Consider the following 43,123-nt stretch of genomic DNA (forward strand, 5'->3'; position numbering starts at 1 on the left):
ATCCGACCTGATATGCCTGAAGTATTCAATTACTTAGGCATTTATTTAACGCAGGCAGGCAATTTTGATGCTGCCTATGAAGCGTTTGATTCTGTACTTGAGCTTGATCCAACTTACAATTATGCGCACTTGAACCGCGGCATCGCGCTTTATTACGGTGGCCGTGCGAAGTTAGCGCAAGATGATCTGCTGGCGTTTTATCAAGACGATCCCAATGATCCTTTCCGCAGTCTGTGGCTTTATCTCGCTGAGCAGAAGCTCGATGAGAAGCAGGCGAAAGATGCGTTGAAGCAACGCTTCGACAAATCGGATAAAGAACAGTGGGGATGGAACATTGTCGAGTTCTACTTAGGCAACATTGACGAAAAAACGTTAATGGAGCGCCTGAAGGCGGACGCAACGGATAACACCTCGCTCGCTGAGCATCTCAGTGAAACCAACTTCTATTTAGGTAAGTATTACCTAAGTCTTGGGGACAAGAACAGCGCTACGGCACTGTTCAAACTGGCGGTTGCCAACAACGTACATAACTACGTTGAGCACCGATACGCATTGTTGGAATTATCGCTCCTGGGCCAGGACCAAGATGACCTGGCAGAATCGGACCAGCAATAGCTGACGACTACATCAGCCCGTAATCTTTTTTGATTGCCATCACCTTCGCGGGTGAGGGCGTTGTTGTTCGTTAATACACCTACTTTGAGCCGGTTCACACTTTTCAATGAAAATTGCAGATCAATTTCATGATGAGTTATGTAGACTGGCCGCCATTAATATCGAGGCACTTGTACTACATGGCTGAATTCGAAACCACTTTTGCAGATCTGGGCCTGAAGGCTCCTATTCTTGAAGCCCTTACCGATCTGGGTTACGAAAAACCATCTCCGATCCAGGCTGAGTGCATTCCGCACCTGCTGGGCGGTCGTGACGTTCTGGGTATGGCCCAGACAGGTAGTGGTAAAACCGCAGCGTTTTCCCTGCCACTGCTGAACAATCTTGATCCTGAGCTTAAAGCACCACAGATTCTGGTGCTGGCACCGACCCGCGAACTGGCGGTTCAGGTAGCTGAAGCCATGACTGAGTTCTCTAAACATATGCGCGGCGTAAACGTGGTTGCCCTGTACGGCGGCCAGCGTTATGACGTGCAGTTACGCGCCCTGCGTCAAGGGCCACAGATTGTCGTCGGTACCCCAGGTCGTCTGCTGGACCACCTGAAGCGCGGTACTCTGGATCTCTCTAAACTGAGCGGTCTGGTATTGGACGAAGCTGATGAAATGCTGCGTATGGGCTTTATCGAAGACGTTGAAACCATCATGGCTCAGATTCCAGAAGGTCATCAGACCGCTCTGTTCTCTGCAACCATGCCGGAAGCTATCCGTCGTATTACCCGTCGCTTTATGAAAGATCCACAGGAAGTACGCATTCAGTCCAGCGTAACGACCCGTCCTGACATCAGCCAGAGCTACTGGTCTGTGTACGGCATGCGCAAAAACGAAGCGCTGGTACGTTTCCTGGAAGCTGAAGATTTTGATGCGGCGATTATCTTCGTTCGTACCAAAAACGCGACCCTGGAAGTGGCTGAAGCCCTGGAACGTAGCGGCTACAACAGCGCCGCGCTGAACGGTGACATGAACCAGTCCCTGCGTGAGCAGACTCTGGATCGTCTGAAAGACGGTCGTCTGGATATCCTGATCGCAACCGACGTTGCGGCACGTGGTCTGGACGTTGAGCGTATCAGCCTGGTCGTTAACTACGACATCCCGATGGACTCCGAGTCTTACGTTCACCGTATCGGTCGTACCGGTCGTGCGGGTCGTGCTGGCCGTGCGCTGCTGTTCGTTGAGAACCGCGAGCGTCGTCTGCTGCGCAACATCGAACGTACTATGAAGCTGACCATTCCAGAAGTTGAGCTGCCAAACGCAGATCTGCTGGGCAAACGCCGCCTGGAAAAATTTGCCGCGAAAGTACAGCAGCAGCTGGAAAGCAGCGATCTGGATCAGTACCGTGCACTGCTGGCGCAAATCCAGCCGACCGCGGAAGGCGAAGAGCTGGACGTTGAAACGCTGGCCGCTGCGCTGCTGAAAATGGCACAGGGCGAACGTTCTCTGATCGTTCCACCAGATGCGCCAATGCGTCCTAAGCGTGAGTTCCGTGACCGTGACGATCGTTTCGAACGTCGTGACCGCAACGACCGTGGTCCACGCGATCGTAATGACCGTGGTGGCGAAGATCGTCCTAAACGCGAACGTCGTGACGTTGGCGATATGGAACTGTACCGCATTGAAGTGGGCCGTGATGACGGCGTTGAAGTTCGTCACATCGTTGGCGCTATCGCGAACGAAGGCGACATCAGCAGCCGTTACATTGGTAACATCAAGCTGTTCGGTACCCACTCTACTATCGAACTGCCAAAAGGCATGCCGGGCGAAGTGCTGCAGCACTTTACTCGTACCCGCATCCTGAACAAACCGATGAACATGCAGCTGATCGGCGACGCGCAGCCTCGTCCAGAGCGTAGCGGTCGTAGCTTCGGTGGCGAACGTCGCGAAGGCGGCCGTAGCTTCGGTGGCGAACGTCGTGAAGGCGGTCGTGGTTTCGGCGGCGAGCGTCGTGAAGGCGGTCGTGGTGATGGTCGTCGTTTCAGCGGCGAACGTCGTGACGGCGGTAGCCGTGCGCCGCGCCGTGATGATGCTGGTACTTCTGCTCCACGTCGTGATGACTCTACCGGTCGTCGTCGTTTCGGCGGTGACGCATAAGCCTCACGGTTTAAAAGCGTAAAGTAATATATACAGCCCCGATCGTCATGATTGGGGCTTTTTTTATTTCATTTGTACTCGTGTACTGGTACAGTGCGACACATTAAAATGCAGTAGCAAAACAATACACTGGAGAAAATGCTGTATGGCGACACTAACCACCACCCAAACGTCACCTTCGCTGCTTGGCGGCGTGGTGATCATCGGCGGCACAATCATTGGTGCGGGGATGTTCTCTCTGCCGGTGGTTATGTCCGGTGCGTGGTTCTTCTGGTCGATGGCGGCGCTGGTGTTTACCTGGTTCTGCATGTTGCACTCCGGGCTGATGATCCTCGAAGCGAACCTGAACTACCGTATTGGCTCGAGCTTCGACACCATCACTAAAGATCTGCTGGGCAAAGGCTGGAACGTGGTAAACGGTATCTCCATTGCCTTCGTGCTCTATATCCTGACCTACGCCTATATTTCGGCGAGTGGCTCCATTCTGCATCACACCTTCGGTGAGATGTCGCTGAATGTTCCCGCGCGTGCGGCAGGCTTTGGCTTTGCGCTGCTGGTGGCGTTCGTGGTGTGGTTGAGCACCAAAGCGGTAAGCCGTATGACGGCTATCGTACTGGGCGCTAAGGTGATTACCTTCTTCCTGACCTTCGGTAGCCTGATGGGCCACGTCACGCCCGCTACGCTGTTTAACGTAGCGGAGACGCATGCCAGCTATACGCCTTACCTGCTGATGACGCTGCCGTTCTGTCTGGCCTCGTTTGGCTATCACGGTAACGTACCGAGCCTGATGAAGTACTACGGCAAAGATCCGAAGACCATCGTGAAGTGCCTGGTCTACGGCACGCTGCTGGCGCTGGCGCTTTATGCCGTTTGGCTGCTGGGGACGATGGGTAACATACCGCGTCCGGAGTTTATCGGTATTGCGCAGAAGGGCGGCAACATTGATGTGCTGGTGCAGGCGCTGAGCGGCGTGCTCAATAGCCGTAGCCTGGACCTGCTGCTAGTGGTGTTCTCCAACTTCGCGGTGGCGAGTTCATTCCTCGGGGTGACGCTGGGTCTGTTCGACTATCTGGCGGATTTGTTCAAATTTGATGATTCTGCGCTGGGCCGTTTCAAAACCGCACTGCTGACCTTCCTGCCGCCGATTATCGGTGGCCTGCTGTGGCCGAACGGTTTCCTGTACGCTATTGGCTATGCCGGGCTGGCGGCGACCATCTGGGCGGCGATTGTGCCAGCGCTGCTGGCACGTAAATCCCGCAAGCGCTTCGGTAGCCCGAAATTCCGCGTCTGGGGCGGTAAGCCGATGATTGTGCTGATTCTGGTGTTTGGTGTGGGTAACGCGCTGGTGCATGTGCTGTCGAGTTTTAATCTGCTGCCGGTTTATCAGTAAGGCAACGATCCAACAATCGTTGTAGCCCGGACGAGGCGTTTACGCCGACTCCGGGATTTTCCCCGGCGTCGCTTCGCTCGGCCGGGCTACCTGTTGATTCCGGGCTACCCCAGCAATTCCCGCTTCACATCCATCGCCAACCCAAACGAATGCAGTCGCGCCTGATGATCGAAAATCTGGCCGTTGACCATAATCTCATCCGCCTGCGTCTCCCGCAGAATTGACTCCAGCCCGTGGCGCACCTTCGCCTTATCGCCCACCAGCGACATCCGCAGCGCCTGATCCACGCCGTATTTCTCCGATGGTGACCAGAAATGTTCCATCTGCTGAATCGGTGGCGGTAGCTGCCCGGTTTCACCACGGCGCAGTTTGGTGAACGCCTGCTGCATTGAGGTGAAGAGGAATTCGGCATCGCGGTTGCTGTCGGCGGCGATGATATTGATGCACACCATCGCGTACGGTTTCTCCAGCCGCGCCGACGGCTTGAAGTTGGTGCGATAGAGATGCAGCGCCTGGAAGAGCATATCCGGCGCGAAGTGTGATGCGAAGGCAAACGGCAGACCAAGCTGCGCGGCAAGCTGCGCGCCGTACAGGCTGGAACCGAGCAGCCACACCGGAATCTTCTCGCCATAGCCCGGTACCGGGCGCACCTGTGGGTCAGGGTCGACCGCATCAAACCAGTCCACCAGCTCCGCGACGTCACGCGGGAAGTTATCGATATCGCCGCTCATATGACGGCGCAGCGCGCGCATCGTCGGCTGATCGCTGCCCGGCGCACGCCCCAGACCGAGATCGATACGGCCAGGATAGAGCGTATTGAGCGTACCGAACTGCTCGGCAATCACCAGCGGCGAGTGGTTAGGCAGCATCACGCCGCCGGAGCCCAGATGCAGCGTGGTGGTGTGGGCGGCGAGATAGCCAATCAGTACCGAAGTTGCCGCGCTGGCGATACCTACCATATTGTGGTGTTCCGCCAGCCAATAGCGGTGGTAGCCGCGCTTTTCAGCGAGCTGTGCGAGATCGAGCGAATGGGAGAAGGCTTCTCGCGCGGAGGAACCCTGAGGGATCGGCGCGAGGTCGAGCACCGAGAATGCAACGGTTTTGTCAGTCATAAAGGCTCACTTTGCTACAGCATAGTCATCAGATTGAAGGTCTTGTTCCAGCCGGGATATCCCCGGCCAGAAAAGCTGCATCTTTAATAATGCATTAAAATCTGACCATTGTTGTTAACAAAGTGAGCGGTTTTATCAGGCCTGCAATTCCAGACCGGCCAGACGCTTCCAGTAACCGTTACAGTCGCTATTGGCCGTCAGCGGCAGCGGAGCATTGCCATTTTCGTTGGCGCGGAAGGCGTCGAGCATGGCGAAGGTCTCATTGCCCATCGGTGACAGACGCACCATATCAACCAGCCCATGCATCGATGTCAGTTCGTTGCCGAGGTTGTAAACGTAGCCGCTCATGGTCTGAATACCGTTCAGCACGAACACCTGCTGATTCTCCTGCGACAGCATGCTGCGCCCGTTCGGGTACTTGATACAGCAGGTCTCACACTCATCCTTTGGCTTATCTTCCGAGCGCGCGGTAAAGCAGCGGGCGGAGTAGGCCAGCGGCAGATGACCGTAGCTCAGCACTTCCACTTCAAACTTATCGCGGATGCCCAGCTCTTCGCACTGATTAAGCAGGTTCACCAGCCAATCGCGAGAGAGTTCAACCGGCATGCACCAGCGCACCATGCCCTGTTTTTGCAATATCCGCAGGGTGACGGCGTTGTAGCAGTTCAGTGCATGGCCGGCGACAAACGGCAGCTTGCGCTCGGCGCACAGGTTCACCACCCCAAGGTCGCTGGCTTCAATCAGAAAATCGCCGTTCTCCACGTAGCGCTTGAGTTCGCCCAGTTCGGACGATGCCTGAACCAGCGCCAGCGTAGAGAGCACCACCTGTTTGCCGCTGCCCGCGAGGGATTTTGCCATATCCAGCCAGTCGCCCACTTTGGTGGCGCGGCGCTTGCTGCATACCGCTTCACCGAGATAAATGGTATCGGCGTGGCTCGCGGCGGCCTGCTGGTAAAAATCTTCCAGCGTCTCTTTTGACCAGTAGTAAAGCACTGGCCCTAATGAATATTTCATTGCTGTTCCTACTGCCATTTACGGTGATATGCGCCAAGTGTGGTCTGAGTGCCTTCCGACATCGATCCGAGCGTTTCCATCCACGCCGCCTGCGGGGCAAAGTTCTGCGGGTCCGCCATGCAGCGATCGATCGCCTGACGCCACACTTTTGCCACCTGGCTGACGTACGCCGGGCTACGCTGACGGCCTTCGATTTTCACCGAGGCAATATTGGCGGCCAGCAGCTCCGGCAGCAGCTCCAACGTGTTAAGGCTGGTTGGCTCTTCCAGCGCGTGATAGCGCTCGCCGTCGACCAGATAACGACCTTTACACAGCGTCGGGTAGCCCGCGTTTTCGCCGTCCTGATAACGGTCGATCAGCACTTCATTAAGGCGAGATTCCAGCCCCTGTGGCGTTTGCTGCCAGCGAACGTAGCGCGCAGGCGAACAGGCGCCGACGGTATTTGGTGACTCACCGGTCAGATAAGAGGAGAGGTAGCAGCGGCCTTCGGCCATGATGCACAGGCTACCAAAGGCGAACACCTCCAGCGGCACCGGCGTGACGCGGGCTAACTGTTTCACCTGATGAATAGAAAGTACGCGCGGCAGTACTACGCGGGCCACGTCAAAGTTGCGATGGTAGAAATTAATCGCCTCTTCATTGGTCGCCGATGCCTGAACGGAGACATGACGCTCAATATGCGGGTAGCGCTCTGCGGCATACTCAAGCATGGCAAGGTCGGCGAGGATAAGGGCGTCGGCACCCAGCTGGGCGGCCATATCTACGGCACGCTGCCAGCGGACGTAGCCGTCCGGGTGCGCAAAAGTATTGATCGCGATGTGCAGCTTACGTTTATGCTGGTGTACGAAGTTCACCGCTTCCTGCAGCTTTTTCTCGGTGAAGTTCAGACCGGCGAAATGGCGGGCGTTAGTATCGTCCTTCAGCCCGATATACACCGCATCGGCACCGTTTTCGATAGCCGCCTTAAGCGCCGGAAGGTTTCCGGCAGGGCAGAGCAACTCCATAATTCTTCCTGAGTTTGCGGCCCGGCTGGGGCGCATTATTGTTAATGAATGGAGATTTTAGTTAACCTATCGCTAATCATTTTTGATTTGAGGCAGACAAAAGCGTATTGATGACGCCAATAATCCCTCTACCTCACGACATAATTGTTGATTTACGCCGCTATGTCGTTTAACTGATATGGCAAAATAACGGAACTATTGCATTCAGGGAGTAAAGCTTGTGTTGGATAAACTGCGTTCACGTCTGGTCCATGTCGCACCGACTCTGATGAGCGTTCCGGTGAAATTCACGCCGTTCGCGCTTAAACGGCAGGTCCTTCAGCAGGTACTAAGCTGGCAGTTCCGCCAGGCGCTGGATGACGGTGAACTGGATTTTCTCGATGGCCGCTGGCTGAGTATTGAGGTGCGTGATATCGGCCTCACCTGGTTTACCTCCGTTGAGAACGGGCGCTTGGTTGTCAGCGACGCCGCTCAGGCGGACGTGAGCTTCAGCGCAGACGCCAGCGATCTGTTAATGATCGCTGCGCGCAAACAGGACCCGGATACACTCTTCTTCCAGCGTCGGCTGGTGATTGAAGGGGACACGGAGCTGGGTCTCTATGTCAAAAACCTGATGGATGCCATTGAGCTTGAGCAGATGCCAAAGGCGCTGCGCATGATGCTGATGCAGCTGGCCGATTTCGTTGAGGCTGGCCTAAAATCACCATCAGAAACTAAACATACATCGGTAGGTGAGCCATGCTGATTCGAGTAGAAATTGGAATTGATGCGCCGGGCATCGACGCGCTGCTGCGTCGAACCTTTAAGCGTGACGGTGAAGCCAATCTGGTGCGCGAGCTGCGTGAAGATGGCTTAATCACGCTCGGGCTAGTCGCGACGGACGATGAAGGTTACGTCGTGGGCTATGTGGCCTTTAGCCCGGTCAGCATTGAAGGTGAAGAGCTGCAGTGGGTGGGCCTGGCTCCGCTGGCGGTTGACGAAGAATACCGCGGTCAGGGGCTGGCGCGTCAGCTGGTCTATGAAGGGCTGGATTCACTGAACGAATTTGGCTACGCGGCGGTAGTGACGCTGGGTGAACCTGAACTTTACGGTCGTTTCGGCTTTGAGCGTGCGGCACAGTACGATCTGCGCTGCCGTTGGCCGGGCACCGAAGACGCGTTTATGGTACATCGTCTGGCGGACGATGCGCTGAACGGCGTTCACGGGCTGGTGGAGTATTCTGACCACTTCAATCGTGTTTAAGGCTGCTCAGTAACGTTTCGAATGAACCGTCACCGGCAACGAGGCGCTCTTTCTGGCGCTTCGTTAGCTGCTTAATGCGATACTCGAGGCGCAGCGCCAGCGAGTGCTCGCCGACCTCACCGGAAAACGCCAGGCGCAGTTCGCCTTTGCCGCGCAGCGCTTTCGCCCCTTTACCGCTTTGATGCTGGTGGAACCGTCGTTCAACGTCGGTAGTGATACCGGTATACAATTTGTCGTCCTCGGTACGGACGAGATACAGAAACCAACGCACGTGCGGCAACCTGTCTATGTGTGTGAACGCACCATAGCATAACGGAGAGAACAGATGGAAACCCTCACTGCCATTAGCCGCTGGCTGGCAAAACAACACGTTGTCAGCTGGTGCGTGGCGAAGGAAGGCGAGCTGTGGTGCGCGAACGCGTTCTACGTGTATGACCCCCAACGCGTAGCGTTTTACCTGCTAAGTGAAGAGACCACACGCCACGGCCAGATGACGGGCCAACAGGCGCCGGTGGCGGGCACAATCAACGGCCAGCCAAAGACCGTCGCGCTGATTCGCGGCGTGCAGTTCAAGGGTGAAATTCGCCTGCTGAGCGGTGAAGAAGCCGAAGAAAAACGCACGCTCTACGTCAAACGCTTTCCCGTTGCCAGGATGCTCTCCGCGCCGGTGTGGGAACTGCGCCTCGATGAACTGAAGTTCACCGATAACACCCTCGGCTTCGGTAAGAAGCTGCACTGGCTGCGCGACTAAACCTTCAGTTTTGGCAATTCAATGATAAAGCGCGTGGCGACGGTATCGGACGTCACGCTAATCTTCCCGTGATGGGCGCGAATAATCGACTTCACGATAGCCAGCCCAATCCCGCTGTTTTCCCCTTTCCGCTGCCGTGAAGGATCAACCCGGTAGAAGCGATCGAACAGGCGCGGCAGATGCTCATCTGAAATCGGTGTCCCCGGATTTTCCACGCTGTAGATAACCTTATCGTCCTGCGAACTTACCTGCACGGTCACCGACATTCCGCGTGGGGTGTAGCGAATAGCGTTGGAAAGCAGGTTGTTGATCACCCGGCGGATCATCAGCGGATCGCCCATCACCAGCGACGGCTGCCCGACAAAGCGGAGCGTCACGTCGCGCTCTTCCGCCCAGGCTTCGAAGAACTCAAATACCTTTATGGTTTCGGTTTGTAGATCCAGCGGTACGCTCTCCGGCACCAACAGATTTTCATCCGCCTGCGCCAGAAACAGCATGTCGCTGACCATTTTTGCCATCCGGTTGTACTCTTCGAGGCTGGAGTAGAGCACGTCTTCCAGCTCTTTCACCGTGCGCGGATGGCTTAAGGCGATTTCAGTCTGGGTCACCAGGTTGGTGATTGGCGTGCGAATTTCATGGGCGATATCGGCGGAGAAGTTGGCCTGACGACGGAACACGTCTTCGATCCGGCCGATCATCTGGTTAAACGAGATAACCAGTTGCTCCAGTTCGATCGGCACGCGCGTGGGATCCAGCCGCACGTCGAGATTTTCCGAGGTGATATTTTTGATCTCCAGGCTGACGTCGCGCAGCGGCTGGTGGCCTTTACGTACTGCGATCAGCACGATCACCACAATAAGCAGGCTGATGACGGCGGCGATCATCATCAGGTTGCGCTTGAGCTCTTTGAGATAGTGCAGATGGAAGTCTATCGACAGCGCGGTGAGCAGCGTATAGCGATGGCTATCGCTCTGAATCGTTGACGCGATAACCCGGTAGGTCGTCGTCGACATAGCGCTGGCCTCATGGCCTGCTATTGCAGGCATACTGCTGCCAACCCAGCGGAACATACGTTGAGATTTCAACGCCTGCGAAAACTGGGGAGATGCAAAGATCGGCGACAGATCGGGTCCGGCCGGCGAGCGGTAAAGCTGCGGATTATCTTCGCTTCTCAGTAGCACGACAATATTGCGATACCCCGCCAGCGCGCTCTGGACGTTGGCCATTTTCTCGGCTTCCGGCGTATCCGGCGCGGTGAGCTGCGCGTTAAGCGTCGCGTTCACCTGCTTCAGGTCGTTCACATCCTGCTCGGCGAAGTGTTTTTCCACCGAATACAGCATCATCCCGGTGAAGGCGGCAAACGCGATAATGGTCGCGAGGCTGATGAAAAAGGTCAGGCGGGTAGCCAGCGAGAACGGGCGGCGGCGCGCGTTAGCCTTCATCGCGAACCTCAAGCACGTAGCCCACGCCGCGTACTGTCTGAATCAGCTTCGGCGTAAAATCGTTATCCATTTTGGCGCGCAGGCGCTTGATGGCAACGTCGATGGCGTTGGTGTCGCTGTCGAAATTCATATCCCAGACCTGGGAGGCAATCAGTGAACGTGGAAGCACCTCGCCCTGATGGCGCAGAAAGAACTCCAGCAGCGTAAACTCTTTACTGGTCAACGTGATGCGGGTATCACCGCGCGTGACTTTACGGGAGACGCGGTCGAGGGTCAGGTCGGCAACCTGTAGCTGACTTTCCACTATCACCGCGGCTCCGCGGCGCAGCAGCGTCCGAACGCGCGCCAGAAGCTCAGCGAAGGCGAAGGGTTTCACCAGATAATCATCAGCGCCCAGCTCTAGCCCTTTTACGCGGTGTTCAATAGTACCGAGCGCGGTGAGCAGCAGAATCGGCATGCCTTTGTTAGCGGCGCGGAGCATGCGAACAATATCCCAGCCGTTGACGTCAGGTAGCATAATATCCAGCACAATCAGGTCGTAATCGGCGGTCATCGCCAGGTGATAACCGTTGAGGCCGTTGTCGGTGTGGTCCACCACAAAGCCCGCTTCCGTCAGCCCTTTTGCCAGGTACTCGCCCGTTTTGATCTCGTCTTCCACCACCAGAATTTTCATCTGCCCTCCATCGCCGCTGCGTGATGGAGTCATTCTAATGGAGCGAACGTTGATGGCAACGACCGAGGCCTTAAATGACAGCATTGTCATTTAAGGCCAAATCGTCCCGGTTACTCCGCCCATGCGTTCTGGCGCTTCAGCTCCTCGTTCACCTTACCGTTGATCTCCTTCAGTACGGCGGGAATATCGCCATCGCAGCTGGCGTAGATTTTATTAAAGCCGTCGGCGGTGATTTGCCGCACCGGGATCCAGTTTGGGATCTGCGGCATGTAGCGCCCCTCTTTGGCGTAGGTTTCCGCAAACACTTCCCAGCGCGGATCGTCGTGGTAATCCTTGATGTTCAGCGTCTTGTTAATCGGCAGGCGAACGATCGGCATTGACGCGCTGCCGGTCGCCATGCCGATCTTCTGCCCTTCAGGCGAGATCAAGAACTCGAGGAACCGCTTTGCCGCCGCTTTATGCTGGCTGGTTTTCATCAGGAATGCCGTGGTGCCTTCCGCCATAGAGATGGCGCCGCCGGGGCCGGCCGGTGGCGGTACGACGGTGTAGGTTTCTTTACCAGGATCTTTATCGAACAGCGCAATGTGATAAGGGCCGGAAGAGTACATCCCGGTCTGCCCCGAACGGAACGAGGTGTTGGCGTCGGCGGTGGTGTGGTTAATTGCCCCCGGCTGCGCTAGCCCTTCGCAGACCATTCCACGCATAAACGTCATCGCGGTGACCATCTCTTTGCTGTCCAGCGCCGCTTTAAATTTCCCTGGTTGAGTCGCGACCAGGTAGTTAGCGCCCGCCTGCCATAGGTAGGACGACGAGAACGAGCTAGCGTAGCCACGAGTAGTGGCTAACGGCATGGTAAAGCCATAGGTGTCATTTTTACCGTTGCCGTCCGGGTCGTCATGGGTAAACGCCTTCGCCACGTTTTTCAGCTCCTCCCAGGTGCCAGGCGCTTTCAGGTTGAGCTTATTCAGCCAGTCCTGACGGATAAACAGCGCGTAGGTGTGCGCGGAGGTCGGGACGCCGTAATATTTGCCGTCTGGCAGTTGGGTGGATTTCCACGCCGCCTCATAAACATCGCCGCCGCCCTTTAACTCGCCAGGCTTGATTTCATCTACGATGCCGAGCTGCACCATCTGGCCGACGATAATCGCATCGTTAAACACCACGTCCGGCAGCGCGTTGCCGGTGGCCGCCCGTGCCAGACGCTGGTCGAAATCGGTCACCGCGTTGAAGTATTTAATCGATATCCCGGTCTCTTTTTTAAACTGGTCCGCCAGCTGTTGGTAAATCACTTTTGAATCGTTGCTGGCGCGGATCCAGACATCCAGTTCTTCGCTGAAGGCATTATGTGAAAGACTAATTAACAGGGCCAAACCCAGCGCTTTGGTTTTGAATTGCATATATTGACTCCGATTTTTACGGTAGATATTTGCCATCCCTGAACAGAGGTAAGGATTGGTGAAAAAAGGAACGAAAATGATGATAGGAGTGGGGCGAGGATGAAACAATGTTTTGAAAATGTGATTCCTGAAATATCAGATGATTATGTGGTTGGGTTCACAAGGAAAATAACTCTCTGTTTATTCTTGATAATATAACTTCATGAAAATATTAACGTTGGTGTTTCCCGCTAAATATATCCGGTGGCTGGAAAAAGAATAAACCTGTGAGCGAGCTAGCCTTTTTCCGCTAAAACGTGATCGCCAATGAATATTGCAGTAAAAATGAGCATTTTATTCGCCCGTTATTATTTTCCTACGCTATGACGGCTCATTTTTTGCCATACCGATCACGCGTCGCTGCGCTTAAATGACAGCTTTGTCATTAACCCGTCACGTTGCAAACAGAGTCACCTCCGTAAAGTAGTCGCATAGCCAGCCTCTTTTGATTCGGCTGAACAGGACGTGACATGTTTAAAGTAAAGCAACTGACGCTGGTGATGGCGTTTATTCTGGCCGGATGCACTTCGCTGGCACCGGACTATCAGCCGCCAGAAAACGTGGTGCCGCAGCAGTTTTCACTCGCGAAGGGCACGCTGGTGCCAACCGGCGGCCAGTGGCAGGAGACCGGCTGGCAAACCTTCTTTGTTGACTCTCAGGCGAAGCGTCTGATTGACGTCGCCCTGCACAATAACCGTGATTTACGCATGGCGGTGCTGAACGTTGAAGCCGCGCGTGCGCAGTACAACGTGACCGATGCCGGGCGCTACCCGCAGCTTGATGGCTCGACGGGCGGAAGCTACGAAGGCGATCTACAGGGAAAAAACGCCACCACCAAAAGCTATAATGCTGGGTTGAATCTGAGCTTTGAACTCGACTTTTTCGGCAAGCTGAAAAATATGAGCGAGGCGGACAGACAGAACTTCTTCGCCAGCCAGGCCGCCCAGCGCGCGGCGCAAATTGTGGTGGTGACCAACGTCTCGCAGGGATACTTCAACCAGCGGCGGCTGGCCGCGCAGTTAGCCATCGCCAAAGAGACGCTGCGCAACTACCAGCAGTCCTACGCGTTTGTAGAACAGCAGCTGGTCACCGGCAGCACCAACGTACTGGCGCTGGAGCAGGCGCGCGGGGTCATTGAGAGCACTCGTGCGGATATCGCCCAGCGGGAAGGTGAACTGGCGCAGGCCAATCATACGTTGCAGCAGCTGCTGGGGACCTACAGCACATCGCTCGACGACGGTGAGCGCAATAGCGCAGCGGTTAAACCCGTGCCGCTGCCGGCAAACCTGCCGTCGACCATTCTGCTACAGCGCCCCGATATCATGGAAGCCGAGCACCAGCTACGCGCGGCGGATGCCAATATCGGCGTGGCCCGCGCGGCCTTCTTCCCCTCGATAACGTTAACCAGCGGCATATCCAGCAGCAGTTCATCGCTCTCCAGCCTGTTCAACGCGGCCAGCGGCATGTGGAACTTCGTGCCGAAGGTGGATCTACCCATCTTCAACGCCGGGCGTAACGAAGCCAACCTGGCGCTCGCCAACGTGAAGCAGCGTCAGGCGGTGGTGAACTACGAGCAGAAAATTCAGGCGGCTTTTAAAGCGGTGGCGGATGCGCTGTCGCTGCGTGAAAGCATCGAAGGCCAGCTGGTGGCGCAGCAGCGCTATTTAGCCTCGCTGCAAATTACCCTGCAACGCGCCCGTGGATTATATGCCAGCGGTGCGGTGAGCTATATCGAAGTGCTCGATGCCGAGCGCTCTATCTTCACCACGCAGCAGGCGATCCTCGATTTAATTTATTCCCAACAGGTTAACGAAATTAATTTATTCACCGCACTAGGTGGCGGCTGGAAAGCGTAACCCTTTATTCAGGAGATTCTCGATATGCGTAATGTAACGATGCTGGTTGGCGGAATGTTGATGGCGATGACGCTGAGCGTTCAGGCCGCCGAAATGCAGCATGACGGACATGGACAGATGATGGAGATGAACGCCGAGCAGGCGGTTATTCAGGGAACCGGCGTGGTGCAGTCGGTGGATAAAACGGCGAAAAAAATCACTATCGCCCACGAAGCCATTCCCGCCATTGGCTGGCCGGCAATGACCATGCGCTTTACCTACACCGAGCCCACCGAAGCGATTAATCAGCTAAAAGCAGGCAGCCACGTGAACTTCTCCTTCATTCAGCAGGGGAACCTCTCGCTGCTTCAGGATATTAAGTCAATCTGATGGCTACCTTAAAATATACCGCCGTCATTGCCTGTAGCCTGATTATCGGCGGGCTGGCGACGGCCACAATAAGCCGCATTATTGCGCCAAGCGCCCAGGCTGAATCTCAAGCTGCCGAGCGTAAGGTGCTCTACTGGTACGATCCGATGAAGCCCGACGTGCGTTTCGATAAGCCGGGTAAATCGCCGTTTATGGATATGGACCTGGTGGCGAAATACGCCGACGAGGGCGGGGATACGCAATCGAGCGGCGTCCGTATCGACCCTACTCAGGTGCACAATCTGGGGCTGCGCACGGAGAAAGTCAGCAAGGGCCGCCTCAACTATGGCCAGACCCTTCCCGCGAACGTCAGCTACAACGAGTACCAGTTTGTGATTGTTCAGGCGCGCGCCGAAGGATTTATCGAAAAGGTCTCTCCGCTGACGGTGGGCGACAAAGTGCGTAAAGGCACGCCGCTGGTTGAGGTGACCATTCCTTCGTGGGTGGAAGCGCAGAGTGAATACCTGCTGCTGGCGAGCTCAGGCGGCACGGCAAGCCAGCTGGATGGCGTGCTGGAACGTCTGCGTCTGGCGGGCATGCCGGAAGCGGATATCCAGCGGATGCGCAGCACGCGACGCGTACAGACGCGTTTTATCCTCACCGCGCCTATCGATGGTGTGCTGACGGCTTTTAGCCTGAAAAGCGGCATGAATATCGCCAAAGACAGCGTGGTGGCGCAGATTCAGGGTATGGATCCGGTGTGGATCACCGCCGCCGTACCGGAGTCTATCGCCTGGCTACTCAAAGACACCACGCAGTTTACGGTGGCTATCCCGGCTTACCCGGATAAAACCTTCCCGATCCAGAAATGGTCTATTTTGCCGAGCGTCGACCAGACCACGCGCACGCTGCAGATGCGCCTGCAGGTCAATAACCCGGATGAGCTGTTGAAGCCGGGGATGAACGCCTACCTGAAGCTGAACGCGCAAAGCGACGAGATGCTGTTGATTCCGTCTCAGGCGGTGATTGATACCGGCGACGAGCAACGGGTGATTACCGTTGCGAGCAACGGTGAGTTCGTGCCGAAAAAAATCCAGGTGCTGCATGAATCCCAGCATCAGGCCGGAATTGGTGCGGGGCTGTCGGAAGGGGAATCGGTGGTGCTGAACGGCCTGTTCCTGATTGATTCCGAAGCCAATATCAGCGGCGCGCTGGACAGAATGCGGCATACCGCTGACGCCCACGCCGGGCATTAAGGAGACGGTGATGATTGAATGGATTATCCGGCGCTCGGTCGCCAACCGTTTCCTGGTGATGATGGGCGTGCTGTTTTTGAGCCTCTGGGGCGGCTGGACCATTGTGAATACGCCGGTGGATGCGTTGCCGGATCTCTCTGATGTGCAGGTGATTGTTAAAACCAGCTATCCGGGGCAGGCGCCGCAAATTGTCGAGAATCAGGTGACCTATCCGCTCACTACCACCATGCTGTCGGTGCCGGGCGCGAAAACGGTGCGAGGCTTCTCGCAGTTTGGCGACTCCTACGTGTACGTGATTTTTGAGGATGGCACCGACCTCTACTGGGCGCGCTCGCGCGTGCTGGAGTACCTCAATCAGGTGCAGGGCAAACTGCCGCAGGGCGTCAGTTCGGAGATTGGCCCGGACGCCACCGGCGTGGGCTGGATCTTTGAATACGCGCTGGTAGACAAAAGCGGCAGGCATGACCTTGCCGAACTGCGTTCGCTGCAGGACTGGTTCCTGAAATATGAGCTGAAAACTATCCCTAACGTGGCAGAAGTGGCTTCCGTCGGCGGCGTGGTGAAGCAGTATCAGGTGCAGGTCGACCCGATGAAGCTCACCCAGTACGGCATCAGTCTTAGCGACGTGAAGCAGGCGCTGACCACCTCTAATCAGGAGGCGGGCGGTTCATCGGTGGAGATGGCGGAAGCGGAATATATGGTGCGGGCCACCGGTTATCTCAAAAGCCTGGAGGACTTTAACCATATCGTTCTGAAAGCCGAAGCGAACGGCGTACCGGTCTACCTCAAGGACGTGGCGCGGGTGCAGATTGGCCCGGAAATGCGCCGTGGTATTGCTGAACTGAACGGTGAGGGTGAAGTAGCGGGCGGCGTGGTGTTGTTGCGCTCGGGTAAGAACGCCCGAGAAGTGATTTCGGCGGTGAAAGAGAAGCTCGCCTCGCTGCAAAAAAGCCTGCCGGCAGGGGTTGAGGTGGTAACCACTTATGACCGCAGCCAGCTGATTGACCGGGCCATCGACAACCTGCGCTCCAAGTTGATTGAAGAGTTTATCGTGGTAGCGGTGGTCTGCGCGCTGTTCCTCTGGCACGTGCGCTCGGCGCTGGTGGCGATTGTCTCGCTGCCGCTGGGGCTGTGCATTGCTTTTATCGTCATGCATTTCCAGGGGCTGAACGCCAACATCATGTCGCTGGGCGGGATAGCGATTGCCGTCGGTGCGATGGTGGACGCAGCGATCGTGATGATCGAAAACGCCCACAAGCGGCTCGAGCACTGGCAGGATGCGCATCCGGATGAACAGATGGATAACGCCACCCGCTGGAAAGAGATAACCGATGCGGCGGTAGAAGTGGGACCTGCGCTGTTTATCAGCCTGCTGATTATCACGCTGTCGTTTATCCCAATCTTCACCCTTGAAGGGCAGGAGGGGCGGCTGTTTGGCCCGCTGGCGTTTACCAAAACCTACGCTATGGCCGGGGCGGCGGCGCTGGCTGTCGTGGTGATCCCTATCCTGATGGGCTTTTGGATCAAAGGTAAGATCCCGGCGGAATCGCGCAATCCGTTGAACCGCTTCCTGATTGCGATTTACCACCCGCTGCTGCTGAAGGTACTGAAATGGCCGAAGCTCACCTTGCTGGTGGCGCTGCTGTCTATTTTCACCGTCGTGTGGCCGCTCAGCAAAGTGGGCGGTGAGTTTCTGCCAAAAATTAACGAAGGCGACCTGCTTTACATGCCTTCGACGCTGCCGGGGATTTCGCCGGGGCAGGCGGCGGTGCTGCTCCAGCAAACCGATAAGCTGATTAAGACGGTGCCGGAAGTGGCAGCGGTGTTCGGGAAATCGGGGAAAGCGGAAACCGCCACCGACTCCGCGCCGCTGGAGATGATTGAAACCACTATTCAGCTCAAGCCGCAGGATCAGTGGCGGCCGGGAATGACGCTCGACAAAATTATCGACGAGCTGGATGCCACCGTACGGCTGCCGGGGCTGGCGAACCTGTGGGTGCCGCCGATTCGTAACCGTATTGATATGCTCTCCACCGGGATTAAGAGCCCGATTGGTATTAAGGTCTCCGGCACGTCGCTGGCAGATATCGATGAAGCCGCCCAGCATATTGAAACGGTGGCCAAAACCGTGCCGGGCGTGGTCTCCGCGCTGGCAGAACGGTTGGAAGGTGGGCGCTATATTGACGTTGATATCAACCGGGAGAAAGCCGCGCGTTATGGCATGACGGTGGGCGATGTGCAGCTGTTTGTCTCGTCGGCTATCGGTGGGGCGACGGTGGGCGAAACGGTAGAGGGCGTGGCGCGCTACCCTATTAATATTCGCTATCCGCAGGGCTTCCGCGATGGCCCGATGGCGCTGCGCCAGTTACCGATTCTCACGCCCGCGAAGCAGCAAATCACCCTGGGCGACGTGGCGGAGGTGAAGGTGGTTTCCGGCCCGACGATGCTGAAAACCGAGAATGCGCGCCCGGCGAGCTGGATTTACATCGACGCCCGCGACCGCGATATGGTCTCCGTCGTGCATGACCTGCAAACGGCGATTAGCCGCAGCGTGACGCTGAAGCCGGGCACCAGCGTGGCGTTTTCCGGGCAGTTTGAGCTGCTGGAGCATGCCAATAAGAAGCTCAAGTTGATGGTGCCGATGACGGTGATGATTATCTTCATCCTGCTCTATCTGGCTTTCCGTCGGGCGGATGAAGCACTGCTGATCCTGATGAGCCTGCCGTTTGCGCTGGTGGGCGGCATCTGGTTCCTCTACTGGCAGGGGTTCCATATGTCGGTGGCGACGGGAACCGGGTTTATCGCCCTGGCGGGGGTGGCGGCCGAGTTTGGCGTGGTGATGCTGATGTATCTGCGTCACGCCATTGAAGCCGAGCCGCGACTGCAAAACGCCGATACCTTTAGCCCGCAGGCGCTGGATGAAGCGCTGTATCACGGGGCGGTGCTGCGCGTGCGGCCAAAAGCGATGACGGTGGCCGTGATTATTGCCGGGCTATTGCCCATACTATGGGGAACCGGGGCCGGTTCCGAAGTGATGAGCCGCATTGCCGCGCCGATGATTGGTGGCATGATCACCGCGCCGCTGCTGTCGCTGTTTATCATTCCGGCGGCCTATAAATTGATATGGTTGTATCGTCACCGATGCAGCCGATAAGGTAGCCCGGCCGAGCTTTGCGACGCCGGAAAATACACGGAGCTTCTCCATGCACCACGTCCTCATTACCGGTGCCACCGGCCTTGTTGGTGGGCACTTACTTAACTTACTTCGCCGAGAGTCGCAGGTTGAATCGATCGTTGCGCCTACCCGCCATCCGCTGGAGCATGCCTTCGGTATCGCCAACCCGCACGACCCCGATCTCAGCGCTGCGCTGGCGAAGGTCACGTCGCCTGTCGATACCGTTTTCTGCTGCCTCGGCACCACGATACGCGACGCAGGCTCTAAAGCTGCTTTCAGCCACGTCGACTACGATCTGGTGCTGGAAACCGCCCGAACCGGCCTGCGCTTAGGCGCTCAGCAGTTGCTGGTGGTCAGCGCAATGGGGGCCAATGCCCGCTCACCTTTTTTCTACAATCGTGTGAAAGGAGAAATGGAAGCGGCGCTGATAGACCAAGGCTGGCCGCGTCTGGTTATCGCGCGGCCTTCAATGCTGCTCGGTCAACGCGGTACGCCGCGCCTGAACGAACGCCTGCTGGCACCGTTGTTTAGCCTGCTGCCGGGAAACTGGAAGGCGATTGAATCACATGATGTGGCGAAAGCCATGTTGAGAGAAGCCAGACACCCCGACACGGCGCCGGTTAAGGTGTTGTCGTCGCGTAAGCTCAGGGAAATAGCCCGGCAGTGAGCCTGCCGGGCGGATAGTAAGGACTTACTGGATATAGGTGAACGCAGTCGTTACGCGTTTAACGCCGCTAACGCGACTGGCGATATCCGCCGCCGCTTTACCTTCACGGTCGGTGACCAGACCCATCAGGAACACTTCACCGTTCTCGGTGGTGACCTTCACGTTGGAGGATTTGACCTGGTCGCTCGCCAGCAGCTGGGAGCGGACTTTGGTGGTAATCCAGGTATCGGAAGACGATGTCCCGAGGCTAATCGGCTGCCCCTGGCGCACTTCGTTGAACACTTCTGTTGCGCCATCAACGCCCACGGCTATCTGTTTCGCGCGGGTAGCCAGGCTTAGATCCGGCGCCTGACCGGTCAACAGGACTTTGCCTTGGTAGGCGGTCACGTTAATACGCGCTTCTTTCTTAATTTGTGCATCTTTAGACAGGGCATTGTTCACACGAACTTCCAGCGTACCGTCATCCACTTGAGTGCCTACCGTACGTGGGTCAGTTGCGGCTTTGGTACCGACTGCAGCCGTGCCGACAACGGCGGCTGCAATGCATCCCTGGAGCAGCAGTGCGGAAATAAGGACCGCGAGGGTCGAAATCACCTTCATTTGTTCTCCTTAGTCGTCCTGGTGTGGGAAAAGGGTGTTATCAATCAAATCACACAGACAGTTTACCGTGAGCATGTGCATCTCCTGGATACGCGCACTGCGGTGCGACGGAATGCGGATCTCCACATCCTGTTGCCCAAGCAGGCCCGCCAGTTCGCCGCCGTCATATCCGGTCAGGGCGACGATGGTCATGTCACGCGTGACAGCCGCTTCCACCGCTTTCACGATATCGCGGCTGCTACCACGGGTTGAAATAGCCAGCAGAACATCACCGGCGTGGCCCAGCGCGCGCACCTGCTTGGCATAGATTTCATCATGCAGGCGATCGTTCGCTATTGCCGTTAAGACCACATTATCGGAATTAAGTGCAATCGCAGGTAAACCGGGACGCTCTGTTTCATAACGATTAATCATGCAGGCAGCAAAATGCTGTGCGTTGGCGGCGGATGAACCGTTACCACAACAGAGAATTTTGTTGCCATTCAACAGCGACTGTACCAGGGTCATCGCAGCTCGGGAGATGGCGTCCGGGAGCGCTTCTGCCGCGGCGATTTGGGTTTGAATGCTTTCGGTGAAGCACACTTTGATTCTTTCGAGCACGATATCCCTTTACATTCTATGAGCTAAAAGCGTTTGAAAACCATTCGATTTCATTGCCCGTGAAGGCTATCACATCGAAACGGCAATCCACAGTATCAAAACTCCCATTATGGCGGGCAAGCCACAAGCGGGCAGTCTGTAACAGTTTGTTTTGTTTGCTCCGGTTTACACTGGCGGCGGCACCGCCGAATGCGCCCGAGGCGCGGTAACGAACTTCCACGAAAACCGTGACCGTTCCTTCTCGCATAATCAAATCAATCTCGCCGCTACGCTCACGCACGTTGGCGGCGATAAAGCCGAGTCCCTGGCCTTCAAGCCAGCGACGCGCGCGCTGTTCCGCGGCGTCGCCAACCTGTTTTGTCGTTAACTGGCGGGGACTATCTGCCCTTGCTGGTATTTGAGCCATGATAACTTCCTGTTAATCACGCAGTCTGGTGTAGCGCTCAGATCGCCGGTGTTACCGTTCAGCTCGAAGCCAGGCACGCCGCGCATCTGCGCAAAGTGATTCGCCAGCGCCCAGGCATCCGCGCCCATGGCATAGAGACGAGCCAGTGAATAGTCATTGTTTACCGCACGCAGCGCCTGCTGCATCAGCGCCGGGTTGCTGCCAGCAAGCATTGGGATTTCGCTGTACTGCAGGCCTTCCATTTCCAGACGGAAATCTGGGCCAGCGGTGCCTTGTGCGCTGCGGGAGCTAGCGTACAGCATGGAGCCGCTCTGGCTGCCGTTGCGCATCACAATCATCGGTTTGATGAAGGCGATCTCTTCCGGGGTTGCCAGAATATAGGCCGCGTCTACTTTGCTGCTGCCGGTGATTTGCGCGTCGGTCGGTGCGGCTGGAATGGTCAGGTTACCGATGGTGACGCCCTGCGGCTGAGACTGCGCGGAGATAACCGGTGTACCGGACAGTGAGATACCGGAACCACCGTTCACGCCGCCTTTCAGCTCGGACAGTGAACCAAATTTCTGCTGTAAGACCGTACCGCCGCCGATTTTGTGCCACTCATCGGCGAAGGCCTGAGTCACGCGTTCGCCGAGGGCGTTGCGCGGTACCAGCAGCAGCGGAGACTGTTTACCCTGATCGTGAATATGACGCGCCGCATCGCGGGCTTCATCTTCCGGCGACAGCGCGAAGTAGCAGATGTTCGCGCGGTTGCTCACCGCTTCCGGCTGGTTCAGCGCCAGCACGTTAAGCGTGGTGTTGCTTTTCATCAGCTCTTCAACGTTGTTTTTCAGCAGCGGGCCAACCACCAGGCTGACGCCATCCTGCTGCGCCTGCGCCAGGATCTGGTTCAGCGGCTGGGAAGAGGTGTCGTAGATTTTCAGCTCTGCCGATGGGTTTGCTGCCACGTTAGCAACGGGCTGCACCGCTGGTGTTTGAGCTGGAGCTGCATCGGCCGCTGGTGCCTGAGTTGCTGGTACGGTTGCACTACTGGTCTGTGCGGCCTGAACCGGCGCAGCTTCTGGAGCCTGAACGGGTGCCTGATTTTGTGGCGTGGTCAGATCGGTCACTTCTGCCTGAGACGGGCTCACTACGGCAGTGGTCGCAGCCTGCGCGACCTGTTCAGGTACCGCGCTGCCGCTCACCGGCATGGTGCCGTTTTTCGCCGCTTCAAAGCCCTGTTGAATGGTACGGCCAAAGACTGATGCCTGGCCGTTTAACGGCAGCAGCAGAGCGATTTTGTTGACCGACGCTGGCTTAAAGTTCTGCACGTTCGCCAACTGCGACGGCAGCATTTTCGCGCCTGGGTTCTGCGGATAGCGGGTCTGCCAGTCTTTAATACCAGCTTTCAGCATATCGGGATCGTTACGGTTATCAAACCAGACGCGCTGCAAATCAAGCCAGCCTTGCAGTACGTTTTCATCGGCGTTGATCACCAGCGCGTTGGCCTGCTCCTTGGTCATGGAGGAAAGCGCCTGCCAGGTGGCATCGATGTTTTGCTGTCTTTCTGGCTGAGTGGTCAACAGCGGCGCCTGGGCAATCAGGGCGCGCAGCAGCGTCAGGGATGGTTTACCCTGCTCGGCGCTGATGGTGTCCTGCCAGAAGCGCGCCTGCAGCGCATTGTCGAAATCATCGGCCTTCAGCTTTTGCAGCAGCGCCTGAGCCCCGGCGTAGTCTTTCTGCGCCAGCTTCAGTTCCACCGCCAGCAGCGCCTGTTCCTGATGCTGAGCCGCGTTCAACTGCTGAGGAAGCTGATTGAACAGCTCCAGCGCCTGCTGGCTCTTACCTTCCTTCAGTAATGAACGAATGGCGAGTAATTGCCAGTTGGTCTTGCTATCATTCGAGCTTTGCTGCATCTGCTGCAGATAAAAGCCGGAGTCAGCCTGCGTCGCGCCCTGAAGTTGGGCTGCACTCTGATCGGGGGCCTGGGTGCTACAGCCTGCAAACAGCAGCGCTGCCAGGAGGACCGGCAGACAGCGCGCGGCTTTCATACGAGAAAATGTTGAGGGTACCATTCTGTATCCAGTAATATTTTTTACGCAATGCTCAATATTAAATCGGCAATACGGACGAAACAATGAAACAACACGAATCGGCGGATAATTCTCAAGGCCAACTCTTTATTGTACCTACTCCTATCGGAAATTTGGCTGATATTACCCAACGAGCGCTCGAAGTATTGCAAGCTGTTGATTTAATTGCGGCTGAAGACACTCGCCATACGGGTTTATTGCTGCAACACTTCGCCATTAACGCCCGTTTGTTTGCCTTACACGATCACAATGAGCAACAAAAAGCCGAAACGCTGGTGGCAAAACTGAAGGAAGGGCAGAACATCGCATTGGTTTCCGATGCCGGTACGCCGCTCATCAATGACCCAGGCTACCATCTGGTGCGCACCTGCCGTGAAGCGGGTATCCGCGTTGTGCCGCTGCCGGGCCCGTGCGCGGCGATTGCCGCCCTGAGCGCCGCCGGTCTGCCATCTGATCGTTTCTGCTACGAAGGCTTCCTGCCAGCCAAGTCAAAAGGCCGTCGCGATACGCTGAAGGCTATCGAAGCGGAACCGCGCACGCTGATTTATTACGAATCCACCCACCGTCTGCTCGACAGCCTGGAAGATATGGTCGCCGTCTGGGGGGAATCTCGCTACGTGGTGCTGGCGCGTGAGCTGACCAAAACCTGGGAAACCATTCACGGTGCGCCGGTGGGTGAACTGCTGGCGTGGGTCAAGGAAGATGAAAACCGCCGTAAAGGTGAGATGGTGCTGATTGTTGAAGGGCACAAAGCGCAGGAAGACGAACTGCCTGCCGATGCGCTGCGCACGCTGGCGCTGCTGCAGGCTGAGCTGCCGCTGAAGAAAGCGGCGGCGCTGGCGGCGGAAATCCACGGCGTGAAGAAGAATGCGCTGTATAAGTATGCGCTGGAGCAGCAGGGGGCGTAAGGTTAGCGCCTATTTTGTAAAGAGGCCGGATAAGCGAAGTGTCATCCGGCCTACCCTTTAAACAATTTCTAGCTCGACGCCCGTCTCTGTCAGCGCAGCAATATCCGACTCCGCAATCTCGCTGTCGGTCATGACGCAGTGGATTTTCGCCATCGGTAGCACCTGATTAAACCCGCGGCGGTTAAATTTGCTGGCATCCAGAACGGCAATCACTTTATGTGCAGCGGCAGCCATGACGCTACTGATTGAGTAGCCTTCGTTAAAGGTTGTGATGCCGTTGGTCGCATCAATGCCGTCCGCCCCGACAAACATCAGGTCTGCGCAAATCCCTTGCAGTGAACGTTCGGCAATGGTGCCGTGCATGGAATGCGTTTTGTGGCGCACCGTGCCGCCACAAACCACCAGCGTAATATCTTTGTTATCCGATAGCGCAAAGGCTGCTGGCAGACTGTTGGTGATGACGGTGATATTGTTCATATTCACCAGCTCTTCTGCTATCAGTAGCGTGGTGCTGCCGCTATCGAGAATAACCGTCATTCCCTCTTTAATGAGTGCGGCGGCGGCTTTGGCAATCCGCTTCTTGGGGTCGCTGGCGAGCTGGTAGCGATCTTCAAGTATCACTTCCTGATTATCGCTTTCGGTTAGATTACTGCCAGGCCGGGCTGCACCGCCGTGAAAACGGGTGAGTAAGCCTTTTTCTTCTAGCAGACGCAGGTCTGCGCGGATGGTGACTTCAGAAATACCAAAGAGATTCGAAAGGTCCAATACCAGGACGCTACCCTGCGTATTCACCATATCGACGATTTTGTTCCTTCGTTCAAATGAATTCATATTGATTTGCCTGATAATTAACTGAAGTTAGTTTAAACGAAGGTTAGTGAAAGTTATACGGTAATTTTCGAAAGGTAATGTGAGCCAGCTCTGATTGCTGGCTCAAGCGTTATGCCAGTTTCAGCAGAATTTTTCCCTGCATAGGCGCGCCGTTGAGCGCTTGAACTTCACGAGAAAAACTTTCCGCATCACCTTGATGCGCGATAAGCGGAGTGAGCTGAATACGCTTCTCTGTTAGCAGCCTGGCTGCGGTTTCCCATTCCTCGCCAGGCCACGGCGCGGAGTAGTTCATCCAACTGCCGATAAGCGAGAGTTCTTTACGCAGGATCTGCCCAAAGGTGGCGGTAGGTAGCGTCAGGTCGTGATGCAGCGTACCGACTAAAGCCAGCTGCGCACGAGGGCCAGCCGCCTCAATCGCGAGAGCGACGGTTTGCGGTGTACCCGCCGTTTCCAGGACTAACTGGTCAAACTGCATCTCCTCCAGCGCGGCCTGAATCGCCTTTCCATTCATCTCCCGGCTATTGAATACGTGGGTTGCCCCCAATGTTTTTGCCAGCTCCAGTTTTTGCGGGTTGATATCGATGGCGGTAACGCTTTTGGCACCCAGCTCGCGGGCGCACTGTAGCGCCAGCAGACCAATGGTTCCGGCACCGATGATAATGACGTTTTTCCCCTCACATCCCTGTGCCAGGTGGAAGGCATGCAGGCCAACGGTAATCGGCTCAATAAAGGCGCCGTCATCAATCGGCATTTCGCTCGGCAAACGGAAGAGGTTTGCGCGTTTGACGACGATGTATTCCGCGTTGCCACCTTCGCTGCGTGAACCGACAAACTGATACTGTTTGCACAGCGAGAAGTAGCCGCGTGCGCACTGCGGACAGTCGAAGCAGGGCAACAGCGGTACGCAAGCAACGGCATCTCCTGGCTGCATATCGGTGACGGCAGAACCATAAGACTCCACATAACCGCTGAACTCATGTCCCAGCGTTATTGGATAATAATGTGCGCCCTTAGCGAAAATGCGTGGAATATCGGAACCGCAAAGCCCGGAGCAAATGACTTTGACCAAAACATCATCGTCGTTCTTCAGGGTTGGCATCGAGCGTTCTTCAACGCGCACGTCTCCCTCAGCGTGAATCACCACTGATTTCATAACAATCTCCATAAAGTGAAATGGGGAGCAACAGCTCCCCGGAAGTTAAGATACTGTCTGACTTTGCTGCGCGGCAGCGGCTTTCTCCGTGGCGACAAATCCGCGAGCCCGGCGCCAGGTGAGTACGACACCAAGCAGGTAGATGGCGCCAATAACCAGGAAGCCCACCAGGTTTTGCCAGGTAAACAGTTGGATCAGCAGCCAGGTAATAGGCGAGCCGCCCTGATCCAGTGAGGCGACCTGGCCTCCGGCTTTAAGCGCTCCGGCGTTAGCTGCAAGCTGGGTATGTAGACCAATAGTTTGGGTGGCAATCCACAGAGTGATACCCATGATGATGACGCCCGATATCAGCGTGCGGAACAGATTGCCCTGATGCACGGCTACGGCCATTGCGACAAAGAAGCCAATGGTAGCGAGGTCGCCGAACGGTAATACCTGATTACCCGGCACCAGCACGGCAATCAGAATGGTCAGCGGGATAAAAATCAGGCTGGCGGAGACCACGGATGTATGGCCTAACAGCAGCGCCGGGTCGAGGCCGATTAAAAACTCCTGGCCGCCAAATTTTGCCTGTAGGCGTTTACGTGCGTGTTTCGCAATCGGCGTTAAGCCGTCCATGATGGGTTTGATAACGCGCGGCATTAGCAGCATGACGGCGGCGGTTTTAACGGCTAGCTGTAACACGGCTTTTACGTCATAACCAGCGAGCATACCGATAACCAGACCCATGATAAAACCAACGGTGACGGGTTCGCCGAATGGACCAAAGCGTTTTTGAACGTCATCGGCGCTGAAATGAATACGATTAAGCCCTGGAACTTTATCTATGATGGTGTCCACGAGTACGGCAATGGGGCCAAACCAGGCCGAAGAACCGTGTGGAATAGCGATGCCATCAAGGCCAAAGAAATCCCGGGTATCTTTGGCAAACCAGTCGCCCAGTTTGTAGACGAAGGCTGCGTGAACTGCCACGCCTAGAATTCCTAGCCAGTATGAGCCCGTTGCCAGATGCAGCATGGCGCCGGTAAACGTCATATGCCAGATATTCCAGATATCAACGTTCACCACGCGAGTCATGCGGGTGACCAGCATCAGAATATTGACGCCGATGGCGACCGGGATGGCGACGAGTGCAATCTGTGATGCCCAGGTCATCGGTGAAGACCCCGGCCAGCCTACGTCGATCACGTGCAGGTTTATCTGGAACTGTTCTGCCATCGCTTTCGCGGCAGGGCCGATGGAGTCGAGCATCAAGCCTATGACCAAGCCAATACCGACAAAGCCAATACCGATATGCAGGCCGGATTTAAAGCAGTCCCCGAGTTTCATCCCCAGTAATTTAGAGAAGATGATGATCACCAGCGGCAGCATGACCGTTGGGCCTAAATCGAGGATATAACGCATTATTTCGCTAAACATGACGTTACCCCACGAGGATGGTCAGGATTTTTTGTTGCAGCGCTTCGATTCCCACTCCCGAAACAAATGGCATGCCGTGAACAACGGGTATATCACCAAAGGTACGGTCCACGCGGGCGGTGGTGCAGATAAGATCCGCGCCATCCATATAGGTTTCAATTTCGGTTACCCGACACTGAACGAGATCGAGGGTAATGTTGTTGGTTTCGCATAATTCTTTAATTTCCTCAGCGGCCATCGTTGAGGTAGCTACTGCGCCGCCACAGGCGACAATGACTTTACGTTTCATAGGGTATTCCTTTTATTATCAGTTTATTATCAAGCTTGGTTACATAGTTCAGGCTCGAGGATAGCTTCCCGAAAACACGCTGCGAGCTCGTCATCAGAGGTGCTCAGCAGGGCGTCGAGGACATTAGGGTTTTGCAGCTCACTAAATAGACGTCGCAGTAACTTCAGTTGCGCCGTCGGGTTTTCTACTATCAGGGCGATGATCAACGAGACGCCAATTTCCGCGTCATCATCTGCTTGCTGAAATTTCACCGGCTTGTCCGGGCGAATCAGATAAATAGCGGGCGATCTGGCGTGTATCGCCTCGCAATGAGGAATAGCTACCGCATGACGCTCCAGTGCGATTCCTGTTGGGAAAACGGCTTCTCGCTCAAGCAGCGCCTGCGGATAGCTGTCATGCACCACCCCTTTCGCCAGCATTTCCTCACCAATGTGTGCCAGTGCCTCCTGGCACGTGTTGAATTCAATTCCGGTACGGACAAATAGTTGGCTCATAGGGGCTCCTTTTATCAGGCGGCTTCGGCTACGCAACCGAAACGGTATGCGCGCAGAACGTCCTGTATTTTGTCGATGATGAGGTTATGGGGCGTGGCCGTCAGGGTGCCGGAGGACAGACGCTCAAACTGCATCGGCAGGTACTGGCTAATCAGCCCCAGCGGCAGAGATACGCCATCAAGGTTGGTAATCAACTTCTCTACGCTTTGGCGGATACGCGGATGTGGCCAGTAATAGCGAATACGGTCGGACAGGCTGAAATGGATATCGACCATCGCCTGGCTCCAGGTTGGCCGATAGTACTTTTTCCAGTAGCCCGGCTCGTTGAGCATGACTTCATCAATCACTTCCAGCACGTGACTGCGCTGTTCCGGGGAAACCAGCTGCATTTCCATCTGTGCCAGCGCAAAGATAGCTTCACGCAGGGCGAAGGTGAGCGCGGGACCCACTTTCAGAATGGCGTAGTGGTCACGAACCAATGAACGGTATGCCTGGCGCGTCTGGTAATCGGTGGAGTGCGCTTCATAAACCATAGGCGTTTTTCTGACCCAGGCTGACAGCGCTTCGGCAGCATTCGGCTGATAGTGAATAATTTGGGTATGGTCGAATTCAACGCCAGGCTGAACCACGATGGCGATAACGCGCTCAAGCGCCGCTTCAAGACCTAACGCCCGGAAGGCTGTCTCGTGGGTTTCCAGCGTCCGCGCAGCGTCTTCCTCACGTGTTACATGAACGGTACCGATGGTGCTGGCTTCACCGCCTGGTACCGGAACCTCGGTGCCGATAACGTAGGTCAGTTGGCGTTTTTGGTCATCGGTTGCCGTCTCTTCTGCCGCCTGGCAAAGGACTGCCGCGCGCTGGGCAACAATGGCGGGGTCGAGCGGTGTGGGATCGTCCGCGCAGGACATGGATGCATCGAGGTGGATTTTGCTAAAGCCCGCGGCGACGTAGGCTTTAATCAGGTCGACGGATTTTTCCATCGCCTCTGTGGCCGTTTCATCCTGCCAGCAGTTTGGGCCGAGGTGATCGCCGCCTAGGATCAGCCGCTCACGTGGGAACCCTACTTCCTGTGCGATGTTATAGACGAAGTCACGGAAATCGGCTGGCTTCATACCGGTGTAGCCACCGAACTGATTGACCTGGTTAGAGGTGGCTTCAATCAGCACTTTCTGGTCACTGTGAAGATCAAAACGTAATGCTGCTTCAATCACGAGGGGATGCGCCGAGCATACGGAACAAATACCGATGTGCTCTCCTGCTTTATGTCTGGAAATGATGTCTTTCATTTAGTTCCTCCGTTTTCTTTCGAATATATTCGTTATGTTTTGTTTTCATCGCAAACACCTTTGTTTTGTTTTGTGATCGTTCTCTGAAAAACGTGTGATATTGGGAAAAATGGAGATTTCAGGTATGAAAAAAACGCCCTGACGTTAACGACAGGGCGCTATTAACATTTTGAAAATTAACTAAATAATCTAGATAGCCAACTGCGGCGATCTTTCTCGATAGGCTGAATGCCTTGCTGTGGTTGAGCGGCGATTTCGCCAAGACCGGCGTCAAAGGCGCTGCCAATCGCCCGAAGCGCTTGATGGGCGTCATCTCCACTGGCCATAAAGTGCAGCCTATGCCCCTGTTTGGCGCCCAATGAGACGACGCGCATTAAATTCTTAGCGTCCACGATGGGTGACTGGGTATCGAGATTTTCGACACGGATTTGTGATTGCCACTGCTTCACCGCTTTTACCAGTACCGCGCTGGGGCGAGCGTGTAGTCCGTGGGGGTTGCGTAGCGTAAAGGTCGCATCCTCATCGAAAACCGGCGGTGGTTCAACGACATCCCCTTCTGCAGGGGTAATCTCTCCAGCGAGAATATCCAGCACCGCCTGCGCGTTCTCGGCGCGGGAGAGCGCTTCGGGAACGCGATCGTCTCCTAGTGCATGGGTGAGCTGGCGCAAAATATCCAGATGCTCGTTGTCCTGTGCCGCAATGCCGACAATCAGGTAGGCAGTCTGCGCTTCTCCCCAATCGACACCTTGCGGGCAAGCTAGCACTTTTACTCCTGTTTTCAATACCGCATCGCGACTTTGCGGCGTACCGTGGGGAATAGCAATGCCGTTTCCGAGGTAGGTACTGATTTGCTCTTCACGATCGCGCATTCCTTGCAGGTACGCGGGTTGGGTATGTCCGGCGTCGGTGAGTATGCCGACAATATGGGTGAGTGCATCTTCTTTCGTTTTGATCAGATGGTCGAAATGGATATCAGCAAGTGTCAGTTGCATAGCGCTTTCCTTATTTGATTGCGTTGGCCAGCGCCACCGCTTCCTGAGAACGTTTTTGCCACAGCCGCCAGCATCCCAGCATGACTGCACCGCAGACGGAACCGGCCAGAATGCATAGCACCCAGGTCAATGGTTTGTTCACCAGAGGCAGGATTAAGAAACCACCATGTGGTGCCGGAACTTCAATATGCAGGCTGTAGCTGAGCACCGCAGAAATCGAGGAGGCAATCATCATCATTGGGATGACGCGCAGCGGATCTTTTGCGGCAAACGGGATTGCCCCTTCGGTAATATGTGTACAGCCAAGGATGTAGTTCACCATGCCCGCGGCACGTTCTTCCTCGCTAAAGCCTTTCGGGAAAAAGGTCGTGGCTAATGCGATAACCAGCGGTGGCGTGATGCAGGCCGCTGAAACGCCGGCCATGAAAAAGAAATTCCCCTGGCCGAGCAGCAGGGTACCGGTGACATAGGCCGCCTTATTGACCGGGCCGCCGAAGTCGAAGGAGCACATCGCACCGACGACAATACCAAGTAGAATTGGGTTCGCTTCTTGTAAAGAGCTTAGCCAACTCATCATGCCGTTGTTGATGGCGGCAACCGGTTTGCCGAGCAGCACCATCAGTACGCCAATCACCAGCACACCAACCAATGGCATGATAAAGATCGACTTAAGTCCCTCGTACTGACGCGGTAGCCCGTTGAGCAGATTGCGAATCAGCAACATAAAATAGCCTGCTGCAAACCCTGCGATGATCCCGCCGAGGAATCCAGCGCCGGTCGCATTTGCCAGTAATCCACCAACAAAGCCCGCCACCATGCCGGGACGCCCTGAAATTGACCAGGCGATATAGGCGGTAAAGACCGGCACCATAATGGAAAAGGCCTGCTGACCGACTTTCATTAGCGTGGCGGCAATCACGTTATACTGAGGCGAATTCGGGTCGGCAGAATAGATCCCCCATAGGAAAGAGAGAGCAATCAGGATCCCACCTGCGACCACAAAAGGCAGCATATTTGATACACCGCTCATTAGATGTTTATAAACCTGGCGGCCAAATGACTCCTTTTCGTACTTATCTTCTGATTCTGAAGATGAGGATATTCCTTGACGTCGTATTGCCTGACCGCTGACAACTTTATTAATTAAATCTGCTGGATGATGAATTGCTTCTTTTACTGGAACCTCAATGACAGGGAGACCATTAAATCGTTCTGCATTAACATCCTTATCGGCAGCTATAATAACGCCGTAAATATTTTTAAGGTCGTCCGGTGTGATAGGATTTTCAACTCCAGAAGCACCATTGGTTTCGACTTTAATTTCAACGTTTAATTTTTTTTGCTGCGGTCTTTAAGGCTTCTTCAGCCATAAATGTATGGGCAATACCTGTAGGGCAGCCGGTAACTGCAATAATTTTTTTCATAATCGGGCCTTTATAATTGGACGATTTGAACCTGCTGTTGTAATTCTTCTGTGCGATTGAGTTTTCCAAGACCTGCGGAGCTGGCAACGTCTGCACCGGTTGCGCTGGCAAGCGCAAGCGCATGGGTGACATCGTCATCGTTGAGCCATTTACTTAAGAATGCTCCAAGCGCTGCATCGCCTGCGCAAGCTGAGCTAACGAGTTCTATCTTTGGCGCAGAGCAGAACCACAGCGCTGTGCCATTGGAGAAATAGAGTCCTTTTGCCCCTAGCGTAAGCAGTACATTACGAGCGCCGAGTTGGTGCAACGTCAACATGGCTTCACGTACCTGTTTCGTGCTATTGACGTCGAGATTAAAGATCTCTTTTAATTCATCATCGTTGGGTTTGATAAGCAATGGTTGAAATTCGAGAAGCTGCCGGAGTGAAGGGTGGCTGATATCCAGTATGATTTCACAGCCCTTCTTCTGGCACAGGGTTATAATTTCTGCATAAAAACGGCTTTCGATCCCCGGCGGCAAACTTCCACTAATAACTAAATAATCACCGGAGGTTACAGAGTCTAAATGATGAATGATTTGGTGTTTGCAATCATCATCAATACTGGCTCCGGGATTAACTAATTTATATTCGTCGACTCCATCATTAATGAATATATTAATACGTGTTGGCTCTGACACCCAGGCTGGAGTAACTTTTATAGCTTGCTTGCGTAACTCCTCGACAATATAGCGACCAGTAAAACCACCAAATATTCCCATCACATGCGTGGGTTGTTGAAAATGATTAAGCACCAGAGAAACGTTAACGCCTTTGCCATTTGGGCAATATTCTGTGTGCTGCGTTCGATTAACCACTGAAGGCTGTAATGAACCACAAAAAATGTTCATATCGATGGCAGTGTTTAGCGTCAGGGTATGGATCACGACAGAGCTCCTTGCACGGGATCGTTACAGTTGCCCTTCGCAACCGCAGACATGAATAACCTTACGGACGACTTCTTTCATCGCTTCTTTTGCAGGCTTCATGTAATGACGCGGATCGTTAGCGTCAGGCTTATCAATAAAGTACTGTTTGAGCGCATCGGAGAAGGCAATTTTCAGTTCGGTAGCCACGTTAACTTTGCAGACCCCCAATGAAATTGCCCGGCGGATATCGCTGTCCGGCAAGCCTGAAGCACCGTGCAGTACCAACGGAACATCGACACGGTCACGAATCGCAGCCAAACGCTCAAAGTCGAGTTTCGGTTCGGCTGCATACATCCCGTGAGCGGTACCGATGGCAACGGCCAGCGAGTCGATTCCGGTACGGGCGACGAACTCACGTGCCTGCTCCGGGTTGGTATAGAGTGCGTCTTTTGCATCCACGACCAGATCATCTTCCACGCCGCCCAGACGGCCTAATTCGGCTTCGACGCTGGCATCGTAACGGTGGCTCAGCTCAACGACGCTTTTCACTAGTGCGATATTTTCTTCAAACGGGGAGTGGGAACCGTCGATCATAACTGAGCGGATCCCGGCCTGGACCTTGCGGGTAATATCGGCGAGATCTTCGTGGTGATCGAGGTGCAGCGCCAGTGGGAGATCCCACAGTTTCGCCAGATCGCGGGCGATCGCGACAACGTTTCCAGTACCAGCATAGCTGTAAGTGCCTGGCGTACCGGCCAGGATCAGCGGAGAGCGGAGTTCAGCCGCCGTTTCTACGACGACCTGCATGGTTTCCAGATTGTGGATATTAAAAGCGGGAACGGCATAGCCTTTGCGCTGAGCTTTTAACAGCATGTTTTTACTAGAGATGATGTACATATTCGACCCTTAAGTTTCAAAATTAAAGTTAAAAATGATTTTACTGCTTCATTTTGAAAGTAATGTAGCGATCGTTCTGCGAATACGTTGTGATCAAACGCACACTACGGCGAATTGATTTTAAAAATGAAAGTCAATTGTGATAAAAATCTTTCGTTTTTAAATATTAATTTTCATAAATGAAAATCATTAATTCATTGAAATGTATTGATTTTAATGGTTTTTTGAAGCGTCGAGGTATCGACTGGTTTGACAAGAGATAATGAAAATTTAAAAATGAAAGTTATTCCTCGAGATGAAAATAGGGCATAACACCGTGGCAAAACCGTCAACCAGCCTGCTGAAAAGACGCTTAGATATTGCAGATATCGTCCGTAAGAACGGAGAAATTAAGGTCGACGATCTGGCTGAGATGCTTGCCGTGTCTGGAGTAACTATCCGTAATGACCTGAACTATCTTGAGCAGCAAGGCTACCTGAAACGCTCATTTGGTGGCGCAATTTATACGGCGCAGCAGGGCGCGCCGACCGCTCAGTTAAGAGAGCCTGTCGCTGCCGTTGTTGATAAAGCGCTGGAAACCGAAATTGCGCGTCAGGTTGCTGCACTCATTGATGATGGTGAGACGGTTTTTTTAGGCCCTGGCTCTACCTTACGAAAGGTGATCCCTTTTCTTGCTGGCAATGAAGATCTTTGCCTGCTTATGAACGATCTGGCGCATGTTCCTTTTGCGCAAGAGTTTCTTAACGGCGAAAGCGTGCTTCTCGGCGGTGTTATTAGCCGTGAAGGCAACGAGATCGAGGGAGAAATGGCGATAAACGCATTCCGTCATTATCGTCCTTCCCGAGCGTTGATTGCCGTCGATCATATTGCTGAAGACGGTACGCTGAGCGTAAGGCATGAAACGCGCGCGCGGCTTCTTCATGAGGCCGTCGCGCAAAGTGAACGCGTGATTGCGGTGGTAGCCGGACGGCCCGTTTACGGTGAGAAACGCTATACCGTAGGGGAATTACAGCAGGTCAGTGGCATCGTGACACCACAGGTTGTCGCTGCTGAATATCATACCCGCTTTCTCGCGGCAGGGCTGACCAATAGCTATACCAACAATGAATGCCTGACATGGCTCAACCCTGCCTTGCAAAAAGCGAAGTGAAGGAGCGGTGATGAACGTGACCATTTGTACCATCGGTGAGCTGTTGGTGGAGTTCCTCGCCAAGAAAGAAAACCAGGGTTTCTCGCAACCGGGAGAATTTTGGGGCCCCTATCCCAGCGGCGCGCCGGCCATTTTTGCCGATCAGGTGGCGAAGCTAGGTTTTGGTTCCGTATTGTTTAGCTGCGTAGGAAGCGACGCCTTTGGTGAAATGAATATTGCCCGGCTGGAAAAAGACGGCGTCAACGTGAGTGGCATCGCGATGCTGCAGAAGGCGACGACCGGTAGCGCCTTTGTGAGTTACCGTAACCAGGCGCAGCGTGATTTTATCTTCAATATGCCCAATAGCGCCTGTGGGTTGCTGACGGCGGAGCACATTGACGAGACGCTATTAAACCAGTGCAACCATTTTCACATCATGGGATCGTCGCTATTCTCCTTTCGCATCATCGATGCCATGCGTAAAGCGATTGAGAATGTAAAATCTCGTAACGGCACCGTATCGTTCGACCCGAATATTCGCAAAGAGATGCTCAATATTCCGGAGATGTCACAGGCCTTTGAGTACATTCTTGATTACACCGATATATTTTTACCCAGCGACGGTGAATTGGATTATTTTGGTCTTAACCGTGGGCGTGATGAGCAGGTGTTAGTCGACAAGTTGCTAAAACGCGGTGTGAAGCATGTGGTGATTAAACGAGGCCCGCGTGGCGCCAGCTATTTCAGTTCGAAGGAAACTCACCACGCTGCAGGCTTTAATGTTCCGGTGATTGACCCAACCGGTGCAGGAGACTGTTTTGGCGCGACGTTTGTGAGCTTGTTCCTGTCTGGTATTCAGCCGCCAGAAGCGCTGAAGTGGGCTAATGCGAGTGGCTCGCTGGCGATAGCACAACGTGGTCCAATGGAAGGGACGTCTACGCGCGCACAAATTGAAGCTTTCTTCGCACAACATCATGCCGCATGAAAAAATGCGGGAGGTACAATGACCTCCCGCAGGACTTATTCTCATCACCGTGTTGAATATCAAGTCACCGGAGCCGGGTTAAACACCGCCAGCTGGTTATGCAGACCCCACTGATCCGAGAAGGTTTTCTTACGCCCGCTCGCCACGTCCAGAATGAACTCAAACAGCTTCGTGCCTACATCCTCAATCGTCTCTTCGCCCGTGGCAATGGTTCCGGCGTTGATATCCATTAAGTCATACCAGCGATTCGCCAGCTCGGTGCGGGTGGCCATCTTGATGACCGGTACGGCCATCAGACCGTACGGCGTACCGCGGCCGGTGGTGAAGACCTGAACGGTAATGCCGGAAGCGACCTGCTGGGTGCCGCAGACAAAATCGCTTGCCGGGGTGGCGGCATAAATCAGGCCGCGCTTGGTTGGGCGTTGGCCTGGTGAAAGCACTTCCACGATAGCGCTCTTGCCGGATTTAGCGATAGAGCCCAGCGCTTTTTCCACCACGTTTGCCAGTCCACCTTTCTTGTTGCCCGGAGACGGGTTGGCGCTGCGGTCGGTCTGGCCCATATCGAGGTAGTTATCGTACCAGGCCATCTCTTCCAGCAGGCGTTTGCCCACTTCTTCGTTGATGACGCGCGGCGTGAGCAGGTGGATGGCGTCACGCACTTCGGTTACTTCCGAGAACATCACGGTTGCGCCGCAGCGCACCAGCAGGTCAGACGCGTAGCCTACCGCCGGATTTGCCGTCACGCCGGAGAACGCATCGCTTCCGCCGCACTGCATACCGACGACCAGTTCAGAGGCCGGGCAGGTTTCGCGCTGGCGCTTGTTGAGTTTTTCCAGGTGACGTTCGGCCACCTGCAAAATGTCGTCGACCATTGAGCGAAAACCAACATGCTGTTCATCTTGCAAACGTACGATGCTGGCGCTGTCGACTGGGATGCTCTGTACATCTTCGGTACCTTGAAGCAGACGCTCTGGCTGTAATTTTTCACAGCCGAGGCCCACAACCATCACTTCGCCGCCAAAGTTAGGGTTCAGGGCGATGTTGTGAATGGTGCGAATGGGCACGATGGCCGCCGGGGCGTTGATCGCCACGCCGCAGCCGTACAGGTGATTGAGGCCAACCACGCCGTCGACGTTGGGGTATTTGGGCAGCAGATCGCGTTCAATAATTTTGACTACGTAATCCACCACGCCCGCCACGCAATGTACACTGGTTGAAATACCCAGCAGGTTTTTGGTACCCACGCTGCCGTCGGCGTTGCGATAGCCTTCGAAGGTGTAGCCCTCCAGCGGCGGCAGCGGCTCTGGCACTCGGGTTGCCAGCGGTAAGGTATTCAGCGGCGGTGCCTTTGGCAGAATAACCATGGATTCATCAATCCAGCTCCCTTTGACGATGTCGCGAACGGCGTAGCCGATGACCTCGCCGTAGCGGATAATTTCGCCATTGTGGGGAATATCCACCAGGGCCACTTTATGCCCTTGAGGAATATGCTCAATTAATTCCAGACCGTCAGGAAAGCGGGTTCCTGCTTTTAATCCATTATCGTTAACAATAATCGCGACATTGTCTGTATCGTGCACTTTAATATAAAAGGCAGTCGGCGATTCTTGTCTGATTTCGATGTTAGCCATTGTCCAGCATTCTCCAGCCAGTGGGTAAAATAATAAATGTTATAAGTGTCAGGTTATTCAATGTGGAAAATAAGAACACTTTGATTATGGAATAAAGCATGTCAGGTGTTGGAATCTAAAAATGTGATAAAGATCACCTATTGTCGTCATGCCTTGTGGCGCAAGGGTATCAAAAATTGAAATTGTGCATCAGCGCCCAGTGTTATGTGCATATGTATAACTAAAAGATTTTATAAGGCTATTAAATTGTGTTTTTGCACAATGTATGGCTATCGTTTCCTGATTATACTGAATCTCGATTTCATGGCGTATTATCGATTTATTAAGATTGCCAGTTATCAATAAATAATCAGCGAAATAGACCTTAATAATAAAAATATAATTAAGGTTCTCTGTGCCCGAGGATAATAAAATGATACACGATACAGCTGATGTTTCTGGATCAACAAAAGGAATGCATACCCGTTATTTAATTCTTTTAGTTATTTTCATTGTTACGGCCGTTAACTATGCGGACCGCGCCACGCTCTCAATCGCCGGTACGTCGGTGGCAAAAGAGCTGGGTCTGAGCGCGGTCGAAATGGGGTACATCTTCTCTGCGTTCGGTTGGGCTTATTTGCTCATGCAGATCCCCGGTGGTTGGTTACTGGATAAATTTGGTTCGAAGAAAGTCTATACCTATAGTCTGTTCTTCTGGTCGCTGTTTACTTTCCTGCAGGGCTTTGTTGGCTTCTTCCCACTGGCATGGGCGGGCGTCTCAATGTTCTTCATGCGCTTTATGCTGGGCTTCTCTGAAGCGCCTTCCTTCCCGGCTAACGCCCGTATCGTAGCGGCCTGGTTCCCGACCAAAGAGCGCGGCACGGCGTCCGCTATCTTTAACTCCGCGCAGTACTTCTCTTTAGCGCTGTTCTCGCCACTGTTGGGCTGGTTAACCTTCGCCTGGGGCTGGGAGCACGTCTTTACCGTGATGGGTGTGATTGGTTTTGTGTTGACCGGGATGTGGGTGAAGTTCGTCCATAACCCAACCGACCATCCGCGCATGTCCAAAGAAGAGCTGAAGTTCATTGCGGATAACGGTGCCGTGGTCGATATGGACCATAAAAAGCCGGGCAGCGATGCGGCAAAAGGTCCGAAGCTGGATTACATCAAGCAGTTGCTGAGCAGCCGTATGATGTTAGGGATCTTCTTCGGTCAGTACTTCCTGAACACCATTACGTGGTTCTTCCTCACCTGGTTCCCGATTTACCTGGTGCAGGACAAAGGCATGTCGATTCTGAAAGTAGGGCTCGTGGCGTCTATTCCTGCATTGTGCGGCTTTGCCGGTGGCGTGTTGGGCGGGTTGTTCTCCGACTACCTGATTCGTCGTGGCTGTACGCTGACCTTTGCCCGTAAGCTGCCTATCGTATTGGGCATGCTGCTGGCATCGACGATTATTCTGTGTAACTACACCGATAACACCGCGCTGGTGGTTACCCTGATGGCGTTGGCATTCTTCGGTAAAGGTTTTGGTGCACTCGGCTGGCCGGTTATCTCCGACGTGGCACCAAAAGAGATTGTAGGGCTGTGCGGCGGGCTGTTTAACGTCTTCGGTAACGTGGCGTCTATCGTCACGCCGCTGGTGATTGGCTATATCGTGAGTGAGCTGCACTCCTTTAATGGTGCACTGATTTTTGTAGGCTGCTCTGCGCTGATGATGATGGTTTGCTACCTGTTCGTGGTTGGCGACATCAAACGTCTGGAACTGCGTAAGTAAGCCACGACTAACTTAAGGTAATGAAAATGGATAACGCGATTTTCCCTAACAAATTCAAAGCTGCGCTGGCGGCAAAACAGGTTCAGATTGGCTGCTGGTCCGCACTCTCCAGCCCAATCAGCACTGAAGTGTTAGGACTGGCCGGTTTCGACTGGCTGGTACTGGACGGTGAACATGCGCCGAACGATGTGACGACGCTCATCCCGCAGCTGATGGCTTTAAAAGGCAGCGCGAGCGCACCGGTTGTGCGTATCCCGACCAACGAGCCGGTGATTATCAAGCGCATGCTGGATATCGGTTTCTACAACTTCCTGATTCCGTTTGTGGAAACCGAAGAAGAAGCCGCGCAGGCGGTCTCTTCGACCCGTTATCCGCCAGAAGGCATTCGCGGCGTGTCCGTTTCTCATCGCGGCAACATGTTTGGCACCGTGCCGGATTACTTCGCGCAGTCCAATAAAAACATCACCATCCTGGTGCAGATCGAAAGCCAGCTGGGCGTCGACAACGTTGATGCCATTGCCGCCACTGAAGGCGTAGATGGCATCTTTGTTGGCCCAAGTGACCTTGCCGCGGCGTTAGGCCATCTGGGCAACGCTTCTCACCCGGAAGTGCAGCAGGCGATTCAACATATTTTCGCCCGTGCCAAAGCGCACGGTAAGCCAAGCGGCATTCTGGCACCGGTAGAAGCCGATGCGCGCCGCTATCTGGAGTGGGGCGCAACCTTTGTGGCGGTTGGCAGCGATCTCGGCGTGTTCCGCGCCGGTACGCAGAAGCTGGCTGACGCGTTCAAGAAGTAACCACCACCGAATACATACACATTTGAGGAAATGACGATGAAAGTTGGTTTTATTGGCCTGGGTATCATGGGTAAACCGATGAGTAAAAACCTGCTGAAAGCGGGTTACTCGCTGGTGGTTTCTGACCGTAATCCTGAAACGATTGCCGAAGTGATTGCCGCCGGTGCTGAAACGGCGACCACGGCAAAAGCGATTGCTGAACAGTGTGATGTGATCATCACCATGCTGCCAAACTCGCCACACGTGAAAGAAGTGGCACTAGGTGAAAACGGCATTATCGAAGGCGCGAAGCCGGGCACCGTGCTTATCGACATGAGCTCGATTGCACCGCTGGCCAGCCGTGAAATTAGCGACGCGCTGAAGGCGAAAGGCATTGATATGCTCGATGCGCCGGTGAGCGGCGGTGAACCAAAAGCTATCGACGGTACGCTGTCGGTGATGGTCGGCGGTGATAAAGCCATCTTCGATAAGTATTACGATCTGATGAAAGCGATGGCGGGTTCCGTGGTGCATACCGGCGATATTGGTGCGGGCAACGTGACCAAGCTGGCAAACCAGGTGATCGTGGCGCTAAACATTGCGGCAATGTCCGAAGCGCTGACGCTGGCGACCAAAGCGGGCGTTAACCCGGATCTGGTCTATCAGGCGATTCGTGGCGGACTGGCGGGCAGCACCGTGCTGGATGCGAAAGCACCGATGGTGATGGATCGTAACTTCAAACCGGGCTTCCGTATCGACCTGCATATTAAAGATCTGGCGAATGCGTTGGATACCTCGCACGGCGTGGGCGCGCAGCTGCCGCTGACCGCCGCGGTAATGGAGATGATGCAGGCGCTGCGTGCTGATGGTCTTGGAACCGCCGACCATAGCGCTCTGGCGTGCTATTACGAAAAACTGGCGAAAGTGGAAGTCACTCGCTAAGGACGTTGTGCCCGGTGGCGCATTGCGTGCCGGGCCTACAGGGTAGGCCGGAGCTGTGAAACGCCCTCCGGCGTCGTGCGCTAATAGGCTCAGATATGAAAATCGTAATCGCCCCAGACTCTTATAAAGAAAGCCTTTCTGCCACCGAGGTAGCTCAGGCCATAGAAAAAGGATTTCGGGAAATCTTTCCGGAAGCGCAATTCGTGTCAGTGCCGGTCGCCGACGGTGGAGAAGGAACGGTTGAGGCGATGATTGCGGCAACGCAGGGTCGTTCAGTGACGTCAACGGTCACCGGTCCGCTTGGCGAAGCCGTGGAAGCACAGTGGGGGAGCTCCGGCGACGGGAATACTGCTTTTATTGAAATGGCGGCGGCAAGCGGTCTGGCATTAGTGCCGCCAGAGCAGCGCAACCCGCTGATTACCACCTCTTACGGCACCGGGGAGCTGATCCTTCAGGCGCTGGAGAGCGGGGCGAAAAACATTATTATCGGCATTGGTGGCAGCGCAACCAATGACGGCGGTGCCGGTATGGTGCAGGCGCTGGGCGCGAAGCTGTGCGATGCCAGCGGCACGGAAATCGGTTTTGGTGGCGGTAGCCTGATGAGTCTCAACCATATTGATATTTCCGGTCTTGATGCTCGCCTGAAAAACTGCGCGATTCGCGTGGCCTGCGATGTGACGAACCCGCTGACCGGACCTTTTGGCGCATCCTGTATCTTTGGCCCGCAGAAAGGAGCGACGGAGGCGATGATCGTCGAGCTGGATCGTAATCTGGCGCACTACGCGGACGCGATTAAGAAATCGCTGCGCATTGACGTAAAAGAAGTGCCTGGTTCCGGCGCGGCTGGCGGGATGGGGGCGGCGCTGATGGCGTTCCTCGGCGCGGAGCTGCGCAGCGGCATTGAGATTGTGACCCAGGCGCTGAACCTTGAAGAACATATCCATGATTGCACGCTGGTGGTGACCGGTGAAGGCCGCCTCGATAGCCAGAGCATTCACGGCAAAGTGCCGGTAGGTGTGGCCAGCGTGGCGAAGAAGTACCACAAGCCGGTTATCGGTATTGCCGGTAGCCTGACGCGCGATGTTGGCATGGTACACCAGTACGGGATTGATTCGGTATTCAGCGTGCTGAATCGCATTGGTTCACTGGAAGAAGCCTTCCGCGATGCGGCGGAGAATATTTACCACACTTCCCGGAACATCGCCGCCACAATTCAGGTCGGGATGCGGATCGAAGGGTGACATCGACGCGCAAACCCTCTATACTTCGCGCCGAAGCTGACCAGACAGTCGCCGCTTCGTCGTCGTCCTCTTCGGGGGAGACGGGCGGAGGGGAGGAAAGTCCGGGCTCCATAGGGCAAGGTGCCAGGTAACGCCTGGGGGGTGTAACAGCCCACGACCAGTGCAACAGAGAGCAAACCGCCGATGGCCCGCGCAAGCGGGATCAGGTAAGGGTGAAAGGGTGCGGTAAGAGCGCACCGCGCGGCTGGTAACAGTCCGTGGCACGGTAA

40 protein-coding genes, 1 other RNA gene and 1 pseudogene are annotated in these 43,123 nt (G+C 54.9%); 20 read left to right on the forward strand and 22 right to left on the reverse strand.

The window, feature by feature from the left end:
- From nlpI to mtr, 4 genes are all read left to right on the forward strand, one after another.
- On the forward strand, positions 1-615 hold a 615-nt coding region (nlpI, locus tag RDN66_RS10190), incomplete at its 5' end, for a lipoprotein NlpI (RefSeq protein WP_308537827.1).
- Positions 616-721: 106 nt separating this feature from the next.
- Positions 722-802, forward strand: a complete 81-nt coding sequence (gene yrbN / locus RDN66_RS10195) for a protein YrbN (RefSeq protein WP_100249910.1) — start codon at positions 722-724, stop codon at positions 800-802.
- Complete coding sequence (locus RDN66_RS10200) at positions 795-2,756, forward strand: DEAD/DEAH family ATP-dependent RNA helicase (RefSeq protein ID WP_202217114.1); 1,962 nt, start codon at positions 795-797, stop codon at positions 2,754-2,756. The genes yrbN and RDN66_RS10200 overlap by 8 nt, the downstream gene beginning before the upstream one ends.
- A gap of 145 nt (positions 2,757-2,901) precedes the next feature.
- Positions 2,902-4,146 carry a tryptophan permease gene (gene mtr / locus RDN66_RS10205; RefSeq protein WP_035891082.1) on the forward strand — a complete coding sequence of 415 codons (1,245 nt, stop codon included), beginning with the start codon at positions 2,902-2,904 and terminating at the stop codon, positions 4,144-4,146.
- Between the two features lie 104 nt (positions 4,147-4,250).
- Here the strand turns inward: mtr and RDN66_RS10210 are convergent, their stop codons facing one another.
- From RDN66_RS10210 to RDN66_RS10220, 3 genes are all read right to left on the reverse strand, one after another.
- The gene (locus RDN66_RS10210) at positions 4,251-5,258 is read right to left on the reverse strand and encodes an LLM class flavin-dependent oxidoreductase (RefSeq protein WP_035891080.1); all 1,008 of its coding nucleotides are present in this window, start codon (positions 5,256-5,258) and stop codon (positions 4,251-4,253) included.
- 135 nt (positions 5,259-5,393) lie between these two features.
- On the reverse strand, positions 5,394-6,290 hold the full coding sequence (locus RDN66_RS10215; protein WP_167540395.1) for a U32 family peptidase: 897 nt from the start codon (positions 6,288-6,290) through the stop codon (positions 5,394-5,396).
- Positions 6,281-7,276: a peptidase U32 family protein gene (locus tag RDN66_RS10220; protein ID WP_035891076.1), complete on the reverse strand. Its 996-nt coding sequence runs from the start codon at positions 7,274-7,276 to the stop codon at positions 6,281-6,283. Before RDN66_RS10220 ends, RDN66_RS10215 begins: the two co-directional genes overlap by 10 nt.
- Before the next feature lie 220 nt (positions 7,277-7,496).
- Here RDN66_RS10220 and RDN66_RS10225 point away from each other — a divergent pair, with 220 nt between their 5' ends.
- Complete coding sequence (locus tag RDN66_RS10225; protein WP_035891075.1) at positions 7,497-8,021, forward strand: SCP2 domain-containing protein; 525 nt, start codon at positions 7,497-7,499, stop codon at positions 8,019-8,021.
- Entirely contained in the window at positions 8,015-8,518 is a 504-nt protein-coding gene (locus tag RDN66_RS10230; RefSeq protein WP_202217116.1) for a GNAT family N-acetyltransferase, read from the forward strand. The genes RDN66_RS10225 and RDN66_RS10230 overlap by 7 nt, the downstream gene beginning before the upstream one ends.
- On the opposite strand, the gene RDN66_RS10235 is transcribed toward RDN66_RS10230, so the two are convergent.
- The gene (locus RDN66_RS10235; RefSeq protein WP_035891072.1) at positions 8,505-8,789 is read right to left on the reverse strand and encodes a GIY-YIG nuclease family protein; all 285 of its coding nucleotides are present in this window, start codon (positions 8,787-8,789) and stop codon (positions 8,505-8,507) included. The two genes, RDN66_RS10230 and RDN66_RS10235, sit on opposite strands and share 14 nt — an antisense overlap.
- A 54-nt stretch (positions 8,790-8,843) precedes the next feature.
- Here RDN66_RS10235 and RDN66_RS10240 point away from each other — a divergent pair, with 54 nt between their 5' ends.
- Positions 8,844-9,269 (forward strand): YhbP family protein, encoded by a 426-nt coding sequence (locus RDN66_RS10240; protein WP_202217117.1) that lies wholly within the window; start codon positions 8,844-8,846, stop codon positions 9,267-9,269.
- Here the strand turns inward: RDN66_RS10240 and RDN66_RS10245 are convergent.
- From RDN66_RS10245 to RDN66_RS10255, 3 genes are all read right to left on the reverse strand, one after another.
- The gene (locus RDN66_RS10245; RefSeq protein WP_202217118.1) at positions 9,266-10,711 is read right to left on the reverse strand and encodes a Cu(+)/Ag(+) sensor histidine kinase; all 1,446 of its coding nucleotides are present in this window, start codon (positions 10,709-10,711) and stop codon (positions 9,266-9,268) included. The two genes, RDN66_RS10240 and RDN66_RS10245, sit on opposite strands and share 4 nt — an antisense overlap.
- Positions 10,701-11,384, reverse strand: a complete 684-nt coding sequence (locus RDN66_RS10250) for a copper/silver response regulator transcription factor (RefSeq protein WP_035891067.1) — start codon at positions 11,382-11,384, stop codon at positions 10,701-10,703. The genes RDN66_RS10245 and RDN66_RS10250 overlap by 11 nt, the downstream gene beginning before the upstream one ends.
- A gap of 110 nt (positions 11,385-11,494) precedes the next feature.
- A complete protein-coding gene (locus RDN66_RS10255) occupies positions 11,495-12,781 on the reverse strand; it encodes a sugar ABC transporter substrate-binding protein (protein ID WP_202217119.1) in 1,287 nt (428 codons plus the stop codon).
- A gap of 509 nt (positions 12,782-13,290) precedes the next feature.
- On the opposite strand from RDN66_RS10255, the gene RDN66_RS10260 reads away from it, so the two are divergent.
- From RDN66_RS10260 to RDN66_RS10280, 5 genes are read left to right on the forward strand one after another with little or no spacing between them, the layout of a single operon-like run.
- Entirely contained in the window at positions 13,291-14,676 is a 1,386-nt protein-coding gene (locus tag RDN66_RS10260) for a Cu(I)/Ag(I) efflux RND transporter outer membrane protein (protein WP_202217120.1), read from the forward strand.
- A 24-nt stretch (positions 14,677-14,700) separates the two neighbouring features.
- Positions 14,701-15,045, forward strand: coding sequence for a copper-binding protein (locus RDN66_RS10265; RefSeq protein ID WP_035891064.1), 345 nt, complete (start codon positions 14,701-14,703; stop codon positions 15,043-15,045).
- Positions 15,045-16,280 carry an efflux RND transporter periplasmic adaptor subunit gene (locus tag RDN66_RS10270; protein WP_202217121.1) on the forward strand — a complete coding sequence of 412 codons (1,236 nt, stop codon included), beginning with the start codon at positions 15,045-15,047 and terminating at the stop codon, positions 16,278-16,280. Before RDN66_RS10265 ends, RDN66_RS10270 begins: the two co-directional genes overlap by 1 nt.
- A gap of 10 nt (positions 16,281-16,290) precedes the next feature.
- Positions 16,291-19,434: a CusA/CzcA family heavy metal efflux RND transporter gene (locus RDN66_RS10275; protein ID WP_308537828.1), complete on the forward strand. Its 3,144-nt coding sequence runs from the start codon at positions 16,291-16,293 to the stop codon at positions 19,432-19,434.
- Positions 19,435-19,483: 49 nt separating this feature from the next.
- Positions 19,484-20,122, forward strand: a complete 639-nt coding sequence (locus RDN66_RS10280; protein ID WP_202217123.1) for an NAD(P)H-binding protein — start codon at positions 19,484-19,486, stop codon at positions 20,120-20,122.
- A gap of 24 nt (positions 20,123-20,146) precedes the next feature.
- Here RDN66_RS10280 and dolP read toward each other — a convergent pair whose 3' ends face one another.
- Genes dolP through RDN66_RS10300 form a run of 4 tightly spaced genes read right to left on the reverse strand, consistent with a single transcriptional unit; the run spans position 20,147 to position 23,779 of the window.
- Positions 20,147-20,722: a division/outer membrane stress-associated lipid-binding lipoprotein gene (dolP, locus tag RDN66_RS10285; protein ID WP_035891058.1), complete on the reverse strand. Its 576-nt coding sequence runs from the start codon at positions 20,720-20,722 to the stop codon at positions 20,147-20,149.
- A 9-nt stretch (positions 20,723-20,731) separates the two neighbouring features.
- Positions 20,732-21,322, reverse strand: coding sequence for a DnaA initiator-associating protein DiaA (gene diaA / locus RDN66_RS10290; protein ID WP_308537829.1), 591 nt, complete (start codon positions 21,320-21,322; stop codon positions 20,732-20,734).
- Positions 21,323-21,338: 16 nt separating this feature from the next.
- On the reverse strand, positions 21,339-21,728 hold the full coding sequence (locus tag RDN66_RS10295) for a YraN family protein (protein ID WP_202217124.1): 390 nt from the start codon (positions 21,726-21,728) through the stop codon (positions 21,339-21,341).
- Positions 21,686-23,779 (reverse strand): penicillin-binding protein activator, encoded by a 2,094-nt coding sequence (locus RDN66_RS10300; protein WP_308537830.1) that lies wholly within the window; start codon positions 23,777-23,779, stop codon positions 21,686-21,688. Before RDN66_RS10300 ends, RDN66_RS10295 begins: the two co-directional genes overlap by 43 nt.
- A gap of 62 nt (positions 23,780-23,841) precedes the next feature.
- On the opposite strand from RDN66_RS10300, the gene rsmI reads away from it, so the two are divergent.
- Positions 23,842-24,705 carry a 16S rRNA (cytidine(1402)-2'-O)-methyltransferase gene (gene rsmI / locus RDN66_RS10305; RefSeq protein WP_202217126.1) on the forward strand — a complete coding sequence of 288 codons (864 nt, stop codon included), beginning with the start codon at positions 23,842-23,844 and terminating at the stop codon, positions 24,703-24,705.
- Positions 24,706-24,762: 57 nt separating this feature from the next.
- Here rsmI and RDN66_RS10310 read toward each other — a convergent pair whose 3' ends face one another.
- The 10 genes and pseudogenes from RDN66_RS10310 to RDN66_RS10355 form a co-directional block, all read right to left on the reverse strand.
- Positions 24,763-25,536, reverse strand: coding sequence for a DeoR/GlpR family DNA-binding transcription regulator (locus RDN66_RS10310; protein ID WP_202217127.1), 774 nt, complete (start codon positions 25,534-25,536; stop codon positions 24,763-24,765).
- A gap of 109 nt (positions 25,537-25,645) precedes the next feature.
- Complete coding sequence (gatD, locus tag RDN66_RS10315; RefSeq protein ID WP_202217128.1) at positions 25,646-26,689, reverse strand: galactitol-1-phosphate 5-dehydrogenase; 1,044 nt, start codon at positions 26,687-26,689, stop codon at positions 25,646-25,648.
- Positions 26,690-26,734: 45 nt separating this feature from the next.
- The gene (locus RDN66_RS10320) at positions 26,735-28,108 is read right to left on the reverse strand and encodes a galactitol-specific PTS transporter subunit IIC (protein ID WP_202217129.1); all 1,374 of its coding nucleotides are present in this window, start codon (positions 28,106-28,108) and stop codon (positions 26,735-26,737) included.
- Positions 28,109-28,112: 4 nt separating this feature from the next.
- Positions 28,113-28,397: a PTS galactitol transporter subunit IIB gene (gene gatB, locus RDN66_RS10325; protein WP_064542057.1), complete on the reverse strand. Its 285-nt coding sequence runs from the start codon at positions 28,395-28,397 to the stop codon at positions 28,113-28,115.
- Between the two features lie 29 nt (positions 28,398-28,426).
- On the reverse strand, positions 28,427-28,891 hold the full coding sequence (gatA, locus tag RDN66_RS10330) for a PTS galactitol transporter subunit IIA (RefSeq protein ID WP_202217130.1): 465 nt from the start codon (positions 28,889-28,891) through the stop codon (positions 28,427-28,429).
- Positions 28,892-28,905: 14 nt separating this feature from the next.
- Positions 28,906-30,177, reverse strand: coding sequence for a tagatose-bisphosphate aldolase subunit GatZ (gatZ, locus tag RDN66_RS10335; protein WP_202217131.1), 1,272 nt, complete (start codon positions 30,175-30,177; stop codon positions 28,906-28,908).
- Positions 30,178-30,353: 176 nt separating this feature from the next.
- A complete protein-coding gene (locus tag RDN66_RS10340) occupies positions 30,354-31,169 on the reverse strand; it encodes an HPr family phosphocarrier protein (protein WP_202217132.1) in 816 nt (271 codons plus the stop codon).
- A 10-nt stretch (positions 31,170-31,179) separates the two neighbouring features.
- Positions 31,180-32,593 (reverse strand): annotated as a pseudogene (locus tag RDN66_RS10345) (PTS fructose transporter subunit IIC).
- Positions 32,594-32,603: 10 nt separating this feature from the next.
- On the reverse strand, positions 32,604-33,518 hold the full coding sequence (gene pfkB / locus RDN66_RS10350; RefSeq protein WP_202217133.1) for a 1-phosphofructokinase: 915 nt from the start codon (positions 33,516-33,518) through the stop codon (positions 32,604-32,606).
- Between the two features lie 24 nt (positions 33,519-33,542).
- The gene (locus RDN66_RS10355) at positions 33,543-34,397 is read right to left on the reverse strand and encodes a tagatose bisphosphate family class II aldolase (RefSeq protein WP_202217134.1); all 855 of its coding nucleotides are present in this window, start codon (positions 34,395-34,397) and stop codon (positions 33,543-33,545) included.
- A 295-nt stretch (positions 34,398-34,692) separates the two neighbouring features.
- Between RDN66_RS10355 and RDN66_RS10360 the strand changes: the two genes are divergently transcribed.
- Together RDN66_RS10360 and RDN66_RS10365 are read left to right on the forward strand one after the other, a co-directional pair.
- Complete coding sequence (locus RDN66_RS10360) at positions 34,693-35,547, forward strand: DeoR/GlpR family DNA-binding transcription regulator (RefSeq protein ID WP_202217135.1); 855 nt, start codon at positions 34,693-34,695, stop codon at positions 35,545-35,547.
- A gap of 10 nt (positions 35,548-35,557) precedes the next feature.
- The gene (locus tag RDN66_RS10365) at positions 35,558-36,511 is read left to right on the forward strand and encodes a sugar kinase (RefSeq protein ID WP_202217136.1); all 954 of its coding nucleotides are present in this window, start codon (positions 35,558-35,560) and stop codon (positions 36,509-36,511) included.
- 59 nt (positions 36,512-36,570) lie between these two features.
- On the opposite strand, the gene garD is transcribed toward RDN66_RS10365, so the two are convergent.
- The gene (garD, locus tag RDN66_RS10370) at positions 36,571-38,142 is read right to left on the reverse strand and encodes a galactarate dehydratase (RefSeq protein WP_202217137.1); all 1,572 of its coding nucleotides are present in this window, start codon (positions 38,140-38,142) and stop codon (positions 36,571-36,573) included.
- Positions 38,143-38,554: 412 nt separating this feature from the next.
- Here garD and RDN66_RS10375 point away from each other — a divergent pair, with 412 nt between their 5' ends.
- The 5 genes from RDN66_RS10375 to rnpB all read left to right on the forward strand — a co-directional run.
- Positions 38,555-39,895: an MFS transporter gene (locus RDN66_RS10375; RefSeq protein ID WP_202217138.1), complete on the forward strand. Its 1,341-nt coding sequence runs from the start codon at positions 38,555-38,557 to the stop codon at positions 39,893-39,895.
- A gap of 26 nt (positions 39,896-39,921) precedes the next feature.
- Positions 39,922-40,692: a 2-dehydro-3-deoxyglucarate aldolase gene (garL, locus tag RDN66_RS10380; protein ID WP_035891260.1), complete on the forward strand. Its 771-nt coding sequence runs from the start codon at positions 39,922-39,924 to the stop codon at positions 40,690-40,692.
- Between the two features lie 30 nt (positions 40,693-40,722).
- Positions 40,723-41,613, forward strand: coding sequence for a 2-hydroxy-3-oxopropionate reductase (gene garR, locus RDN66_RS10385; protein ID WP_035891024.1), 891 nt, complete (start codon positions 40,723-40,725; stop codon positions 41,611-41,613).
- Between the two features lie 95 nt (positions 41,614-41,708).
- A complete protein-coding gene (gene garK, locus RDN66_RS10390; RefSeq protein ID WP_202217140.1) occupies positions 41,709-42,854 on the forward strand; it encodes a glycerate 2-kinase in 1,146 nt (381 codons plus the stop codon).
- A 32-nt stretch (positions 42,855-42,886) separates the two neighbouring features.
- Positions 42,887-43,123: RNase P RNA component class A (gene rnpB, locus RDN66_RS10395), an RNA gene on the forward strand; the annotation flags it as partial.

The organism is uncultured Kluyvera sp. (genome assembly GCF_902485085.1).
GTDB lineage: Bacteria > Pseudomonadota > Gammaproteobacteria > Enterobacterales > Enterobacteriaceae > Kluyvera > Kluyvera ascorbata.

Coding starts and splice junctions, on each gene's coding strand:
- gatZ (WP_202217131.1), bottom strand. CDS start 30,177: ATGAAAGACATCATTTCCAGACATAAAGCAGGAGAGCACATCGGTATT.
- garD (WP_202217137.1), bottom strand. CDS start 38,142: ATGGCTAACATCGAAATCAGACAAGAATCGCCGACTGCCTTTTATATT.
- RDN66_RS10260 (WP_202217120.1), top strand. CDS start 13,291: ATGTTTAAAGTAAAGCAACTGACGCTGGTGATGGCGTTTATTCTGGCC.
- RDN66_RS10245 (WP_202217118.1), bottom strand. CDS start 10,711: ATGAAGGCTAACGCGCGCCGCCGCCCGTTCTCGCTGGCTACCCGCCTG.
- RDN66_RS10200 (WP_202217114.1), top strand. CDS start 795: ATGGCTGAATTCGAAACCACTTTTGCAGATCTGGGCCTGAAGGCTCCT.
- dolP (WP_035891058.1), bottom strand. CDS start 20,722: ATGAAGGTGATTTCGACCCTCGCGGTCCTTATTTCCGCACTGCTGCTC.
- RDN66_RS10310 (WP_202217127.1), bottom strand. CDS start 25,536: ATGAATTCATTTGAACGAAGGAACAAAATCGTCGATATGGTGAATACG.
- gatA (WP_202217130.1), bottom strand. CDS start 28,891: ATGAGCCAACTATTTGTCCGTACCGGAATTGAATTCAACACGTGCCAG.
- RDN66_RS10360 (WP_202217135.1), top strand. CDS start 34,693: ATGAAAATAGGGCATAACACCGTGGCAAAACCGTCAACCAGCCTGCTG.
- mtr (WP_035891082.1), top strand. CDS start 2,902: ATGGCGACACTAACCACCACCCAAACGTCACCTTCGCTGCTTGGCGGC.
- RDN66_RS10215 (WP_167540395.1), bottom strand. CDS start 6,290: ATGGCAGTAGGAACAGCAATGAAATATTCATTAGGGCCAGTGCTTTAC.
- RDN66_RS10375 (WP_202217138.1), top strand. CDS start 38,555: ATGATACACGATACAGCTGATGTTTCTGGATCAACAAAAGGAATGCAT.
- RDN66_RS10230 (WP_202217116.1), top strand. CDS start 8,015: ATGCTGATTCGAGTAGAAATTGGAATTGATGCGCCGGGCATCGACGCG.
- RDN66_RS10355 (WP_202217134.1), bottom strand. CDS start 34,397: ATGTACATCATCTCTAGTAAAAACATGCTGTTAAAAGCTCAGCGCAAA.
- garK (WP_202217140.1), top strand. CDS start 41,709: ATGAAAATCGTAATCGCCCCAGACTCTTATAAAGAAAGCCTTTCTGCC.
- RDN66_RS10210 (WP_035891080.1), bottom strand. CDS start 5,258: ATGACTGACAAAACCGTTGCATTCTCGGTGCTCGACCTCGCGCCGATC.
- RDN66_RS10265 (WP_035891064.1), top strand. CDS start 14,701: ATGCGTAATGTAACGATGCTGGTTGGCGGAATGTTGATGGCGATGACG.
- garL (WP_035891260.1), top strand. CDS start 39,922: ATGGATAACGCGATTTTCCCTAACAAATTCAAAGCTGCGCTGGCGGCA.
- RDN66_RS10300 (WP_308537830.1), bottom strand. CDS start 23,779: ATGGTACCCTCAACATTTTCTCGTATGAAAGCCGCGCGCTGTCTGCCG.
- RDN66_RS10250 (WP_035891067.1), bottom strand. CDS start 11,384: ATGAAAATTCTGGTGGTGGAAGACGAGATCAAAACGGGCGAGTACCTG.
- RDN66_RS10295 (WP_202217124.1), bottom strand. CDS start 21,728: ATGGCTCAAATACCAGCAAGGGCAGATAGTCCCCGCCAGTTAACGACA.
- garR (WP_035891024.1), top strand. CDS start 40,723: ATGACGATGAAAGTTGGTTTTATTGGCCTGGGTATCATGGGTAAACCG.
- RDN66_RS10320 (WP_202217129.1), bottom strand. CDS start 28,108: ATGTTTAGCGAAATAATGCGTTATATCCTCGATTTAGGCCCAACGGTC.
- RDN66_RS10270 (WP_202217121.1), top strand. CDS start 15,045: ATGGCTACCTTAAAATATACCGCCGTCATTGCCTGTAGCCTGATTATC.
- yrbN (WP_100249910.1), top strand. CDS start 722: ATGAAAATTGCAGATCAATTTCATGATGAGTTATGTAGACTGGCCGCC.
- RDN66_RS10365 (WP_202217136.1), top strand. CDS start 35,558: ATGAACGTGACCATTTGTACCATCGGTGAGCTGTTGGTGGAGTTCCTC.
- gatB (WP_064542057.1), bottom strand. CDS start 28,397: ATGAAACGTAAAGTCATTGTCGCCTGTGGCGGCGCAGTAGCTACCTCA.
- RDN66_RS10340 (WP_202217132.1), bottom strand. CDS start 31,169: ATGCAACTGACACTTGCTGATATCCATTTCGACCATCTGATCAAAACG.
- gatD (WP_202217128.1), bottom strand. CDS start 26,689: ATGAAATCAGTGGTGATTCACGCTGAGGGAGACGTGCGCGTTGAAGAA.
- RDN66_RS10280 (WP_202217123.1), top strand. CDS start 19,484: ATGCACCACGTCCTCATTACCGGTGCCACCGGCCTTGTTGGTGGGCAC.
- RDN66_RS10220 (WP_035891076.1), bottom strand. CDS start 7,276: ATGGAGTTGCTCTGCCCTGCCGGAAACCTTCCGGCGCTTAAGGCGGCT.
- RDN66_RS10275 (WP_308537828.1), top strand. CDS start 16,291: ATGATTGAATGGATTATCCGGCGCTCGGTCGCCAACCGTTTCCTGGTG.
- RDN66_RS10240 (WP_202217117.1), top strand. CDS start 8,844: ATGGAAACCCTCACTGCCATTAGCCGCTGGCTGGCAAAACAACACGTT.
- rsmI (WP_202217126.1), top strand. CDS start 23,842: ATGAAACAACACGAATCGGCGGATAATTCTCAAGGCCAACTCTTTATT.
- RDN66_RS10255 (WP_202217119.1), bottom strand. CDS start 12,781: ATGCAATTCAAAACCAAAGCGCTGGGTTTGGCCCTGTTAATTAGTCTT.